The following is a 57,671-nucleotide window of genomic DNA, read 5'->3' as shown; positions in this document are numbered from 1 at the left end:
GGCCGGCAGTGCAGGAGCCTGTGGACATGGCTGCCGCCGGGCAGTCGCTCGACGGTCTTGTACAGATTGCGCTTTACCAGAGCCCTGCAATGATCGAGCAGGCTGCCGTCATTCGCGAGGAAACGGGAAATATCGATGTCGCCAAGGGCGGTTATATGCCGATGATCGGCGGTGGCGTCACCGGCGGTGTGGGCGATGCCGGCGATCCGGCCTTCGTGCTTTCGGCCGACCAGCTTCTTTTCGACTTCGGCAAGACCGACCGCGAGGTTGCCCGGGCCGACATCACGGCCCAGGAGGCCCTGCTGCAATTCCAGAGCAATGCCGACACGGTGCTCGGCAACGTCCTGACGGCCTATGCCGAATTCAGCCGATACCGCAGAAACGTCGAAATCGATGGAAAACGCGTTGCCCGGCTGAATGAACTCAGCGATCTCATCAGTCAGCGTGCGGCGGCCGGCGCGACGACGCAGCCGGATGTGCTGGCGGCTTCGAACAGTCTGGAAAAGGCCAAGCACGACCTTCTCGAGATGAAATCTGAACGCGATCGGGCAGCCAATCAGCTCCGGGAATATTCCGGTCCGTTTGCTGTGAATATCGATGTCAGTCTGTCCGATGTTCCAGGCGCCTGCGTTCCCACGGAGGCGATTTCCGACACCTTGCCGGAAATCGCGCTCGCCCGGCTGAAGATTGCCAAGGCTCAGCTCGATTATGAAGATGCATCCAAGGCGCGGCTACCCGGCGTTTCGGCGGAAGTTTATGGCCGCCAGCCGCTTTATGACGAGGGCTTCCGTGTCGGCGTCAATTTCAACGTGGTGCCGACCCTGTTTCGCGGCGGGGCCATCGAAGCGGGGAAGAAGGCCGCCGAAGAGGCGCTTGCAGCAGCCCGCGCCAACCTGGACAAGGTGCACAGAAGCGCCTCGCTGGATTCGCTTGATGCCGGAACGGCGATGACCAATGCCCGTGAGCTGATCGCCTCGTCCGATCGCCAGATCAAGCTTCTCGATGAAACCAGAACGCTTTATCGAAGCCAGTATTTCGATCTGGGAACCCGCAGTCTGACCGATCTTCTGGATACGGAGGAAGACTATTACGACGCGCTGATTGCCCGCAGCAATAGCCAGCGCGACCTCGATATCGCCTTGCTGGAATGCCATCTGGTCAACAGCAGCTTGCGGTCTTCGCTCGGCCTTGCGAACATGACGCTCTACGGCTATCCGATTGACAGTTTCGGCATTGATGTCGGTGAAGAAGAAGAGGACGAGACTGCGACAGAAGCGGTGTCGCTCTGACAGTTTATTGACAAAGGTACCCACCGGCACTTTCGTCGTGCCGCCCTGGACCCCGGATCAAGTCCGGGGTGACGGACAGCGGTTAGGTGGCTCGGAGTGTCTGCAACAAGGGTTTGTCAGCAGTCTGGAAGCGGCGTTGACCTGAAATTGATCGGGACGAAAGCCGCCTTCCGTCTTGCCGTGCGGGCGCCCTTTTAGACCAACGCGCCGGGGTTCATGATCTGGCCCGGGTCCAGCATCGATTTCAGCTGCCGCATCAGGTCGACTTCCTTCGGTGAGCGGCAGCATGAAAGCCAGTCGCGTTTGAGACGACCGACGCCGTGTTCGGCGGTGATCGTGCCGCCATAGTCCCGGACGAGGGCGTAGAGCGCTTGCTCGATCCGGTCGCTGACTTCGGCATCGTCTTCATGACCGACCAGAAAATGGACGTTTCCATCACCGACATGACCGACCTTCAGGGTTCCGGTAACGCCTGCCATGCCGGCCAGAAGCCGATCGCCCGCATCGCAGAAATGACCGAGTTGCGACGGGCTGATGCCGAGGTCGAAATTGATGTGTGCGCCGAAATCAGCATCGACATCGCCGATCGCCTCGCGCACGCGCCAGAGCGCCTGCGTTTCGGACAGCGATTTGGCGATGACGCCATCCTCGACGATGCCGTCTTCCAGAAGCTGGCCGAGCCAGTTTTCGAAATGCGCACTGTCATCGCCCTCCAGTGCGAACTCCGCAAGGATGTAAAAGCCGTGGTCTGCGGCCAGTGGCGAGGCTGCAAGTTCGGTCTTGTGGCAGACGAAATCCCAGTAGTCGGGCCACATGCCTTCAAAGGCCGTCAACCTGCCGGCAAAGGTCCGGCGGGCGGCCGAAAGGCAGGCGAGTGCGGCGTCGTGATCACGCACGGCCAGCAGGGCTGCGGTGCAGGCGCGCGTTGCCGGGCGAAGCTGAAGGACAGCGCGCGTTATCACGCCGAAAATACCTTCCGAGCCGATAAACAGGTGCTTCAGGTCGAGCCCGGCATTGTCCTTCACCAGCTTTCCCAGACGCGCAACGATCCGCCCGTCCGGCAGGACGACCTCCAGACCGAGCACATGCTGCCGGGTCATGCCATGGCGCAGGACGCGGATACCCCCGGCATTGGTGGCAATGGTTCCGCCGATGGTGGCCGACCCGCGCGCACCGATATCCACCGGGTATTCCAGTCCGTGCTCGAGTGCGGCCTCCTGCACGACCTGCAGCGGCGTTCCGGCCCACACGGTCATGGTCATCGCGTCGGCATCGATCTCGGCAATGCCGCTCATCAGCATTGTCGAAACGATGACACAATTGCCGGTGGCGCAGGCCCCGCCGGAAAGGCCGGTGCGCCCGCCCTGGGGGACCATCGCCACGCCGGCGGCCGCGCAGACCTTCACCGCTTCCGATAATGCCGCGACTGTCGCCGGGCGCAGCACTGCCAGGGGCAATGCGCCGTCAAGCCCGGATTGATCGCTGGCAAAGCGCTGCCGCTCCTCGGCAGAAAGCAGCAGTTCGTTGGGTGTCAGGATGCTTGAAAGTCTTGCAATCAGATTGCTTTTCATGTCCCGCTGTTGCAACGTCTTACCTCCAGCAATTGCGCTGCGTACCCTGCAGCAGCCTGTTTTTCCAAGGATGATCATGGCCAGCAGCGCCGTTCTTTCCCGGCTCCCCAGTCTTCGGTATTTTGTTGAGGTGGCGCGTGAGGGTTCGTTTCGCGCTGCCGCAGACAAGGTCAACATTGCGCCGTCTGCGGTGAGCAAGCAGATAAAGAACCTGGAAGAAACGCTGGGCGTCGAGCTGTTCATTCGCGGCCGGGGTCGGGCGGGGCTCGAACTGACGGAAGCCGGCGAAATTCTTCTGCACCGCTGCACCTCGGTGATCAACGAGCTTGTGGTGGCGCGCGAAGAACTGCAGGAACTGCATGGTATTCAGCGCGGCCATCTGCGGCTCGGCGTGAACGAGGCCCTTGCGACCGATCTGCTTCCCGGCATTCTCAATAATCTCCATCGCAACTATCCCAATCTCAAATACACGATCATGGTGGAGAACACTCCGGATATGCTGGCGCGGCTGCGCGACGGCGATATCGAGATCGGACTTGGCTACAATATTCCCATGACCGGCGAGTTCGAGATACTCGCCACGCTGAAACGGCGCACATATCTGATCACCCCGCGCAATCATCCCCTGGCGAAACGCCAGCGGGTCAAGCTGGAGGAAATCACGGGCGAAAAATTTATCTTCCCCGATCCCTCGCTCACCCTGCACCAGATGCTTCATGACGCCTTTATCCGCTCCGGTGTGGATGTGCGGCCGATCATGACCACCAATTCCTTCACCCTGCTGCGGCAGATGGTGGAAAACGGCATGGGGGTCAGCATGGTCATCGGTCGTTTCCTGCAACGGCGCACCGAACAGATTGCCTTCATCGAAATCACCGATGCCGCCATCGACCGCAAGGCGCTTTCCTGCTGTCGTATTGCCGGGCGCACACCCAGCATTTCCTCGGCGGCCTTTTCCGCCGGCATCAAGGCGCTGTTTGCACAATATGGCGGCTAGCTACCCCTCAACGGGGCGCAAGCGGCGAGCGATTATAGTTCTTGCAGATGAGATAGCGTGAGGGCGTGCGGCCCAGCGCGCCAAACCATTGCGGCACATGCGGGCCCATCCAGATGGCGTCGCCGGCGGTGACCGGGTACCAGTCCGTGTCGAGGCGGTAGACGCCGCCGCCATCCAGCATCAGCAGACCGTGCTCCATGAAATGGGTTTCCACATAGGCCAGCGAGGCGCCGGGCTCGAACGACATGATGTTGAACTCGAAATCAAAGGCCGCATCGGCAGGCAGCATTTTCTGCACGGTCAGGCGCTCGTCGCCGCGCAGCGCACTGCCCTTGATATCGGCAACGGATCCGCAGACGGCCTCCGGAATATCGCCGCGCGGCAGGAACCGCCATTCAAACAGGACGAAGCGGGCGCCGGCCTCGGCCGACAGGGTGATGTCGCTGTCCGGCGGCACAAAGGCAAAACCCTCGACGCCCAGCCTGTCGCCTGTCGAAAGGTTGAGCGCGCCCTTGGTGCAGAACACGAAACGGGCAATCCCCGGTGCGGCCGATGGCGCCGTGATCGCCTGATCGCATGACACCAGCGCCATGGCGAATTTCGCGCCGAGATCGGGCGAGATCAGAAACGCAAAGGCGGTATCCGACCAGCCGGGCTGGGTGATCCATTCATGGCTTTCCGGCGTCAGCAGGGCGTGGCGGGCCTTGATATCGGAGCGTGTCTGGCCGAATTGCGAAAGAAAAGTGTCTGGCATGCCGTTATCCTTAAGGTCGCTCTTGCGAGAATTTTATGATCAGGCCTTGAAGCAGATGCTGGCGGCGCGCCAGCGGCTCGACGAGAATATGTTCACCGGGAGAATGCCAGTCATTGCCGATCGCGCCGAGACCATCAAGGGTCGGTATCCCGGCGGCGGCGGTAAAATTGCCGTCACTGCCGCCGCCTGAGCGGGTTTCACTCAGCGGTGCGCCCAGTTCAGCGTTGATGGCGCGCGCCGCTTCCATCATGGCCACGGTTTGCGATGTGCGGGCAAGGGCGGGCTTTTCGATTTCGCCCGATACCGCGATCCTGACGGCTTCATCTTCGGGTTTCATCGCCCGGATGGCAGCCTCGATGGCCCGCGCATTGGCGTCATCTGAAAAACGGATGTCGATATCGCAGGCCGCGTGCCCGGCCACGACATTCGGTTCCGTTCCGCCGCGTATGCGGCCGACATTGACCGTTGTGCCGGCCTCGATATCTGTCAGCCGATCAAGACGGGTGACAGCCCGGGCCAGCTCGGAAATTGCCGAATGGCCCTCGGAAAAGGCCGAACCCGCATGGGATTCGACGCCGTTGAAATCGAGCGTGTACTTGCCGCGCCCCTTGCGGAAGGTGATGACCTCATCGCCACGGGCGGGCTCGGGGATGAGCGCGCAGCCATGACGGCGTGCCTCGTCGGCGATCAGCCGGTGGGAGGTCGGCGAGCCGATCTCTTCATCGCTGTTATAGATCAGCGTCACCGGGCCGGGCAGGGGCACGCCTTCGGAAAACAGGCGGCGCATGGCGCAAAGGGCCAGATAGCCGCCGCCCTTCATGTCGGCAATACCCGGGCCATACTGGCGCTCCCCCTCACGGCGGATGCCGACCGAGCCCGGCGCGCAGACCGTGTCGATGTGACTGGTGACGAGAACACCGGGACCGGGGCCGCCGGAAAAGCGGGCAATCAGATGATCGCCCATACCGTCCCGCCCGGCAATGCGCTCGATTTCCGGCCCGAGCGGGCGCAGTTCCTCTTCGATCAGGTCGACAAGGCGTCTGATTGTATCGCACGCGCCCGTCGGGGTATCGATCTCGACCCAGCGCATCAGGCCGCTGAGGATGTCTTCACTGTTGGTGGTCTGCATGGTCAACTCAGGCTGTCCGCGTAATCCTGCCAGATCGGCGCTTCAAGCCCGAGTTCCGGCCCTTCGGGATAGTGCTTGCGCCAGTGGGCTGCCACCTCGGCACCTGTCGCGGCCCAGACGCCGGGATGCGACATGGCGTCGGTCAGGAACTCGGCCATATTCTCGAAGCGATGGCTCCAGCCCGATAGCGCCGGTGAAACGCACATGTTGAAGCAGCGTTCGCGTCGGTATTGCGCGCGAAATTCCGCATGCCAGTTGCGTTTGAGCGCTTCGGGACGTTCAAGCCCGGTGCCTTCCCGCGGGAACATCAGGAAATAGGTGTCGTCGAAGTGATAATAATAGGGCAGTGTCAACAGGCCTTCGGCCTTGTCAAAATCACTGACCCACCAGTAGGGCGCGTCGTCGGCAAGGCCGTTGCCGAAATAGCGGTAGCCGGCTGCTTTCAACAGCCCGATGGTCCTGTCCGTCACGCTGCCCGTGGCAAACAGATCGTCCGGGCGGGAAAGCGCATACCACCCTTCGGGCCTGCGCCCGGTAATCCGCGTGATGATGTCCGTAGCCGATTGAATGTGTTCGGCTTCCTGCTCCGGCGACAGGGTCGCCGGGTCTTCGCCGAAGAGACCTTGCGCGGCGATCTCGTGACCATGGTCCAGAATGGTTTCCATGCGCGCTGCATAGCTGTCGGCGATGACGGCCGGCACGGCAAAGGTCGCTTTGATGCCCAGATCCGAAAACAGGTCGAGAAAGGCATCCAGCCCTTCATTCATGCCGAAATGCCAGGTCGGATAGGCAAGGTCCTTTTCGGTGATGCCCGAAGGCTTTGCGGCGGGGTTGAGGTTGACCGTGACGAGCATGGCCATCTGCCGATCGCCCGGCCACCGGACATTATAATCGGAGACAGCGACTTCATTGCTTGTGGTGTAATTGTCTTTCCACGGCATGACGTTACTCCTGCACCGGCTTGAAGGGATGGTTTGCAAAGATGTGGTCGGCAACCGCTCCGCAGGTGGGAAACCACACGCCGGGCAGCGTCTTCATGCGCTGTATCAGCCGTTCCAGCATATCGACGCGCATGGCATGGCCGGACACAAAGGGATGGAGCAGGAAATTCAGATAGCCGCCTTTCTTGTATTGCTGCAGGAAGGAGGCCCACCAGATTTCGAAAACCTCGTCGACATCGAGAATGCGTTGCGCCGCATTGGGTGTGGCAAGCCAGCCGAAACTGAAGAACATCGCATCGTCAAGCGCATAGTGGAAAGGCAGCTGCAACAGCGGGTTCGCCCCCTGTTCGTCGAGCTCGTAAAACGGCGTGGTGTTGGCCGAGGTGAATGAATTGTAGGTGATCCCGCATGCGCGCAGCTGGGCCGGTGTGTGGCTGGAACGTGTTCCGGTTATCGGCTTTCCGGCGATCTGCGAGAGTGTCGCGACGGCCCGGTTCAGGTGCGCTTCCTCGATGGCCGGGTCCTTGGGCACATCGTGTTCCCACATATGGTCGGCAAGCTCGTGCCCGGCCGCAACCGCGCGGTGCAGGGCCTTGGGATAAAGCTCGCCAATGCGGCCCGGGGTAAACAGCGTGACCTTGACGTCGTTGGCCTCGAACATGTCGAGTATCCGCCAGATGCCGATGCGGCCCCCGAACTCACCCTTCGCCTTCTGGCCCCATGGCTCGTTTAAAAGGCGCCTGAGGAGCATGGCGTCGAAGTCCAGCGTGAAATTCACGGCAATGCGCACGCCGTCCGGATAGGTCAGGTCGGGAATGGGCACCCGGCGGGTCGACTGGAACCGGGCAGCAGTGACGAGATCCTGATAGGCATCCGCAGTGTGCAGGTTGGGGTTTTGGGCATTCATTCTTCGCTCCCTTCGCAAAACGCCGTTTTTGGTTCTTGGATTGTTTCCGCAGGCCGCCTTGCCTGGTGGAGCATTACGGTTTCGGCTGCCTTCAGCCCGGCAATGACCGGGTTGATCACCGGTATGCCGATCGCGTCGCTCAGTGCCTCGGGTATGCCCGGCGCAAACGACATGGCGAGGCATCCAAGCACGATGACATCGGCGCCGGCATCGATGCATTGCCGCGCCTGATCGACGATGCCGGGCATGTGCCTTTCGGGATCGCCGACGAGTTGCGCGACCGAGGCGCTGACCAGCCGCTCCGAAACGAACATCGGTTCTATGCCGATGCCGCGAATGCGCCGGCGCAGGCCGGGCGGTGTCGGGGTCGAGGACAGGACGGAGAAGCGTTCGCCAATCTGGACGGCGGCCAGCATGCCGGCCTCACCGGGGCCGATAACCTGTATGCCTGATGTCTCTTTCAGTGCGCCGATTGCCGGGTCGCTGAAACAGCCGATGACGACGGCGTCATAGCCGTGCTCCTGCCAGCCTTGTGCCGCCTTGCGCAGGCTGGGAAAGACCATGGCTGCATCGCTTGCCGATTCAACGGCGGCCGGGCCGTCTTCGGGCGAGGCGATATCAATGTCGCTTTCCGGAGCCCATGCCTTCAGCATCTGTAACCGCCGGTCGACTTCGCCCTGGCCCGCGCTGCGGTGCAGGGGGCTGACAAGCTGATAAAGAATACGGGCTTTGCCGGACTGTCTGCCGGTGTGCATTTCCTGATTGTGGCTGGTCATCTAGAAGGCCCTCTGCAGGCCAACGAGTTTTTGAACCAGCGCAACACCGATGATTGCCAGAACGATCGACAGGGTGGCGGCTGCGGCAGCGGTCGGCTTGAACTCGTAGGTGAGAAAATCGAACAGCGCCAGCGGCAGGGTATTGCCGCCAAGCGGCTTCAAGAGAAGCGAGATGGTGTAGAGGTCGAAACTGTTGATGAAGGCGAAGATGCCGCCCATGGCAAGCCCCGGCCTGACGAGCGGCAGGATCACCAGCCGGAATGTCTGCCAGCCGTTTGCGCCAAGACTGGCGGAGGCCTCCTCGAGCGACGCCGGCACCTGCCTGAGCGCAGCCGATATCGATACATAGGCATAGGGGAAGGACATGAGAATGTGGCCGATCTGCAGGCCGAGAACCGTTTTGCCCAGGCCGATCTTGTAGAGGAAGAACAGGAGACCGACGGCGGTCAGCAATTCAGGCACGAGCAGGGGAAGGGTCATGCCAAGCTGGAACCAGCCGCCGATCCGCCCGCTGATGGCTTGCCCGGCAAGAGCTGCCATCATGGCGATAACGGTGGTGACGACCGCGGTAATCGCGCCGATGCGCAGTGACATGAAAAGCCCGTCGACCAGATCCTGGCGGGACAGAAACTCTTCATACCAGCGCAACGACAGACCCTGCGGGGGAAATTCGATCAACTGGCCCGCAGTGAAGGATGCGCCGATGATCGTCACCAGTGGCGCCAGAAGGAAGATGTAAAGCGCGACGATGACAATGCCGAAGCCGAGGGCAAGCGGCTTTTTGCCCGTCACGGCCGGAACCGGAGCGGAGGTCATGGGCGTGCCCTTTCCAGGAGTTTCCAGGTCAGCATCGTGAAGATGATGACGATGGTGACGGTGGAGACGCTCAGCATGATCGCCAGTGACGAACCGAGCGGCCAGCGGAAGGTTCCGGTCAGTTCGGCGATGATGACCGTGGGCATGTATGTGACCATATGACCGCCAAGCAGCGCCGGGGTGACATAGGCCGCGACCGCCAGCACATAGACAAGGATGATGCCGGGCTGAATGCCGGGAAAGCTGAGCGGCAGGACGATGTCGCGAAACACGCGGTAACGGGAAGCGCCCATTGACGCGGAGGCCTCCAGCAGGCTTGCCGGAATGTTGCGCAGCGCATTGTTGATCGGCAGCACCATGAAGGGCACGAAGACATGCACCAGCGCCAGCACCACCAGCCCCTGCGTGAAGAGCAGGCGCAACGGCCTCTCGATGATCCCGAGACCGATCAGCGTTTCGTTCAGCGGGCCGTTCAGGGCGGCAATGATCATCCAGCCGAAGTTGCGGACCAGAACCCCGGTCATCAGCGGCGAGGCGATGCAGGCGTAGAGCAGGGCGGCCTTCATGCCCTTGGCGCGTGACAGATGCCAGGCGATCGGATAGCTGACCACCAGGCAGATAAATGTGACCGTGGCTGCTGTGAGCAGCGAACGGGCAAGAACGCCCCAATAATAATTGTCGCCCAGAATACGGGTGTAGTTCATCAGCGTGTACTGGTCGCCGAAAGGCTGGGAGGTTCCGGGCGTGCGGAAGCTCATATCCACCATGTTCGTGATCGGCAGGATCATGAACACGAAGATCAGGGCCACGGCGGGGACAGCCAGAAGCAGCCGCAATGTTCGCGCGTTCTTCACGGTTCGACCTCCGGGATCACCCATGCATGCGAACGGTCGAAAGCCAGGCCGACCTCATCGCCGATGGTGAGTGCCGCATTTGGCGGTGCGGCCAGCTTGAGGCTGCTGTTGTCGGCAAGCGCGACCTCGCAATGTTGCGAGGCGCCCAGAAATGCGGATTTGCTAATCCGGCCGGTAAAGGTCGGTTCCTCGCCGGTATTGACGAAACGCAGCGATTCCGGGCGCAGCAGAAGCTCGGCCCTGTCGGACGCGCTGATGGTTGGAACGCCGTCGACCTCAAGCGTTCTGCCGGCCACCTGCACACGCATGCGCCCCGGGCTAATGGGTTCGACAGACTGGCAGGGCAAGAAATTGGCCTCGCCGGTAAAGTCGGCGACATAGCGCTCGACAGGCTTTTGGTAAATCTCGCGCGGGCTTGCAAATTGCGCCACCCGTCCGGATTTCATCACCGCGACCATGTCGGAAATCGCCATGGCCTCGGCCTGATCGTGGGTGACGTAAAATGCGGTGATGCCGGATTGCTGCTGAATATCGCGGATCAGCCAGCGGACCTCGTCGCGCAGACGGGCATCCAGATTGGCCAGCGGCTCGTCCAGCAGCAGCAGGCGGGGCTTGAGAACCAGCGCGCGGGCAAGCGCCACGCGCTGTTGCTGTCCGCCTGAAATCTGGCGCGGATAACGGTCATCCAGGCCGGTCAGGCGGACAAGTTTCATAACGTCGAAGACCCGGGTCTCGATCTCCCCCCTTGAATATTTCCGCAGTTTCAGACCGTAGGCGATATTGTCGGCGACGGTCATGTGCGGAAATAGGGCGTAGTTCTGGAAGACGACACCGAAATCCCGGCGGTTGGGAGGTACGGAAACGATGCTTTCGCCATCGACGTTGATCGAGCCGCCGTTCGGCTCGAGAAACCCGGCAAGGCACCGCAAGGTGGTGCTCTTGCCGCAGCCCGACGGCCCCAGCAGCGTGACAAGTTGCCCCGACTGAGCCGTCAGGGAAACATTATCGAGCGCAAGGAAGTCATGATATTGCTTGCGCAGATTGCGTACCTCGATCAGCGCCATGCCTAGATAGTCCGTTCCCAGAGGTCGTTGAGTTCCGGCATGATGGCGAGCGTCTTGTCCCAGTCAAAGCGAATGGCCTGTGAAACCACTTCGGGCTGAAGCGGCCATTTCTGCAGCTCTTCCGGCAGTTCCACCGTCTTGTTGGTCGGCGCGATCAGCCAGTTTTCCGCCATCCAAAGCTGGATCTCGGGGCTCAGGACAAAGTTGACATATTCCTCGCCAAGCGCCTTGTCGGGGCTGTTCTTGAACACGGAGAAGGAATGGTCGAACACCATCATGCCTTCCTCGGGCACGACGAAATCGATCGGAACGCCCTGTTCCTGCATGGTTTTCACTTCGCCCAGATCAATCGGCGCAACGGCGATCTGGCCTTGTGTGAGCAGCGGGGTCAGCTGCGCGGAATAGCCGATCTGCGGGAAGGGGGCCAGTTCCTTGAACTTGGCGACGGCGGTTTCGATATCGTCGCGGCCTGAGCCGAAATGTTCACCGGCCCACAGCGCCATCATGGTCGCGGCGGAGTTGGTGATCTTGTAGAGCCCGATCTGCCCCCTGAAACGGGGCGCCCACAGATCGGCCCAGCCCTTCGGCGGTTCATCCACGAGATCGGTGCGGTAGGCAATGACCAGCGGCGCGAGCATGCCGGTGACGGCGGTATTGCCCTTCAGGATGGCCGGTTCGATGACGTCGGCCATGTTAGGAATTTTTTCCGGCGTCAGTTCTTCGAAATAGCCGTCATTGCGGATCATGGCCGTGTATTTTTCATTCAGCATCACGGCCGGGAAGGGCGGGTTGTCGACACCGGCAGCGCGGAAGTTCGAAATCCAGGCCATGCCGAGACCGACATCGAGGTCGAAAGGCCGACCGATCTGTTCGGAAAACTGCGGCATGATGTAGGTGCGCCAGTCATTCTCCCAGCGTCCGCCGAACATGTTGACGATGAATGTGTCGGTCTGCGCCATTGCCGGGAAACCCATAAGGCCCAGGGCGGCGGCGCCCGCTGAAGTCTTGAGAAGATCACGTCGGGAAAAGGTCATTCAACTCTCCTGATGGCTCCGCTGTTGGATGAAGACAGCCGCTGAACCGACACGGATGTCCCTGTGGATGCCCTTTGAACAAGGACGGCATGATGATCACGGTTCGATCTTTTCCGGATCGAGCCTTATGTCGATGAGGAGGGGACCGTTGCGCCGGGCGATTGCATCGCATGCGGCCTCAAGGCTTGCGGTGTCTGAGACCCGCACCGCATCCATGCCCATCGCGCTTGCCGTTGCCGCAAAGTCGGCCGTGTCGATCATCGAAATGTCGGTGGACATGCCGCGCCGCGTGAGCTGGACATGTTCGGCGCCATAGCTGCCGTCATTGCAGAGCAGGATCACGAGATCGAGTTTTTCGCGAATGATGGTCGAAAGCTCGCTCAGACCGGAAAGCTGAAATCCGCCGTCGCCGACGGCCAGAACGGTCGGCCTGTCGGTCGTTGCCACAGCAGCGCCCAGGGCTTCGCCGAGACCACAGCCGATGGCGCCGAAATGGCAGCTGTAGACCAGATCCTGCGGCCGTTTTACCGGCAGGTTGCGCCAGGCCGTTGTGACAAACCGCCCGAGATCGGCCGCCAGAACGCGCTCAACCGGCAAAGCCTGATGAAGCCTGCGCAGCGCGTAATCGATGTCGAGGGTGCCGGGGGCTGTCTCGCGGAGTTCCGGCAGCCGGTCAAAGCTGGCTGCTTCACCGGCAAGGCGCTCGGCGAGATACGGGCTGGTTGCCTGCGAACCGGGGATTTCGGCAGCATCGAGCAGTCCGGTCATGGCGTCGGCGGTTTCCGCCAGATCGCCGATCAGGCGCAGGGTGGGGCGGTCGAGGCGCGGATTGTCCTCGGCGTCGGGCAGCACCTGGATGACGCGTTTTCCCTGCGTATAGGCGCCTTCTTCGGTGGTGTGCTTGCTGAGACTGGCGCCGAAGGCGACGATGCAATCAGACCGCATGATGACATCGATTGCCGTGGGATGGCTGAGGCCGCCGCAAAGGCCGACATTGAAAGCTTCTCCTTCGAACAGGCCCTGCGCCTTCAATGTGGTGGCAAGCGGCGCTTCCACGCGGTGCGCAAGCCTGACGATGGCATCACGCGCCTGTGGATCGGTCGCGCCCCGCCCCGCCAGGATCAGTGGGTGACGGGCCGAGGCCAGCATGCCGACGGCATCTTCGATCTCCGCAGGTGCGGCTGCCGCCATCCGAACGGCCGGAATGCAAGGGCTCAGCGACGCGTGCCTGGCTGCATTCGACCATTGCAGGTCGACGCGCATGTTGAAAACCACGGTGGTGTGGCGATGCGTGGCGATCGCGAATGCGCGTTCCAGATCGGCAATGGCTGTTTCCGGCGAGCGCATTTCCACCAGCGTGGCGCCGGTGGCTTCGATAATCGGCTTCTGATCGATTTTTTGCAGATGTTGGGTATCGCCGGGCGCTGTATCGCCGCAAAGGACAACCAGCGGAATGCCGCCCTTGGCGCCTTCGGCAAGGGCGGTAACGGCGTTGGTCAGCGCCGGCCCGTGGGTGATGGTCGCCACGCCTGTGCGCCCGGAGGCTTGCGCAAAACCGAGAGCGGCAAGCACCGCATTGGCCTCATGGGTGCAGGCGATGTAGCGGCCCAGCTGTTCTGATCTGTAATGTCTTACAAGGAACAGATTGGCATCGCCGACGACGCCGAAAAGATGCGAAACGCCAAATTCCGGCAGCATTTCCGCCAACAGCTGGTGAAGCGGTTTTTCAGGGAGTGAGTGCATCATTTTGTTTTTTTCAATTTGGTTCCGACCTCTGAAATCAACGTTAGCCGAATTTTATATGCGATTAAAAGAGCAATATATTTGAGTGAATAGTTCCATAAAGTGAACATTCTTTGCGTCCGAGTGTTGCGCTGCACATGGCCTGTGGGGCCGAAGTCTTTTGACAAGCAAAAATCGTTCCGCGGACCGCTTGCGCGGCCTTTTCGTCGTTTCGCTCTGCGGCTGATGCCCCGTCAGGTGAGACGCGCCACAAACGGTTACCGACACTCACGTTACATCTGCTCGGCTTGTCGATGCCGCCTGAGCCACTGAAACCCGGCACTTGCAGGTGCCATCTTCATAATGTGCATTATGGCTTACTGTCCTACTATTTGGATATGAAATAAAATATTTGACACATATATTGGCGCGCCGTAAAACCACGCTGAAGGAGCTGGGTGGAGCTGGAATGAACGACAAACCGCTTGATAAAGGTGCAGCGCGAACATCTTCGCCGAAGGGGACGCAGACCCTTTTGAGGGGACTTGATGCACTGCAATGCGTGGCCGACGGCATTACCGAGGCCGGCGCCATTGCTGCTGCGCTCGGCGTTCCCCGCAGCACGGCCCATCGCCTTTTGAGCGGGCTGGTCAGTGCGGGCTATCTCCATAACATTCCCTATCAGGGCTACACGCTTGGGCCGGAGCTGATTTTTCTCGGCGCAAAGGCAATCGAGCAGCGGCCGCTTATTTCCCTGGCGGAGCCGCTCCTGCAGGATCTGGCGGACCAGACCCGCGACACGGTGCATTTCGGCGTGCCCGAAGGTGACGAGGTCTTCTATCTTTCGAAGATAAACGCCACGCGCGGCGGGCTGGAAATGCGTTCGAAGGTCGGGCAGCGCATGCCGATGGCCTTTACCGGTATCGGCAAGGCCATGTTGTTTGCCATGCCCGAAAACCGCTGGCGGAGTTGCTTTGACCGGTGCTGCGCAATGCAGGCCAACCATCCCGAACGGATAAAGCCGCGGCCCTGGCCTGTGGTCCGCGACGACCTCAAACGCTCGCTTGAGCGCGGCTATACGTTTGACATGGAAGAAAACGAAATCGGTATTCGCTGTGTTGCAGCCCCCGTTTTCGACATAGCCGGAACGGTGGTGGCCGCCATCAGCGTCGCAAGCGCCGTATCCTTCATGCCCGAAGAGCGCATGGAAGAGCTTGCGCCTCAGGTCCTCAAGGCTTCGCGGGCCATTTCCCGCGCGCTTGGCTGGAGAGCCGATAATGAACAGTAGTCGCGACGTTTCCGATCGCACAGCCCTTGTCGCGCTTGACTGGGGTACGTCCAGCCTGCGGGCATTTCGCATGGACGCCGAAGGCACGGTGCTGGAACGCCGGTCCGGTGGCCATGGCATCCAGAACCTTCCGGCGCCCGGCAATGCCGGCTTCCAGCAGGCCTTTGATGAAATCTGCGGTGACTGGCTCGAAGACCGTGATGTTCCGGTTATTGCCGGTGGCATGGTCGGTAGTGCCCAGGGATGGAAGGAAGCGCCCTATCTTGCCTGCCCGGTCCGGCTTGAAACGCTCGGCAGTGCGGCAACTGCCATGAAAACCGAAACCGGCCGCACCATACTCATCGCGCCGGGGGTCAGTTTCGAAACGCCGGCAGGCATGCCGGATGTGATGCGCGGAGAGGAAATCCAGATCGCGGGCGTGCTTGCGGATCGTCCCGAATGGTCGCGGCATTCGTTGCTGGTTCTGCCCGGCACCCATTCGAAATGGGCTGAGGTCCGCAATGGCGAGATCGTCCGCTTCTCAACCTATATGACCGGCGAGCTGTATTCGGTTCTGGTGCGCCATTCGATACTCGGGCGGCTGATGCCGCAGGACGGCAAGGCCGCGCCTGAAATCGCGACAAAAGCCTTTGCCGATGGCGTTGCCATGGCCCGCACCGGCAGCGCCGATGACCTCACGCACCAGCTTTTTGCCGTGCGCACGCTCGGCCTGACGGGCCGGCTGCCGACGGCAGCGCTTGGAGATTATCTCTCCGGCCTTCTGATCGGGCATGAGCTGGTTTCCGGTCTTGCACAAATTTCTGCTGCACGCGCGGGCGTGCCGCTTGTCCTTGTCGGCGAAAACGCTCTTTGCGAGCGTTATGCCAGGGCGTTTTCAGACCTTGGCAGCGAACCGGCGGGGCGCATCGAAAACCCGGCGCCACGCGGTCTGTTCTGGCTCGCGGTCGCCGCCGGGCTCGTTCAACTGGAAAGGTCAGGCCAATATGTCTGAAGAAACACTCGTCAACCGGTTTGAATCCGCATTTTCCGCCTTGCCGCTGGTCGCAATCCTGCGCGGCCTGAAGCCCGAAGAAAGCGTGGATGCCGTCAAGGCACTCTATGACGAAGGCTTCCGGCTTATCGAAATACCGCTGAATTCGCCCGATCCCTTTGCCAGCATCGAAGCTGCACGCAAGGCGCTGCCGGCCGATGCCCTGGTCGGGGCAGGCACCGTCGTCAAGCTCGAATATGTGGGAGGGCTGGTCAGGGCCGGGGCCGATCTGGTTGTCATGCCGCATGCCGATGTCGAAATCATCCGCGCGGCCCGCGCCGCCGGGATGATCTGCGTGCCGGGCTTTGCAACACCCACCGAAGCGTTTGCGGCGCTTGCGGCGGGCGCCAATGCCCTGAAGATTTTCCCGGCCGAACTGATGACGCCGAAAATTGTGAAGGCAATGCGCACGGTATTGCCGAAAGAAGCCAGATTGCTGCCGGTCGGCGGCATCCGGCCGGATAATATGACGGAATTCCTCGACGCCGGTGCTGCCGGCTTCGGTCTTGGAAGCGCGCTCTACAAACCCGGCGACAGCGTCGCCACGCTGGCAGAGCACGCACGCGATTTTGTGACGGCCATTTCTCAACGAACGGGGCAGGTCTGATCAAACCCACCGCGTTCCGGTTTCTCCGGAATGCATCTCAACTTCATGGATTTCGTTTATTCGGGAGGTATCCAATGAAACGTCGTACTTTTGTTCTCGGCACCATGATGGGTGTTGCAATGGGCACTCTGGCCTTTCAGGCCCAGGCGGCCGATTATCCGAGGAAGCAGATCGAGCTGATCGTGCCCTATTCCGCCGGCGGCGGAACCGACCTCGTGGCACGGGCCTTTGCCGATGCCGCCAACAAGAACCTGCCGAAGGCCATCGGCGTCGTCAACAGGACCGGCGGCGGCGGTGCTGTCGGGCTGACGGCCATCGCCAAGGCACGGCCCAACGGCTACACGGTCGGCATGGGTACGGCTGAAATCACCATGCTGCCGCATATGGGGCTTGCAAGCTTCACTGCCGATGAATTTACCGCCGTTGCCCAGCTGAATGCCGACCCGTCGGCCATCACCGTCAGCGCCGATGCGCCGTGGCAGACGCTGGATGAATTCATCGCCTATGCCAAGGAAAACCCCGGCAAGGTTCGCATCGGCAACTCCGGCACGGGCGCCATCTGGCACCTGGCTGCCGAAGCGCTTGCCAAGAAGACCGAGGTCAGCTTCAACAATGTGCCCTTCGAAGGAGCCAACCCGGCCGTGACCGCGCTTCTCGGCGGTCATATCGAAGCCGTTTCCGTCAGCCCGGCGGAAGTCTCCAGCTTCGTTCAGGCCGGTCAGCTGCGTATGCTCGGTGTGATGGCCGATGAGCGCGTCAAAGCTTTCCCGGATGTGCCCACGCTGAAGGAAGAAGGGATTGATCTTTCCATCGGCACATGGCGCGGCATCGTTCTGCCCAATGATGTGCCGGAGGATATCCAGCAGGCGCTGCAGGCCGCGACCAAGCAGGCCGCCGACGATCCGGCCTTCCAGGATCAGCTGCAGAAGATGAACCTGAACTTCGCTTATCTGGATGCAGCGGACTTCCAGGCCAAGATCGAGCATGACAACGCCTTTTTCGGCGAACTCATGAGCGAACTGGGCATGGCGAAGTAACAAGGGGTCTGTGACCTGGTTCAAAAATCCGGCGGCCGGGCATTTCCCGCGCCGCCGGAAACAAGGAGACTGACCGATGACTGCCCCCGCACCAGCCAGGGAGCCAGCGACACCGCTTTCCAGGGGTGATCGCATCGGCACGCTTTGCTTTCTCGTACTTGTGGCCGCGATTGCCGCCGGCCTGATCGTCGCCACCTTCAGCTTTCCCGACACGCCGCTTGCCACCGATGTCGGACCGGCGCGCTTTCCCGATCTGTTTGCCACCGTGCTGATCGCGCTTTGCGCAATCCAGTTCTACATGACACTGAAGGCGCCGGCGGCCGAACCGGTCCGCGCCGCGCCGCGTGCCGAGCGCCCGAACTATCTGCGCGTGGCCCTGGGCATTCTTGCGACTATCGTGTGCATTTATGCGATGTCCTACGTCGGCTTCGCCATTGCCGCGGCCATCTACCTGTTTGTCCTGATGCGGCTGATGGGACGCCGCCAACTGGTCTGGAACGCCATTTTCGCCATTCTGTTAACGGCCGCCATCTACCTGGTCTTCTCCTACGGACTGAACGTTCCGTTGCCGGAGATGATCTGGCTGGATTACTGACGGTTGCGGGAGGAGAGCATCAAAAATGCTTGACTATTCCATGCTTTTTCAGGGCGTTGCCAATCTGGCGACAGACCCGATTGCCCTGCTGTTTGCCGCCTTTGGCGTTGCGCTCGGCATTTTCATCGGCGCCATGCCGGGGCTGACGGCGACGATGGGCGTCGCCATCCTGCTGCCCTTCACCTTCGGCATGGATCCGGTCTCCGGCCTGCTGATGATCAGTGGCGTGTTTTTCGGCGGCGTCTATGGCGGTTCGGTAACCGCCATCCTGCTGAAAATTCCGGGCACACCGGCCGCCGCCGCAACCGCCATGGATGGCTATGAACTGACCAAGAAGGGGCAGGCCTCGATTGCGCTGGGAACGGCGACGATGTCGTCCTTCCTCGGCGGCACGGGCAGCGTTCTCGTGCTGATCTTCATGGCGCCGATCCTGGCAAGCTTCGCGCTGAAGTTTTCGGCGGCTGAAAGCTTCGCACTGGCCTGCTTCGGCCTGTCGATCATTTCCTCGATTGCCGGAAAATCGCCGATCAAGGGCCTGATTGCCGGTTTCATGGGCCTGTTGCTGGCAACCGTCGGACTGGACCCGATGGGTGGCTTCCCGCGCTTCACCTTCGGCTTCAGTGAACTGTACGAAGTGCCGTTCATTCCCGTCATGATCGGTCTTTTTGCTGCTGCCGAGGCCTTTAAGTCGATGGAAAACCCGGAGATGCGGGCTGCCAGTGCCGCCGCGCTGGGCAAGCTCCTGCCGCCGTGGAGGAAATTCCGCGGCATGCTGCCGACCATCGGCCGTTCTGCCGGGCTGGGCGTGTTCATGGGCATGATCCCCGGCGCCGGCGCCGATGTCGCCGCCTTCGTCGCCTATAACGAGGCCAAGCGTTTCAGCAAGACGCCGGAAAATTTCGGCAAGGGCGAACTGTCCGGCGTTGCTGCCTGCGAGGCGGGGGCCAACGGCTGCACCGGCGGCGCGCTGCTGACCATGCTGACGCTCGGCATTCCCGGCGATGCGGTCACCGCGATCATGCTCGGCGCGTTGACGCTGCAGGGCATGCAGCCCGGTCCGCTGCTGTTCCAGCAGCATTCCGACATGGTGTTCACGCTCTTCATCGGCATGATCTTCTGCTACATCTGCATGCTGTTCTTCGGCCTGTTTTCGCTGCGGATCATCAGCAAGGTGCTGCGGGTGCCGAACGCCATCCTGACGCCCGCCATCCTGACGCTGTGCATTGTCGGCACCTATGCGCTGAACAATTCCATGTTCGACGTCGGCATCATGCTGGTTGCGGGCATTGTCGGCTATTTCATGCAGAAATGGGAATTCCCGGCCTCGCCCGTCGTCCTCGCCCTGATCATGGGGCCGATGGCGGAATCGAATTTCCGCCGCGCGCTTTCACTTTCGGGCGGCAGCTTCGACTTCCTCTATACGCGTCCGATCACCGTCGCACTGCTGACGGCTGCCATCCTGACCCTGTTCCTGCCACTGGTCCGGTTCCTGATGCGCAAGAACAGGGAGCGCCGAAACCCCGCGGTCTAGAGACCGTCAGTGCTGCCTGTTTCGTGTGTCTGCGGGACAGAACATGTCGAGAGAACCGGTCCGGTAAACGGGCCGGTTCTTTCCGTATTGGGTGGAGTGTTTCAGTCGGCCGATGAAAACGGCAGGGTAAAGCGCAGTGCTTTCGGCAGGCAGGCGACGAAGATGCTTGAGTGGTCTTCGTCGGCAATGATGTCGAGGCGCAGGTCGACCGCGTCGCGACAGACCGCCTTGCAGCGTTCCGCCAGATCCCGGACATTGCCGATCATCCGGCGTCTTTGCCTTAGCGCGTCGTGAGCGGATGTCTGTGTGCCGGCATTCTGCTCCCCTGTCGCCGTTTCGCCTTCCTGGCTTCCGGCGGCGAGATAGAGCCGGATGGTTTGCGGGCGGGACGGGGAGGGGACGGCCAGACTTGCGAGAAGACCGTCCCGGTCCCACCAGATCGACGGGCTGATGGCGATGTAACCGGAAAACAGGTCCGGTTTCGCCGTTGCCAGCGTGGCGACGAAATAACCGCCGAGAGAATGGCCGAGGATCGTTTCACGTCTGCTGTCAGCCGGGAAACGGCTGCGAATGAGCGGCTTCAGCCTATCCTGCAGAAACGCGATGAAGGCGCTCTGTCCGCCGAAGGTCAACGCGGTCTTTGCATAGAACGGATCACGCGTGGGACCGGCCGTCAGGTCGAAATGACGTCGTGGCTGGTTGTAGCCTTCGGTTTCCGGATAGCCGATGCCGACGAGGATGGCCGGTGCGACGCCGGTTGCCTCGGGCCGGCGCGAAAGCCGTTCCAGCACCTGGTCTGCCAGCGCGAAATCGGCATTGGCATCGAGGAGATAGAGCACCGGGAAACCCTCCGGTGGCGGCGCTTGCCGCGGGATGCTGACGAAAATTTCATAGGAGAGACCGGAAGCGGATACGATCTGAAAGCGACGACACTGTTCATGTCGGTGCGGGGTGAATGGCTCCATCTCGATATCGGCGGCACTGTTCTGCGTGGTCGGCGCGGCATTGTGGTTCCCGGTCATTTGCCTGCTCCACGCCAGTATCCCCGGGCCACGCCGAGCGGCGTCATCTGATCGAGTGCCGTGCGTGTCGCATCGACATCGAGATCGGCAAACAGGTCCGGGTGAGCCCATTTCGCCAGCAGTTCCAGCGCCAGTATATCGATGACCGGGTCGAAAAGATGTCTGTCCATGGCGTGGACCCGTCCGTTTTCCACCGCAGAAAGGGCATTGAAACCGGGGCGGTTCAGCAGGCGGTCCAGCGATTGCCGCTCGTCTTCGGCGGTAAAGCCGGGGCCGATCAGAAGCCCGTCGCGATCCTTCATGTAGGCGCCGCCGGAGGCGATATAGATTTGCGGATCGGCGGTGAATATCGCCTCGATCGTCAACTGGCCGAAGGGCTTGTTGCCAAGGGCGTTGCCGATATTTTCGGCGCCGGCGAAGGCGACCAGCCGGCCAATGCCTGCCTTTCCGGGTGAAAAACAGCATTGGCCGGTGGCCGAGGCATGGGTCTCGAGAAACAGGGAAGGGCGCTCCACCCTGCCTGCCTGCTGAAGCCGGCGGGCAATGGCGTCGCGATGGGCCGACCTGAAGGCGACCAGTTTTTGTGCCGCCGCCGCATGGCCGGTTGCCGCGCCTAGAAGAAGGAGGCTGTTGTCGGCGTTTTCCAGCGGATCGGTGACGAAATCCACGTAGATGACCGGAACCCCGGCGCGCTCCAGCAGGTGAACCCGGTCATCGGCAAACTGCGAATAGACGGAAAGCACCACCAGATCGGGGTCGACTGAGAGAATGGCCTCGGCGGACATGCCGCTGGCATTGCTGCCCGTTGCCGGCAGAGTGCCGATTTTGGGCGAAAGCTTTTCGAGCGCGGCATAGGGCGCACGTCCGAGGCGGTCGATATCGTGCGGCCAGGCGGCAATCAGGGATGCCGGATCGTCGCTCAGGAATGACAGTGCGAAGATGATGCGTCCGTCATCAACGAGCAGCCGCTTTGCCGGTGTGTCGAGCGTGACGGTGCGGCCGCTGACGTCGTGAAGTTCGATGGCCGCAAAGGCCTGCGGACAGACGGCGAAAAGACTGAGACAGAGAAAGGCCAGCGTCCGCAACATATTGGCAGTATCTTCCTTTGGTTTCAGACGGGCCTTTTCGGCCGGGAAAGCTGGAAACGGAGCCGATCGGCGGTTCCGTTTCCTGAGTTACTGGGGGTTACCACTGGTATTTCAGTGTTGCATAGACCGAACGGTTCGTGCCGTAGAAGCAACGGGTCGCATATGAGCAGGACGCGACATATTCCTCATCGCCGATATTGGTCGCCGTCACATTTAGCTTCAGGCCCTCGTATTTCGGCCATTTGACGCCGAAGTCATAGTCCAGTCCGGCATCGACCAGCGTGTAGGAGGGGACCTTGAAGCTGTTTTCCTGGTCGCCATAGCTTTCACCGACATAGCGAACGCCCGCGCCGAGACCGAGACCTTCAAGCGGACCGTTCAGGAAACTGTAGTGCAGCCAGGCGGAGGCGGCGTTTTCCGGCACGGCCGCCGGTGCGTTGCCGACAAGGCCGGGCGTTGCACTCGCGGTGATTTCCGGGTCGGCATAGGTATAGGCAAGGGTGAGATCCCAACCGGAAACGAGCGCGAGCTTGCCTTCCAGCTCAATACCCTTCAGTTCGATTTCATCGGTCTGGACATAGTAGCCTCTGTAGTTCGGGTCCGCGCTGAGGGCGTTCTTTTCCGTCAGCTGGTAGGCCGACGCCATGAAATAACTGTCAGCGCCATCGAAGGGCTGATACTTGACCCCGACTTCATATTGCTCGCCTTCGACGGGATCGAGCGTTGTTCCGCCGCTGGGGCTGTACCCGAAACCCAATGGCGGCTCGAATGACGTCGAGTAGCTGGCATAGGGGGCAATGCCGTTTTCGAACAGGTAGGTCGCGCCGATGCGGCCGGTAAAGGCATGGTTTTCGTTTGTCGTCGAGGTTGTAGCCCCGGTGGCTATGGTCGTGCTGTCATTGGTGATGTCGTAGTAATCGTAACGACCGCCAAGCGCGACTGTCAGTGCGCCGTAGGAGATTTCATCCTGCAGATAAATGCCCACCTGGTTGGTGACCTGATCGGTGTCGGTGGCGTAATCGGGGTCGGTAATGGGCTGGTTGTAATCCGGGGCGAGATAGTCGATGGACGGGCCGTTCCCCCTGCCCATCAGCCGGTTGGCATCGATATAGTTGTAGTCGACGCCGATGAGGCCGGTGTGGTCCAGCATGCCAGTGGAAAAATCGGCCTGAAGCTGGGTATCGACAGCCAGCGTATCGGCCTTTTCCTTCAGACTGGAAATACCACGACTCAGCGTTGTGCCGTTGATGCCGGAATAAAACAACGCGCGATGTTCGGTATCGATATGGGTGTAGCGCAGGTTCTGACGGAAGGTGAAAATGTCGTCGAATGCGTGCTCGAACTCATATCCCGCCGTGGTCGTCTGGCGGGTGAACTTGTCGAAATCCGGGTCGCCGACATTGAAGTCATAGGGAATGTAGGGGTAGTCGCCGTTTGGCAGAACCGTGCCCTGGGCCGGAAGGAAACCCGGATAATTGCTTGACGGGTCGTCGGTATAGCTGAACTGCATGACCAAGCTGGTGCCATCGTCCGGCGTGATTTCAAACGAGGGAAGCACCGAAATCCGCGACGATTCAACGCCGTCGATATTGGTTTCGTTGTAGCGGCCGGAGGCGACGAAACGATAGCGGTAAATGCCCGCATCGTCGATTGGACCGCCGAAATCCACGCCCGACTTGATGTAGTTCTCATTGCCGAGCGTGGTAAAGACCTCGCGATACGGCGCGTCCGTCGGTTTCTTGGAGACCAGATTGACCATGCCGCCCGGCGTCATCTGACCATAGAGAACCGAGGCCGGTCCCCTGACCACCTCGACCCGTTCGAGATTGTAGAGATCGATGGTCGGCTCGGCATAGGAAATGCCCTTCATGATGCGCAGGCCGTCGAGATACTGCACGAAATTCTGGTATCCGCCGAAGCCGCGCACCGGAACGATGTCATAACGGTCATTGGGCCTTAATTCGCCCTGAACACCGGAACTGTAAAGAAGCGCCTGCTGCACCGATGTGGCATTGCGCTCCTCGAATTCCCGGCGGGTGACGACGGAGACGGACTGGGGCGTTTCGATCAGCGGCCGGCTGGTCTTCATTGCGGAACCGGCTGAGTGAGCGACGAAGCCGTTGTCGTCTTCTCCCGAACCGGCAACCGTCACGTTCACCGGATCGAGAACCGTCACATCGGTATCCTGCGCCAGGGCAGGGCTGGCAAACTGAAGCGCTGCCAGGCTGACCGTCGTCGTCAGGACAATGCATTTTGCGGCTGAAATACGCATCAAGACCCCCGTAAAACCGCCTTGGGTATCGGTCCCGAAAAACCTGCGGCGATAAACATGATTACAAAATTCATGTTTTGTCATATACGGTATGAGGCGAAGCGAAATCTACAGACCGGGATTTTGCACAAGCCTCAATTTGTTTTGTAAAACGACCAGATCACGCGCGATGGGAACGACCATGCAGAACCGTGCCGCCCCGTTTCAGACCGAAGCCTTCCTGTCGCATATGCGCCGCGCCAACAGCTCCTTCAGGCTTTTGAGCCGGACAGGCGCCGGGCACGGCACGCTTGACGGACGCTACGGCCACGTGAAGCTGCGCGACGGGTTGAGCGTTCTGCATTCCGACACGGTCAGCCTTTGCGATATGGAAACAGAATCCGAGCTGCAGCCGCATCTGAGCATAAAGATGTTCTTTGCCGGCGGCGTCGAGGCCCGGCTGAACGACCGGGTGCTGCCCATGCCGGAACGCGCCGCGAACCGGCGGACATGGGAGCCGGTTGCCGTTATCTGCGCGCAGAACGAACCGGTGCGGTTCTGGCGAAAGGTGAAAAAGGGCGACCGTATCCGCAAGTTCAACATATCGATATTGCCGGAATGGCTGGCGTCCGGCGATGTGTTCTCCGACCACTCCGCCGCAGCGGTTGCCCGTTTCAGCAAGGCACGGCTGGCGCTTTCCAACTGGCGTCCGAGCCAGGCCGCACTTGCCTTTGCCGAACAGGCCATGCACACGCCGGTCGCCACGCCGCATCTGCACAGGTTGCAGATGGAAAGCTGCGTGCTGATGATCATCGCCGAGGCGTTTCATGCCCTCGCGGAAAATGGCGGGCCGACGCTGCCGCAGGCCCGGCTGAGTGCTGCCGAAAGCAAAAGGCTTGCCCGCGCGGAAGACATGATTATCGCCGCACGCGGATATCTGCCGACCGTTGCCGATCTTGCGGCACATGCCGGCGTCAGCGCCAACACGCTGCAACGGCTTTTTCATGCCGCTCACGGCATGACGGTTTTTCACTATACCCGCATGGTCAAGCTGGAGCAGGCGCGCAATATGCTGAACAGGGGCGAGGTTTCCATCGCCGAAGCAGCCTTCGCAGCCGGCTACAGCTCCACCGCCAATTTTTCGACCGCATTCCGCCGCCAGTTCGGCATGTCACCGGGCAAGATCGGCGCGTAGATCATCGGGCGGTTAATCTGAACCGCCCGATGCTCCAGCCGGCAGTGTCGAAAGGCGAGGCCTGCTACTCGACGCCGACCCAAGTGTTTTCGTTGTCGTAGTGCCGATCGAGCCCGAAAGAGAACCAGCGACCGTCGAGCACCGTCTCGATCAGATGCTGTTTTGCTTCCGCCGAAATCGTGTCGTCGGCATTCATCGCCTTCAGCACGTCTTCATAGGGCGTCCGTTCGTCCGACATCCGGATATCCGCCTTTTTCATGTCGGCATTCAGGATCAGCTGTGTCGGTCCGCTGTCGGCGTTCTGCCAGGGTTGCCACGCGGTCAGTCCGTCGCCGTTCGGGTCGCCGTCCCACATGAAATTGCGCAGATAGGTTCCGAATTTCGCCGCAAGGTCCTGCGCTCCGGTATTGTCGAAGGCTTCGGGAAACTGCGCGGCAAAGCCCGATGTTCGCTCGGTGGCAAAGGGAATCCAGATGCCATGGAACGACCCGTAAAGATCCGCCATGGTGTCGCCGACGATCTGCGGGTCTTCCCCCCAGGCGAACCGTGTGGTGTAGATCGGCGCATCATAGCGGTCGATCATCTCGCGAGCCGAATCCTGGGCGTTGAAAATCTCGTAGAGCTTGCTGCCGTAGTTTTCGGCAAATCTGTAGCGGGCGTTGAGGTCGCTGTCGTCGATGAGGTCGGTATCGCTGGCGGCGGCGAATTCCGGGTCGAAGCGGGCAAACAGCGAGAATTCCGATGTGCCGGTGGTCATCATCAGCGGAACGGCATTGTAGCTGTCCGTTTCAAACCCTTCCTTCGGCAGCACCACGCCGTCATTGTAGAGATGCGGGAAAACGGCCATGCGGATGCCGGCATTGGTCATCAGTCCGGCCAGGCGATCATTCGGCAGGTCGTAGAGGAAGTCCTTCACCGTCGGGTCCGTGCTCATCAGCCATTGCCGCGCGGTTTCATCATCCGGCTTTATCCCCGCTTCGACCACCAGCGGAGCGATTGCGTCTGCAACCAGACCCGTACTTTCCTCAGTATCTGCCAGCGTCATGCCGCCGCTGAAGGAAATGGCCTTCTGGAATTTGTCGTGAAACAGCGGCGAGATCAGCATTGCCATGACATCGCGCCCGCCTGCGGAAAAACCGGAAACCGTGATGTTATCGGCATTGCCGCCGAAAGCGGCGATATTCGCGTCGATCCAGTCCAGCGCGCGGGCAAGGTCGAGAAGGGTGTAATTGCCCGAATCTTCCTGCGGATTGCCCGTTTTGAGCGCCGGCAGGTTGTTGAAACCGAGCAGGCCGAGCCGGTAGTTGACCGAAACGACCACGGCATCGGCATTGACGGCAAGCTGTTCGAAATCGACAGTGCCGCTGTTGCCGCCCTGATTGTTGCCACCGTGAATATAAAACAGCACCGGCAATCCGGTTTCGTCAGTGTTGGGGCGCCAGATGTCGAGCGTCAGGCAGTCCTCGCTGCCGAGAGCCTTGCCGCCGGTCATCTGCGGGCAGAGCGGGGCGTCTCCGGTGGCGTCCAAAGCGCCCGTCCAGGCCGCCGGTTTTTCCGGCGCTTTCCAGCGCAGGGTGCCCACAGGGGCAGCGGCATAGGGCACGCCGCGCCAGAAAAGCGTTGCGCCGTCATTGGTCTCTGCGCCATCGACTTCGCCATAAAGCGTCTGCTGGGCTACGCCCGCCCGATAGGTGGCATTGGCGGCAAGGGCTGTGGGCGACCAACTGCCAATAAGCGCGGCAACCAGCGCAATACGCCGCAGGCCATTTCGGCCATTTCCGGCCGGATTTCGATAAAGCATGATTTCTCCTCCCGTTCAGCGCCGGCGGGTGGCCGCGCCTTTACGTGTTCCTCACCCCGGATGCCGGATGGTCGTCCGGCCAACGGGGCCTCGCTGCTTCAGCAGAAAGACCCCGTCGCGTTCTCAGGCTTCGATCCAGTCCTTTTCGAGCGTGACGCGTGCCACCGCGCTGACATCGGCCGCATTGCGGGCAATGACGAGCTCATAGACCCCGGCATCCGCGCGGAAGGCCTTGTCCTGCATCGAGAAGTAGCTGAGATCGCGCAGCGTGACGGCAAGCGTGGCCGTGCCGGTCTCGCCGGGCTGAAGCGCGAGCTTGGCGAAGGCCCGCAATTCCTTCAGCGGACGGTCGGCCTTGGGATCGACCGGGCGGACATAAAGCTGGACGACCTCGGAGCCAGCCCGTTCGCCGGTATTGGTCACGTCGACCGCGACGGTCATGCCGTCCTCGCCGATCACCGTTTCCGACAGCTGCGGGGCGGACCATTCGAACGTCGTGTAGGACAGGCCATAACCGAAGGCGAACAGCGTTCCGGCATTCGAACGGTCGAAATGGCGATAGCCGACATTGACGCCCTCGTCATAGCGGACATGGCCGTCCACACCCGGATAGGTGATGGGGTCGCCGGTAAAGGCCGAATTGTCCTCCAGCTTCAGCGGGAAGGTCTGCGGCAGACGTCCGCCGGGTTCCACCTTGCCGAAAAGAACGTCGGCGACGGCGTTTCCGAGTTCCTGCCCCGGATACCAGAACTGCAGCACCGCCCGGACCTTGTCCAGCCACGGCATGAGCACGGGGCCGCCGGTCTGCAGCACGACGATCGTGTTTTCATTGGCGGCGGCGACGCGCGCGATGAGCTCTTCCTGTCGGCCGGGAAGGTCCATGTCCGGCAGGTCAAGACCTTCCGTATCCCATTCGCCCTGGCGACCGGCAAACACGATGGCGATTTCGGCATTGCGTGCGGCCTCTTCGGCCTCCTGAATGGCCGTGTCGTCGAGCACCGGCTCAATGCCGAAACGCATGGCGCGGATATCGATGCCTTCCTGCGTGTCATCCGGCGGGCGATACTCGACGGTGATTTCATAAGCGCGACCGGCTTCCAGCGTCACTTCGGCGCGCCGTTCGTTGTTGCCCAGCCCGAAGAAATTGTCGCCCCGCACCCAGTCCGTGGTGCCGTCGATCTGCTTTTCGCCATCGATAAAGAGATTGGCGAAACCGGCATTTGCCAGGCCGACGACATGCTTTCCGCTCTTTTGCGGGGTGAAGCGCGCTGTGGCGCGCACCGAGAAATTGTCCCAGCTCAGCTCTTCATCAGGAAGATCGAACCAGAAGAACTGGCTCGTTTCGCTGGACGTGACGGCCATCGGCGCGCCTTCCAGGGCGGTGCCCTTGAAGAAGGCAACTTCGATATCGCCCGTGACTTCCTGTAAAAGCCGGTTGTTGGAGCAGCCTTGCGCGTGAATGACGGCGGTGTCTCCCAGAGCGGCTTTCAGCCCGTCGAGGGGGCTGACACGGTAAAGCGCGTTGATCTGGGCGCTGCCGCCGCCCATGATCCGGGCCTCGGCGGCATTCGGGCCGATGGCGGCCACCTTTGCGACCGTTTCGGGGGCAAGCGGCAGGACGCCGTCGTTTTTCAGCAGCACCGCGCCATCGCTGGCGAGACGGCGCAGCAGGGCGCGCAGTTCCGGCGTATCGATCGTGGTTTCGTCCGGAATTTCGGGGTTTTCGAATGCGCCGATCCGCTCGATCAGCCTGAGAATGCGCCGGGCGGACGCCTCGATGACCGCAGCGTCAACCTTGCCGTCGCGGACGGCCTGAACCAGCTTGTCGCCACGATCGCGCGTCGGGCCGGGCATTTCGAGGTCCAGCCCGGCGGTTACCGATTCCACGGTCGTATGCGAGCCGAACCAGTCGGACATGACGATGCCGTCGAAGACCCATTCCTGCCGCAGAACCTGTTTCAGCGACCATTCGTTTTCGCTGGCATAGGTGCCGTTCAGGCGGTTATAGGCGGACATCACCGCCCAGACGCCGGCTTCCTTGACGGCGCGTTCGAACGGCAGAAGGTAAAGCTCCCTGAGCGCCCGTTCGCCGATATCGGAAGACATGGTCTGGCGCTGGTGCTCGGATTCATTGCCGACAAAGTGCTTGATCGTGGCGGCGACGCCCTGTTCCTGAACGCCCTTGACATAACCGACCGCAAGCGAGGCCGTCAGTTCCGGGTCTTCCGAATAGCATTCGAAATTGCGGCCGTTCAGGCCGCTGCGGTCAATATTGACGGTCGGCGCCAGAAGTACGCCGGCCCCCTTCGAACGGGCTTCGGCGGCAAGGGCCGCGCCCATGTCATAGGCCGCGTTAACATTCCAGCTGGCGCCAAGCGAAATGCCGCAGGGAAAGCAGTTCGCCCGGACGCCGCCGACGAGGGAGCCGCCGCCGCGCGCGCCGTTCGGCCCGTCGCTCACCTTGATTTTGGGAACGCCGAGGCGTTCGACGGCATTGGTTGTCCAGAAATCAGCGCCCGAGAGCAGCGAAACCTGCTCTTCAAGGGTCATTTCATCGAGGATTTTGTCGATATCGGTCATCTCAGACCTCCTTTGAAATGCGGGTCGGCTGCCACGGGGCAGCCGCTGGATTTTGGTTCAGCCCGGCTCGCGCAGGCAAGAGGCGCGCCGCCGTTCAGCGAACGCCTTTCACCGGCCAGATGGCCAGCGCGCCGAGAAAAGCTGCGACAGCGGCGAAAGCATAAAGTGCTGGATAGTTGCCGCCCGTTGCGCCGATTGCAAGAAAGAATGGCGCGATTGCCGGGGCGATGGACTGCGGCACGGCATTGGCGATGTTGAGGATGCCCATATTCTTCGCGGCATCGGTTTCCCGGTCCGGCAGGACGTCGACGACGAGCGCCTGATCGACGGCCATGTAAATGCCGAAGGCCAGCGAGGACACGGCAACACCGACGTAGAAGACACCGAGCGTGGTTGCCGAAAGAATGATGACGATGCCGAGCGAATAGCCGATGGCGGAGGCGAGGACGAAAACCTTGCGACGATGCAGGCGATCGGAAAGCCAGCCGCTGATGAAGGACGACGCAATGACCGCGATGGCCGTGATCAGCGTCGAAAGAAACAGCAGGTCGGCAATCCCGGCTGACGGCATGCCCAGATGATCGATCAGGAAGTAAGCCTGATAGGTCATCAGCACCGACATGCCGAGGAACACGAAGAAGCGGGAGAGCCACGCCCAGCTGAAATCGGCGTGCTTGACCGGATTGATCAGGAAGGAACGCCCCAGATCGGCCATGCTCTGATGCTGAAGCTTCGCGGCCTTGTCGGCGTGCGGATCTTCCAGCCCGATCGCGAACCAGAAGATGGCGACGGTGGCCACCAGCGCCGGCGCGATAAAGCCGAGCGGATTGCTGGCGCCGGTCAGCGCGGCGATGCCCGCGCCCATGAGCATGGCGATATAAAGCGCCATGCCCGAAATGGCCGAGACCCGGCCGCGCTGGTGTTCCGGCACCTGATCGGGAACAATGGCGACGACGACGGCGAGCGCGGCATTGTAGGTGGTCTGTGCCAGGCACCACAGCGCGCCGATGACGAACAGGTTTTCCGAAAAGGCGATCCCCGTCACCGCAAGCCCGCCGAGAACGATGCCGGCCAGCATCCACGGGCGACGACGGCCGTAGCGGGACACCGTGCGGTCGGAAAGCCAGCCGAAGATCGGATTGGCGAACAGGGCGAATAGCGCCCCGAGGCCGAGAATGGAGCCGAGCGCAGCGCCCTTGCCCTCAGGCGCAATCGCCTGCACGCGGATGGCCATGGTGACCGTCACCGGCGTCATCAGCGCAATGTAGATGCCGATGATGGCAGCGGCATATTTAACGAAGAAAAGCGTGGAAACGGCTGGAATGCCGTCTTCTTGAGGGGCGGCGTTCGCCGCGGTAAAGCCGGAATCGGCAAGCTCTGTCATGATATCCTCCCAGGACAGGTGACATGCGTTCACATTGCGAAAAACTAGGCCTTTTCGAATAAAAAATCTACCGATTAATAGGTATATTTTTTCGGTGTTGTACATTCCCCGCCTGAAAGCCCATTATGGCGGCGAACGCATGACAGGCGAGTGTAAGTTGAAATACGAAATAGCAAATAAAAACAAAAAGATGTCTAAAAAGGGTGAGCGTCGGCGCGCGGAGGTCATCGCAGCCGCCGTGGAAATCTTCGCCCGTGACGGCTTTAACGGCGCCTCATTTGCGTCGGTCGCCGAGGCTGTCGATCTCACCCTGCCGGGGCTTTTGCACTATTTCCCCAACAAGGTGGACCTGTTGCTGGAGGTCCTGGAATGGCGCGACGACAATTCCGGCATTCCGGCGAACAGCGCCGCAATCGGCTGGCGGGACATGCTGGAGCAATTGCAGTGTCTCAACAGAAAGAACGCCGGCATGCCCGGCGTCGTGCGGGTGTTCTCGATCCTGAACGCCGAGGCGCTGACCGAAAACCACCCGGCTTCCGATTGGTTCGATGAACGGTTTTCCCACATTCGGGATATCATGGCCGGATCATTCGCCCGCGGCATTGCGGCCGGCGAAATTACCACCGGTGTCGATCCGGAAATGATCGCAAACGAGGTGATCGCCTTCATGGACGGCCTGCAGGTGGCCTGGCTGCGTTCGCCGGACAAGGTGGACATGGTGAAATCCTTCGATTCCTACGTCGCCCGGCTGATCCGGTCCATCGAAACCGGGAAGGACTGAACATGGAGCCGGCGCGCTTTGCACGCACCGGCTCTTGTCGTCAGGCGGTTCAGTCGCCGATATTTTCGAAAGCGTCGCCGAAGCCGTTCAGGTTGTAAAGCAGTTCGACGGGATCGGCCAAAGGCGGATTGGCGTATTTCTTCGCTTCCTCCCACCACAGCGCCTTCATTGCTTCCAGCTTTTCGGGGTTTTCCTGCGACAGGTCATGAGATTCCGAGAAGTCTTCGGCAACATTGAAGAGCTGCCACGGATCCTCGTCGAAATCGGTATCGATCCTGTGCATGGCCACAGCCCGCCAGTCGCCGTCGGTGATTGCCCGGTTGCCGCGCATGGTGAAGAACTGGACGCTGCGCGTTGCGGCATCGGAAGACGTGAAGGTTTCCAGAACCGACTTGCCGGCGACCGGTAGCTGTTCGACACCGTCGACGGATGCCGAGAAGCCGCCGCCGGCAACGGCCAGAATGGTCGGCGCCAGATCGATGACATTGACATATTGAGAGCGGACTGCACCCGCGTCCTCGATATGATCGGGCCAGGAGACGATCATTGGCGTGCGCACGCCGCCGGCATAGGGCCACAGCTTGTAGCGCCTGAACGGCGTATCGCCGGCATAGGCCCAGGGACGCGGATAGAGCATGTAGGTCGAGGGGCTGCCGGCCTCGTCGAGATGGGCATCCATCTCCGCCACCGTGGTCTTGTCCAGATAGGGCGTGAAGAACCCGCCATTCGCACCGCCTTCGGAGGCCGCGCCGTTGTCGGTGATCAGCATGATCAGCGTATTGTCGTACTGGCCGGTTTCCTTCAGGTAATCGACCAGTCGGCCGATCTGTTCATCGGTATGGGTCATGAACCCGGCATAGGTCTCCATGAAGCGGGCGAAAACGCGCTTGTGCTGGTCGTCGAGCGTGTCCCAGGCGGCGTCGCCAACCTCGCGCGGCGGCAGAACCGTATTGTCGGGAATGATGCCGATGTCCTTCTGTCGCGCGAAACGCGCCTTGCGGATCTCGTCCCAGCCCTTGTCATAGGCGCCGCGATAGGCATCGATATAGGCTTCGGGCACGTGATAAGGCGAGTGGGTGGCGCCAAGGGCGAGATAGACGAATTTCGGCTTGTCGGTCTTGTCCGGCTGCATCGCGTCGATGGCATGGTCCACCAGATCGACCGAGAGGTGATAATCCGGGTTGTCCGGCGTCGGCAGCACCGTGTTGTTTTCGACCAGATCCGGGTGATACTGGTCCGTGTGGCCGCTGAGGAAGCCATAGAAATAGTCGAACCCGCGCTGCCGCGGCCAGGAGAGCCTGTTGCGCGCGTCATCGTCGCTATATGTCGGGCAGAGGTGCCATTTTCCGAGGGCAAACGTGGCATAACCGGTCTTCTGCAGCGCTGCGGCGACCGTTTCGGCATTGAGCGGCAACTCGCCGGAATGGGCGTTGAGGCTGTCGATCGGCGGCGCCTCTCCCTTGCCCGGCAGATCGTCCATGTTGACCGTTTGCGGGTTGCGGCCGGTCATCAGCGCCGCGCGCGTCGGCGAGCAGATGGCGCAGGTATCGAAGCGGTTGTAACGCAGGCCGCCGGTCGCGAGTTCATCGATATGCGGTGTCTTGATCTCCGAACCATAAGCGCCGATATCGGAAAAACCGGCATCGTCGATGACAACCATGACGATGTTCGGCTGCTTGCCGTCCGCGCTCTGGGCAAAGGCCCGCGACGAGCCGATCAGCGAGGCCGCCGCGCCGGCGCCCATCAGCTTGACGACATCGCGCCGCGTCGGGCTCCAGCCGCTGGCGGTGTGCGGCGCGCCGTAGACGTTTGAAAGATAGTCTTTAGGTAGCATGTATAGCCTCCCGCATTGGATAGGATGCTCCGGCAATGCCGCCGGAGTGTGATGTGTTCGGGTTCATGTCCCTGAGAGGCCGGCGGCCTGAAACCGGGCAATATCGCCATCGACGATACAGGGCCGCCCGCTGGACCGACCCGGCGTTGGCAGACCCGCAATTCGGGTTCGCATGGCCTTCAGACATCGGGGAATGTGCAATGGGAAAGTTTTCATCCTGTGCCGGGAAACTCCTCCACTCCCTGAAACGGCCAGACCCTCAATAACAGCAGAGACGGCACGACCGGATCGTTTGTCGTTCATGAAATCTACCGATCACTAGGTATTATTTTTCCGATAATGTGTCGGCGTCAAGTCGAATCTGGCGCATGGTGGCAGCATCAGCCACGATGGAAGCGTCGTGTGGACGGTGAAACATGCCTGCCGCCAGGCGACGGCGGGCGGCGCAAGTGTCTGCAAACAGCTGGCCGGCGGGGCTGCTTTGTTTCAAAGCGGAAAGATCGTGCGCAGACGCAACGTCAATTCGTTGCGGGCTGGCCTTGCTTTGGGGTGGGACTGGCCTTGCCCTGCCGCGCGGCGATATCGGCGGCGACCAGCATGATGTTTGCCGGGGCCCGGCCGATGCGTATCTGTTCGGCCATATAATTCATATAGGGGCCATATGCGCATACATGGCCTTGTAACCGGCGCACAGATGGTTGTGCCAGCGCTTGCCGTCCCGGTGGATGCGGTGCTTGGGACAGCCACCATGACAGGTGAAACGCCAGTCGCAGGTCACGCAGGCCTGGGGCAGATGCGTTTTCGTCAGCCCGAAGGCATGCTGTTTCCTGCCGTCGACCAGGCTGGCGAGATTGTCCTTGCGGATATTGCCGAGCTTGTGTTCGGGGTAGACATAGTGATCGCAGGAATAGATGTCGCCGTTCTGTTCGATGATCAGGTTCCGGCCGCAGCGCTGCTGCATCACGCACAGCGCCGGTCCATCGCCGGCAAAGGCCGCCAGCGTGCTGTCGAAGGTCTGGACATAGACCTTGCCGACGTCGCTTTTGACCCATTCATCGAATATGCCGATGATGAAACGGCCGTAATCCTCGCCGGAAACGGACCAGTCTGTGACTGCCGCAGTGGCTTCACGCGATTGCGGATAGAGCAGTTCGCCTGCCGTTTCGCCGCTGTGTCGCTGCTCGACGGCGGGTATGAACTGCAGGAACTGTGCGCCCAGTTCGCGGGTCAGATAGCGGTAGACTTCGACGGGGTGTTGCGCCGTGGTCGCGTTGACGACCGACAGGATATTGTATTCGACATCGTGTTTCTTCAGGAGCTCGAGGCCCTTGCGAACCTTGTCGAAAACCGATTTGCCGTTGCGCGCCTTGCGATGCGCATCGTGCAGTTGGGGCGGTCCGTCGATCGACAGACCGATGAGGAAGTTGTTTTCGACGAGAAAGGTGGCCCAGGCGTCATCAATCAGCAGGCCGTTGGTCTGCATGGCATTGCGGATGGTCTTGCCGTTGGCATGTTTCTTCTGCAGGTCCAGCGCGCGTTTGTAGAAGTCCAGCCCTGCCATGGTCGGTTCGCCGCCTTGCCAGGCAAATTCCACTTCCGGCATCGGACTGGCGGCAATGTAGTTACGCACATAGGCTTCAAGCGTCGCGTCATCCATGTGACGCGCGTATCTTGTCCGCTTGAGGGTGCCGGTCTCCTTTTCGAGATAGAAGCAGTAATCGCAGGCGATATTGCACTGATATCCCGTCGGCTTGGCCATCAGGTGAAACGGTTGCCGTGCTGCGGCGCGGGCTACGGACATGGGGGCCTCCGTTTTTTCAGGCCATAATTCTACCGATCAGTAGATTTTTCAAGCTCTTCTGTTAAGGCATTGAAAATAAAACGGCAGGACCCGGGCGATACTGACTGATCGCCCGGGTCCTGCCGGATCGGTCCACATTCCGGACCGCTTTCAGCAAGCTTCAGCCTTCATCCCGGAGGCCGAAGATTTCGGCCGCCCGTTCGGGCGTGAGGAAGCCGTTCTTGATGTCGGCCTTCACCTTGGCCGGATCGCGTTTCTTCGGATCGCCATAACCGCCACCCGCACCCGTGATAATGCGGATGACATCGTCCTTGTCGACGCGCAGGCCGGAGACGAAGGCATAGCGTTCTTCACCGCCATCCTTGCGGCGGATTAGGGCATAGTTGTTGGAACCCTCATTGCCGCCTTCAAGCGCCCACGGTCGTATTTTCGCCCGCGTGTAGCCGATCGTCACGAAGCTGTCGTCGCGACGGATGCGATAATCGAGCATGATGCCGCGCCCGCCGCAGAACTCGCCTTCGCCGCCGTCTTCGAGGTTCAGCGCCATGCGGTCGATGATCAGGCCGTTGCGGGCCTCGGAGATTTCGGCCGGGCAGTTGAAGGTCTCGCCGTGCACGGCGGAGAAGATGGCGCTGTTGCCATCGGCGCCGCGTTCAGCGCCCCACCCGCCGATTTGCGGTTCGATGATGGTGTATTGCCGACCGGTATCGGGATGAATGCCGCCGATGAAGGTTCCGGCAATCGAGGCGAAGTGACCGGCCGGGATTGCACCCTTCATATGCGGCGCAAGGCAACGGCAGATCAGATCGTAAACCCGGATGCCGACCTCATAATAGAAACCGACCGCCGCCGGTTCCTTCGCATGAAACACCGTGCCCTCGCGGGTCAGAAGCTTCACCGGGCGGAATGTGCCCTCATTGGCCTTCAGGGCCGGGTCCGTCAGAGACTTGAAGGCAACCTGGGTGGAGACCAGCGTGTCATCGAAGCTGGCGTTGAACGGCCCGTCGCTCTGTTCCGGGTTATCACGAAGATCAACGACGAATTCATCGTCGCTGATCGTCAGCTTGACGTTGAAAAACCGGCCGTCATCCTGCTCCTCGGTCAGTTCGAACGTTCCCTTGGGCAGTTTGGCGATCTCGGTCAGCGACATCTGCTCGCCGACGGTGATGAAGTTCTCGACCGCTGTCTGAAAGGTTTCGACACCGTATTTCGTGGCAAGCTCGGAAAGCCGCTTCGCGCCGATCCTGACGGAAGCAATCGCCGCCCACAGGTCGCCCTCGATGAAATCGGGCATGCGCGAATTGACGGTGATGATCTCGAAAACCGGCCTGACCGGCTCACCCTTCGAAATCAGCTTGATGGCCGGTAGTCGCAGGCCCTCCTGAAAGATTTCCCTGGCGTCGGCCGAAAGCGAACCGGGAGCAATGCCGCCGATATCCGAGTTATGGGCGATATTGGCCGTCCAGGCGATCAGCGTTCCGTCGACAAAGACCGGCATGGCAACGATCAGGTCGTTGAGGTGGGTGACGCCGCCATAATAGGGATCGTTGGTGATGAAGACATCGCCGGGTTCGATTTCGCCGGGTTTCGAGAACTTCTCCGCCAGCACCTTGACCGATTTGTCGAGCACACCGACAAAGCCGGGAATGCCGGCGCCCGAGCTTGCCAGCTGTCCCTTGGCATCAAGCACGCCGGTACCCATGTCGAGCACTTCGTAGATAATCGAACTCATGGCCGTCTTGCGCATCGCCGCAAACATTTCGTCGGCGGCGGCCTGAAGAGAATTCTGGATAATTTCCAGCGTGATCGGGTCGTTGACTGTCGTCATCATGCCTCTCCTTCGGCGCCGAGCGCAATCTGGATATTGCCGAAGCCATCGATCTCGACGTGATTGCCGGGATGGATGACCACTGTCGTGCCGGGATCTTCGATCACTGCCGGCCCGCTGAAGGTCATGCCGGGTTCCAGCTTTTCGCCATCATAGATATCGGCCTCATGCACGCCCTCAAGGGCGTAATCGACCTTGCGTCTGCCTTTGAGTGCTGCTGCAGCCGGTGTTCCCGTTGCGGGCTTTTCCTGCATCTGCAATTTGCCGACCTCTGCCGAGGCGACCAGATGAATGCCGACCAGTTCCACCGGTGCATCGAGGCGATAGGTGTATTCCTGCTCATAGGCGGCATGGAACGCCTCGGTGATTTCGGCAATGCCTTCCGTGGTGATCTCGCCCTCGATCAGAACTTCGGTCGTGTGTTCCTGGTTCTGATAGCGGAACTTGCCGTACCGCTGGAACCTGACACGGTCTGCGTCGATCTTCTCGGCGGCAAACTGGGCAAACGCCAGCTTTTCGCTTTCCTCGAACAGGGCGGTGATTTCCCGTGCCGCATCGCTCTTCAGGTCGACAAGATGGGTGACGAAATAGTCTCGCCTGAGGTCCGACATCATCATGCCCCAGGCAGAGAACACCGAAGCGCCTGCCGGGATCACGACCTTTTTCGCGCCGAGTTCGGCGCCAAGCGCTGCCGCGTGCATGGCGCCGCCACCGCCAAAGGCAACGAGGGTAAAGTCGCGCGGATCGTGGCCACGGTTGAGCGAAACCAGCTTCAGCGCGTTGACCATGTTGTTATTGGCGATGCGAACGATACCGCGCGCCGCCTCGTCAAGGCTGATCCCGAGTTTTCCGCCCACTTCTGCGAGCGCGGTTTCCACCGCCGCCATGTCGGCCTCCACCGAACCGCCGCAGAAATAATCGCGGTTGATACGGCCAAGCCAGAGATTGGCATCTGTGGTGGTGGCCTGCTGGCCGCCACGGCCATAGGCGGCAGGCCCCGGCATGGCGCCTGCCGATTGCGGGCCGACATGCAGCTTGGCGAATTCATCGACCCAGGCGATCGAACCGCCGCCATTGCCGATTTCCACCAGATCGACCACCGGCACCATGATCGGATAACCGGCCGAGGACTGATCGCGCTCGATCCAGTAATCGGTCATGATCTTTACATCACCGTTCTCGATCAGTGCGCATTTGGCGGTCGTGCCGCCGATATCGAGCGCCAGCACATTGGGCTCGCCGATCAGCCGCCCGAGTTCTGCAGCACCCCAGAAGCCGGAGGCCGGACCGCTTTCAACCATGGTGATCGGGATTCTGGAGACGGATTCCAGCGTATCGACGCCGCAATTCGACTGCATGATGTAGAGGCTGCCGTCGAAGCCCTGCGCGGTCAGCCCGTCGGAAAGGCGGGACAGATACCGTTCGGCAGCAGGCTGGACATAGGCGGAAAGCACGGCCGTGTTGGTGCGCTCGTATTCGCGCCATTCACGGGTGATCTGGTGCGAGGAGACCGCCGCAACCTCGGGCCACAGCCGCCTGACCTCCTCAAGTGCGGCCAGTTCATGCGCCGGATTGGCATAGGAATGCAGGAACGAGATCGCAACCGCTTCCACGCCTTCGGCCCGGAAGGCATCGAGGATGGCGGGCAGGCCGGAAAGATCGAGCGGCCTGACCTCTTCGCCGTGATAGTCCATGCGCCCCGGCACTTCGAAACGCAGATAGCGCGGTACGAAGGGCGCGGGCTTGCGATAGTGCAGATTGAAGAAATCCGGACGGTTGCCACGGGCGATTTCCAGCGTATCGCGAAAACCTTCGGTGGTGATCAGGCCGACCTTGACGCCCTTGCGTTCGGTCAGGGCGTTGATGACGACGGTGGTGCCGTGGGCAAGAAAATCGACGGCAGAGGCATCGACATTGCCCTTTTTCATGACATTGAGCACGCCCTCCTCGAAATTCGGCGGCGTCGTGTCGGATTTTGCCGTGGTGATCGTCTGTTCGCCGGTTTCAATATCCGTTTCGAAGCAGACGAGATCGGTAAATGTGCCGCCGACATCGGTGGCGACGCGAATGGTTTTCCTGCTCATGGCCGCTCTCCCCTGCCCCGTTCGTGCAGCAACATGCAGATGGCGCCCGGCAGTTTCAGTGCCTCGGCAGCCGCGATGCGCTCCTGCGTATAAAATCCCGTCTCATGCAGGCAGTTGATCGTGCCGATGACCTGGCCGCCCACGGTGACGGGAACATTGATGACGGACTGGCATCCCAGTTCGTTGATCAGCCGGTGGTCGTCAAACACCTCGGCGATGCCTTCAATCGTGTTCGCGACGAAAGTCTCGCGGCGTTTCAGCGCCACGTCCGACCAGTAGGTGTCGTTATAAGGCTTGGTTCCCGAAACCGGATAGGCTTCTGGCATGTTGGAATAGATCCGTTCGGAATTGCGGGCTTTCGTATCGGCCGTCATCAGCGTGAACAGTTTCACGCCGACCAGTTCCTTGGTCAGAGCTTCCAGCGCTTTGCAGGCGGCCTCCGGGCCGTCGGCGACGGCGGCGGTAAAAGCGCTGTAGTCAGGACTTGTCATCAATGCTCTCCATTATCTGCCGGCGAAGCACCATCTCGTCTTCGCCGACCACAGGCACGGCCGAAATCAGCCGTCGGGTATAATCATGTCCGGGATTGGCGAAGATCGCCTCGGTCGTATCGACCTCTAGCAGCCGTCCTTTCTCGAAAACGGCCATGCGATCGGCGATATTGCGGGCAACCGCCAGATCGTGGGTGATAAAGATGTAGGTGAGATTGCGGGTCTTCCGCAGCGCATTGAGCAGTTTCAGCACCCGCGCCTGAACCAGAACGTCAAGCGCCGACGTCGGCTCATCCAGCACCAGAAGCTCCGGCTCGCAGGCAAGCGCACGGGCAATCGCCACGCGCTGGCGCTGGCCGCCCGAAAGGCTGGAGGGCGAGCGCGCTGCGAAATCCGCCGGCAGCCCCACCTCTTCCAGCAATTGTGCCACCCGCGCCCTGCGCCCGGCTTTCGGGCCGATATCGTGGATATCGAGCGGCAGGCGCAGCGACGCGCCGATGGACCGGCGCGGATTGAGCGCGGAAAGCGGGTTCTGCTGCACCAGCTGGATCGTGCGGCGCAGCGTGCGGTCGCGCTTGTCCGGCAGCTCGTGGCCGTTGAAGATGATCCCGCCATCGCTGGCGTCGTGAATGCCGAGAATGATGTTGGCGATGGTGGATTTTCCCGAACCGCTCTCGCCGACCACGGCAAGGCATTCGCCCTTCTCCACATCGAAACTCACATGATCGAGCGCGCGGATGGTTCTGGTTCCGGCGGTGAAATCCTTGGAAACGTTGAAGACGGAAAGCTGTTTCATTTCAAAAGCTCCCCTTCGCTATAGCCTTCATGGGCAATGAGAGGCGCGTGAAACCCGTCCATATCTTCGGGAAGATCGGGAATGCCGCCGCCGGAAATACGCGGAACGGCGGAAAGCAGCGCCCGCGTATAGGGGTGGCGCGGATCGGCAAACAGGTCAGCCGTCGGCCCCTGCTCGACGATATTGCCCTTGTAGATGACGTAGACCCGATCGGCGAATTCGCGCACCACGCCGAGATTGTGGGAGATGAACAGAACCGAAGTGCCATGTTTTGCAACAAGCGCGGACATCAGCTTCAGCGTCTGGGCCTGCACGGTGACATCGAGCGCGGTGCCCGGTTCATCGGCCAGCAGCAGCGCCGGATTGTTGGCAAGCGCCATGGCGATCACGACGCGCTGGTTCATGCCGCCGGACAGCTGGAAGGCATAGGAATCCAGCACGCGTTCCGGGTCGTGAATGGCAACATCATCCAGGGCCGCAATCGCATTCTTGCGTGCATCCGCCGCGGTAATCCGGCGGTCGCGGCGCTTCAGCACCTCGAAAAACTGCTGCCCGATGGGATAGACCGGATTGAGCGAGGAGGTCGGGTCCTGAAAGATCATCGACATGCGCGTGCCGCGCAGGGCGTGACGCTTCTTCACGCTCATGGCATTGATATCCTCGCCCTCGAAAATCACATCGCCCGAGACCCGGGTTGCGGCAAGTTCCTGCAACATGCCGAGGACGATGCGCGCGGTGACAGATTTTCCCGAGCCGCTTTCCCCGACAAGGGCGACACGCTCGCCCTTGCGAATGTGCAGCGAAATACCGTGCAGGACTTCGTTTGCGCCGGACCACGAACGGAAAGCGAGCTTCAGGTCGGTAAGCTTCAGCGTCAGGTCGTTCATTCGCCCACTCCCAGAATTTCACGCAGCGCGTCGCCGATGAGGTTGAAACCGAAGACGACAACGAGGATGGCAAGGCCGGGAAAAACGGTCAGCCACCAGCTGTCCGGCAGGTAACGCGCGCCTTCGGCGACCATCGAGCCGAGATCCGGTGTCGGCGGCTGTACGCCAAGGCCGAGGAAGGACAGCGACGAGGCGATCAGGATGACGAAGCCGAAATCGAGCGTCATTTTGGTCAGGATGGACGGCACGCAATTGGGCAGGATCTCGCGGAACATGATGTGTATTTTCGATGCACCCAGCACTTCGGCCGCCAGCACATAGCCTTCCTGCCGCTCCGAGCGGGTGATGTTGTAGATCAGTCGCGTGTACCAGGGCCACCACATCACGGTGACAGCGATCATACCGTTCATCAGCGTCGGCTTCAAAAGCCCCATCACCGACATCGCCAGCACCAGCGGCGGGATCGACAGGAACACGTCGGTAATCCGCATCAGGATGAATTCGGTCTTGCGGCCGAGATAACCGGCGGCAAGGCCCATCGACACGCCGACGGGAACGGAAATCGCCAGCACGACAACGCCGAGGATCAGGGAGACGCGATAGGCATAGATAACCCGCGTAAAGAGATCGCGGCCGACCAGATCCGTGCCGAACCAGTGTTCGGCGCTTGGCGGCTTGTTGAAGTTGTCGAAATCGACAATCGCGCCGCGATGATCGGGATACGGCGTGATCACATCGGCAAAGATGGCCGAAAGCACGACAAGACCGACAAGGATGATGCCTGCAAGCGACATCGGATTGCGGGTGAGGATGAAAAAAGCGCGCTTCATGTCCGGCCCTCCGCAAGGCGAATGCGTGGGTTGACGAAGGACACCATGAGATCGACGACGATATTGACGATCAGGAACATGGCGGCGATCACCAGAACCGTGCCGATGATGCCGTTCAGATCCTTGCGCAGGATCACGGCGACCCCGTAGCGCGACAGGCCCGGCCAGGCGAAAACCGTTTCGATCAGGAAGGCGTTGCCGAGCATCGAAGCGAAGTCGAGGCCGATCACGGTCAGCGACGGGATCATCGATGGGCGAAGCGCATATTTGCGGGCGATCTTCCTTTCGGGAAAACCATAGGCTTCCGCCATTTCGATATAGGGTTTGCCATAGGTCTCGACCATATTGGCGCGGATCAACCGGGCCGTCTGACCGATCCCGGCAAGCGCCAGCGCGAAGGCCGGCAGGATGACATGCCAGAGGGCATTGCCGAAGGCTGAAAAATTGCCGGCGATCAGCGTGTCGATCAGCAGAAAGCCGGAGGCTGAGGGAATGTCGTAGCTGTCGGAAATGCGCCCCGCGATCGGGAAGATCGGGAGGAAATAGGCAAACACCAGCATCAGCACCACGGCCCAGACAAAGCCCGGTGCGGAAACCGTCAGAAGCGAAATGATCCGGGTCAGATGATCGAGAAACCGGCCACGGTGACGGGCGGCCATGATACCGAGTGGCAGGCCGAAGCCGACCATCATGATGCCGGCAACGATCACAAGCTCCAGCGTGGCGGGCAGAAACTGGGCGATATCCCTGATCACCGGACGGTTGGTATAAAGCGAAATGCCGAGATCGCCGTGGAAAAGACCGCCGAGAAAATAGCCATATTGCGTCAGGAAGCTGTCATCGAGATGAAGCTGGGCACGCAAGGCGGCAACGGCAGCCGGGGTCGCGTTCGGACCCAGCGCGATACGGGCCGGATCGCCGGGGATGACCCGCGCGATGGCGAATATGAGAAAGGAAACCCCCACGAGGACGATGAGGGAAATTCCTATCCGCTGGAGAAGCAGGCGGACAATCGGAGTCATGCTTTATTGGCTTTCCCATCCGGCGCTTCTGTCCCGAAACGCTTTCGTGCTTGTTTCGGCCTCCACAAACCGGAACGGTGCGTGGAGGCCGGGTCCCGCCGGGGCGCACCCGCCGGCGGGACATTTGTCAGGTGAAATGCTTACTGCGCGTCTTTCATTTCCATCATGCGGAAATTGAAACCGAAACCGGCAAGGGCATAAGCCCTGGAAGGATCCGACAGGGCCGGCACGGAAACACGGTCGGACGCGGCGAATACCGGCGTCTGGTCCTGCGCGTAGATGGTCGGCGCGATGGAGACGAGATATTCGTTCAGTTCCTTGTAGATCGCCGTCCGTTTTTCCGGATCGCTTTCGACACGGCCGGTTTCAAGCATGTCGTCGACCTTGGGATCGTTCAAGTGCTCCGGCGACATCCAGGTTCCCTCAGCCGAGGAGGCATACATCGGATAAAGAAGCGTATCGGGATCGCCCGTGATCGTGTTGACGAACACCTGCGAGATATCCGGCGTGTTTTCAGGCTTGGTCACCTGCTCGGTGAACAGCGCCCACGGAACCTTGCGGATGGTGGATTTGACGCCGATCTGCGAAAGATTGGCCTGCATCAGCAGCGCAAAGCGCTCCTCAAGCGGCACTTCACCGATCCATGACAGATCGACATTGATGTCGGATGCGGGATATTGGCAGGCCGCCAGATGTTCCTTGGCCTTTTCCAGGTCCTGTTTCATCACGTGATCATCGCCGAGCGCACCCATCATGCCGACCGGCAGCGCACCGGTCGAGGGGGAACCCTGCGAGACTTCATCGGTGATCGAAACCATCTTGACGCCGGTGTCGTAATCGAAGGCATAGGCCATGGCGAGACGGCATTCCGGGTCATCAAACGGTGCCTTGGCCGTGTTCATCTTGATGTAAAACTCGGTCGTCCCTTTTTCCTGCAGAAGCTGCGCGCCATCGTCCGCCAGCGATTTCAGCACTTCCGGGGGAAGCCACTGAGATGAAATGTCATGCTCGCCCTGCGCAATCAGCGTGCGCACGGTGGCCGCTTCCAGACCATAGCGGAAACGCACCCTGTCCGGCGCGGCAGCCGGCACGCTGAGGAAATAATCCGGGTTCTTGACCATTTCGGTCTCTTCCTGCGGATTATGCGATGTCAGCGCGTAGGCGCCCGATCCGGCGGTGTGTTCCGAAAGCCAGGCCTGGCCCCAGTCGCCCATGTCATCCGTGCCGTTGCCGCCGTCCAGCTGTTCCAGCACCGTCTTTTCGTCGAGGATCGGCAGGCGCACCAGCGTTGAGACGAAAGGCGCGTTCGCTTGTTTCAGGGTGAAGACCACCGTTTGCGGGTCGGTTGCAGAAGCACTGTCGACAACATCGAACAGATAGGAGAGCCCCTGCCCGATGGCTTTCATGCGATCGAGCGAAAAGACGATATCGTCTGCGGTCAGCGGATTGCCGCTTTGAAACGTGACGTCGTCGCGGAGCTTGAATGTATAGGTCTTGCCGTCATCGCTGACCGTCCAGTCCGTTGCGAGGAACGGCTGAAAGCCCGGCTGTCCTTCGTTCGGGATCACCAGCGTGTCGTAGAGATTGTACATCAGGATGCTGTCGGCATAGTCCGATGCCTTGGCGGGGTCGAGCTCGCCGGTCGGCGATTCATCCAGGCGCAGCACGGTCTCGGCAAAGACAGGTGTGGCCATGGCCGTTGCGGCGATGAGACCGGCAGCGAAAAGATGCCTTTTGAATTTCATATCGTCGTTCCCCTTGTTGCGGAATGGCTGTCAGCCGTTGGCACTGTCGGCCCTTTTGGCGGCGCGTGTGATGATCAGGTTTCTGTCGCCTGCGTCCGGATCGTCGCCGTCGCCGAAAACATCCATGGTGCAGGTGTGAAAGATGACGGTGTTCCCGGTGGTGTGATTCCAGGTCGTATGCGTCATGGTGGAGGGAAAATGCGCGGTATCCCCCGCCTCAAGAATCGTGTGCGTGCCTTCGATCTCGATCGTCAGCGCACCGGAAATGATGTAGAAAATCTCTTCGCCCTCGTGCGCCATCGGCTCGCTGCGATAGCCCGGAGGTTCATGAATGATCGTGCTTCTGAGCACATTGCCGGGAAAGGATGCCGACAGCCGTTCGTAACGCACGGCGTTTTCGTCATCGCCCGAAAGGCCATAGATCCGGCGGTCGCTGTGACGCGTGATCGGCGTGGCGTTCTTCGGCTGGCTGAGAAAGCTGCCGATGTCGGCATCAAGAACACGGCAGACGGACACCAGCGACGTCAGCGACGGCACGGTAATGCCGCGTTCGATCTGTGAGATGAAGCCGGCGGTAAAGCCTGCCTCGTCGGCGACCTGCTGCAGGGTGAGCTTCATCGCCTTGCGGCGCTGGCGCAGCTTTTCCCCGAGCGGAGTGGCGGAAGGGGAAGAACTCTGAGGTTCATCCATTGGAGGCGTCATCGCTGTTCCTTTTTAGTAATACTTCAATTCAATGAATTCAGTAGGCATCTGTCAAGCCGTTTTTTTAGTCATGTTAAAAAAATAGGCGAAAACATGCTGCAGTGCGAGATGCCAAACGGGCAATGGAGACTGCTCTGGGAAATGGGCCGAGTGCGTGCATCGCGGTGTTATGAGCACAGCTCATGAGTGCTTGTCGGCATACCGCTCTGTTGCCGCCGGGCAATGCCGCCTATATAGCCGTTCAGAACTTGATGATAAGCAGCTTCCTGCCGACTGATCTCTCCCCGATATTCCGACAGTCCTGTATCTGTCCGGTCGCGCGCGTATGCCTTTCCGGCTGCTGATCTCCCATCACTGAAGGGCAAGACCGCACGGAGCGGGAAATTATGACGCAAGTGAAACCCGCCGGTTCGCCCGGCCTCACGCTGCTCGCCATCGGGCTTGGCGCATTCGCCATCGGCACCACGGAATTCGCGCCCATGGGCATGCTGCCGTCGATTGCCGCCGGCATTGACGTGTCCATTCCGGCGGCAGGTCAGCTGGTCACGGCCTATGCCGTCGGCGTGATGATCAGCGCGCCGTTCATCACGCTGTTTCTGGCGCGCTTCGGCCAGCGGCGTGCGCTTCTGGCGACGATGGCGATCTATATTGTCGGCAATCTGATTTCCGCGATAGCGCCGGAATACTGGTCGCTGATGGCCGGTCGGATTATCACCAGCCTGTGCCAGGGTGCGTTTTTCGGCTTCGGCGCGGTTGCCGCCACAAGCGTGGTGGCGCCCGAGCGGCGCGCCAGCGCCCTTGCGACCATGTTCATGGGGCTCAGCATCGCCAATATCGGTGGCGTGCCTGCATCTGCGTGGATGGGCGAGACCATCGGCTGGCGGATGGCATTCGTCGTCACCGTCATCCTCGGCATCATCGCCCTTGCCGCGCTTGCGTTGGCGATACCGCAGGGCGAGCCGGCAAAACGGCCGGATGCGAAACGTGAACTGGCCATCCTGATCCGTCCGCAAGTGCTGATGACCCTTGCCAGCACCGTTCTGTTCGCCGGTGGCTTCTTTGCCGTCTATACCTATGTCACGCCCATCCTCCAGAACCTTGCCGGCGCTTCCGGTCCCTTCGTCATACTGACGCTGATGCTGATCGGAATGGGGCTGACCTTCGGCAACTGGGTTGGCGGCAGGCTGGCCGACTGGTCGCTGGAAAGAGGCGCCGCCCTGGCGCTCGCTGCCCTGGCGCTCACAACGCTTGCCATTCCGCTGACGACGGGGTCGACCGTCACCGTCATCATCGGCTTCATGGCCTGGGCGATCGCGGCCTTCACCTGCACGCCGGCGCTGCAGCTGCGCGCCATGCATGCCGCCGCCGATGCGCCGAGCCTCGCCGCGTCGATGAATATCGCCGCCTTCAATTTCGGCAATGCCGTGGGGGCCGCCGTCGGCGGCGCTGTCATCGGCGTGGGGTTCGGCTATGCGGCCGTGCCGGTCGCCGCCTCCGTTATCGTCATGATCGGTCTTGCTGCTCTGCTGGCAAGGCACCGGGTGATGAAGCCCGCCTGAACAGACAGGCGCTGCCGGCGGTTCAGAACTCCAGCGGGGCGTTATCGATGACTTCCTTCATTACAAAGAAAGTTCGCGTCTGCCGCACGCCGGGCAAGGCGATCAGCTTTTCGCCGTGCAGCCTGTTGAAATCCGCCATATCGCGCACGCGCACCTTGAGAAGATAGTCGAAATCACCGGCAACGAGGTTGCAGTCGAGAACGGCCTTCACCTTGCGAACCGCGTCCTCGAAGGTCGCGAAACTCTGCGGCGTGGAACGGTCCAGCACGACGCCGACCATGACCAGCGCGCCGAGCCGGACCTTTTCGGGTGCGATCTGGGCTCTGAAACCCTTGATGTAATGTTCGTCAAAAAGCCTCTGCACCCGGCGGTGACAGGTGGCCGCACTGACATTGACGCGCTCTGCAAGTTCGGCATTGGTCAGGCGGCCCTCGCTTTGCAGGATGCGCAGAATTTTCAGATCGATGCGATCCAGATCGGCAGTGGTGGAATCTTTCATAATGACCATTTTTTATGGATATATCGGATAAATTTGTTTTCTTTTGCCGATATATAATCATTATTTTTGCTGAAATTCGAGAGTACATTTCACAATTCGATCTCTACTATCCAGCCAGTTTCATCTGCTGGAGAATTTCATGTCATTGCTGGAAAAATTCGAACGTTATCCGCTGACTTTCGGTCCGACGCCGATCGAGCATCTGCCGCGTCTGACCGAGGCGCTGGGCGGCAAGGTCGACATCTATGCCAAGCGGGAGGACTGCAATTCCGGTCTTGCCATGGGCGGCAACAAGCTGCGCAAGCTTGAATATATCGTGCCCGATGCGATTGCCGAGGGCGCCGATACGCTGGTCTCGATCGGCGGCGTACAGTCCAACCACACGCGTATGGTCGCCGCGACCGCCGCCAAGATCGGCATGAAATGCGTGGTGGTGCAGGAAAAATGGGTTCCCCATTATGATGCGGTCTATGACCGTGTCGGCAATATCCTGATGACGCGGCTGATGGGAGCGGATTCGCGCCTGGTCGATGACGGTTTCGATATCGGCATCCGCCAGAGCTGGGAAAACGCCATCCAGTCGGTCAAGGATGCCGGCGGCAAGCCCTACGCGATTCCCGCCGGCGCATCGGTGCACAAATACGGCGCGCTCGGCTATATCGGCTTTGCCGAGGAAGTGGCCGAGCAGGAAAAGGAGTTGGGCTTCAAGTTCGACTATATCGTCGTCTGCGTGGTCACCGGCTCGACACAGGGCGGCATGATCGTCGGCTTTGCCGCCCAGGACCGCGCCGACCGGGTGATCGGCATCGACGGTTCAGCCACACCCGAACAGACCCGCGCCCAAGTGCGCTCGATCGTTGACAATACGGCGGAGCTTGTCGGCCTTGGCCGCACGGTGCGCGACGATGAGATCGTGATCAACGAGGATTATGCCTATCCGGCCTACGGCGTTCCTTCCGAGGAAACCAATGAAGCCATCCGTCTTGCCGCGCGCACGGAAGCGATGATGACCGACCCGGTCTACGAGGGCAAGTCGATGCAGGGCCTGATCGACCTGACGAAGAAGGGTTTCTTCCCGGAAGGTTCCAAGGTGCTCTATGCCCATCTCGGCGGCGCCCCGGCGCTGAACGGTTACAGCTACTACTACAAGGACGGCTGATGCCGAGGGCCTCGGCGACTGAGCTCTACGGGGCTTCAGTCGCCGGTTCCGGCCTGCGACATTGCTTCGAGCGTCGAAATATATTCGTCATAGGTCGCGCCCAGCGTGTTGATATGCCGGCGCATGCGTTCGGCGGCAAGTTCGGCGTCGCCATTGTCCATCGCTTCCAGAATTTCCGCATGTTCGCGCATCGACTTGGCAAGCCGGCCCTTGACGTCGAGCTGGTGGCGGCGGAACGGCCGCAGCCTCTGGTGCATCCGGCCTGCTTCCTCGGCAAGCACGCTGTTGCCCGAGGCCTCGTAAAACATGCCGTGAAGGCGGTTATTGGCCTTGTAATAAAGATCGGGTCTTTCCTGCTTCAGGGCCTCTTCACACCCCTGGGCGGCCTCGCGCAGAAAAAGCCGTTGCGCCGGCGTGATCCGCCGGGTGGCCAGTTTCACGCACCAGGCCTCGAGTTCGGCCATGACCTCGAACATTTCCACCAGCCGGACCATCGACGGGCGGCGGACGAAAGCGCCGCGATTGGGGATCAGCTCCACGAGGAAACTGGCATTGAGAATCTGGAAGGCTTCCCGCAGCGGTGTGCGGGAGACATTCAGCTCGGTTGCCAGTGCGACTTCATTGAGTTTTTCGCCGTCCTGATAGCGTCCCATCGCGATGCGTTGCTCGATTTCGGCGCAGATGCGCGATGCGGTCTTCGATTTGGCGGTCATGATATTTTCTGTTTGACATTGTGCAGTGCATCAATTTGTATACAAAAAAACGGAACTGAATACAATAAAAAGTCAGACCACCAGAGGACAAACCAATGAAACTTTCTTCCCTGCTTTTGAGCACGGCTGTCTTCCTGACGGCCTCATCTGTCGCATTTGCCGGCAAGGACGACAATTCCGTCAACATGGCGTTCGGAAAAGAGCTTGAGACGGCCGATGTCTATTTCAACACGGCGCGTGAAGGCCTGTTGCTGAATTATTCGGTATGGGACGGTCTGTTGTACCGCAATCCCGAAACCGGCGAGTACGAGGGCAATCTCGCGACCGAATGGGAATGGGTCGATGACGTGACGCTGGAATTCAAGCTGCGCGAAGGCGTCACCTTCCACAATGGCGAGCCCTTCAACGCCGACGATGTGGTCTACACGATCGACTACATCACCAACCCCGACAATGGCGTCAAGAACGTCTCGAACGCGGCCTGGATCGACCACGCCGAAAAGATTGACGACTATACGGTGCGCATCATTGCCAAGGCGCCGTTCCCGGCAGCCGAGGAATATCTCTCCGGCCCGCTGGCAATGTATCCCAATGAATATTACGCCGAAGCCGGCCCGAGTGGCATGGGACTCAAGCCCGTTGGCACCGGTCCGTTCAAGGTGACCGAAGTCGATCCCGGCAAGCATTTCGTTCTCGAGGCATTCGAAGACTATCACGACGGCCCGAAGGGCAAGCCGGGCGTGGAGACGGTCGATATCCGCACCATTCCCGACGTGAATACCCAGATTGCCGAGTTCTTCAACGGCACGCTGGATTTCCTCTGGAACGTGCCGGCCGATCAGGCCGAAAAGCTGGACGCGACCGGCAATTACAACGTCGTCAACGCACCGGCCATGCGGATCGGCTATATCACCATGGACGCCGCAGGGCGCGCTGACCCGGACGGCCCGATGACCAAGACCAAGGTCCGTCAGGCCATTTATCACGCCATTGACCGTCAGGCGATCGTCGACGCTCTCGTCAAGGGCTCGTCCACGGTCATCGACAGTGCCTGCTCGCCGGCGCAGTTTGCCTGCGCACAGGACCTGCCGACCTATGATTACGATCCGGAAAAGGCGAAGGAACTGCTTGCCGAGGCCGGCTATCCCGACGGCTTCACGATCGATTTCTATGCCTACCGGAACAGGCCCTATGCCGAAGCGATTACCGGTTTCCTGAGCGAAGTCGGCATCAGCACCAATTTCAATTACATGCAATATTCGGCCCTGCGCGAACTTCACCGGAAAGGCGAAGTGCCGATGGCATTCCTGACCTGGGGTTCGAATTCGGTGGCGGACGCATCGGCAAGCACGGCGGAGTTCTTCACCGGCGGGCCGCAGGACGATGCCCGCGACCCGGAAGTGATCGAATGGCTTGAGGAAGGCGATTCCACCAACGACAAGGCCGCGCGCACCGATCTTTATAAAAAGGCGCTGACGAAGATCGTGGACGAAGCCTACTGGGTTCCGCTGTTCACCTACAATGTGAATTACGTCATGGACCCGGACATGAGCTTCAAGCCCACCGACGACGAGCTTGTCCGTTTCTACGATTTCTCGTGGAATTGATCTGACGGAAACAGCATGCGGACCCCGGCCTTTCCGGCCGGGCTCTGCCCGCATTTTTCGAGCGGTCGGGAAAACGGTATGTATATTTTCGTTCTGAAACGGCTCGGGCTGGCGGTCGCCGTGGCGCTCACCGTTTCCGCCATCAGCTTCAGCCTGCTTTATATGGCCGGCGATCCGGCAATCGCCATTGCCGGGGAAAATGCCGACAGCGACACCATCGCCATGATTACCCAGCAATACGGGTTCGACCGGCCGATGATCGTGCAATACTGGGACTGGCTGTCAAAGGCGGCCTCCGGCGATCTCGGACAGTCGTGGTATTTCAATCTGCCGGTGACCGAGCTGATCGCCGACCGGCTGCATGTCACCATGACGCTGGGTTTCCTGGCCATCAGCTTTGCCCTTATTCTGGCAATCCCGATGGGCGTTGCCGCGGCGGTGAAACCCAATTCGCTCGTCGACCGGGCAGCGCTTTTCATCTCTGTAGTCGGTCAGGCGATCCCGTCCTTCTGGTTCGGTCTCATCCTGATTGTCATTTTTTCCATCCGGCTGGGGCTTGTTCCCGCCTCGGGGTCCGATCACTGGCAGAACTTCATCCTGCCGACCGTGGTGCTCGGCTATTACGCAACGCCGGCCATCATGCGGCTGACGCGGGCGGGCATGCTCGAGGTTCTCAGCTCCGACTATATCCGCACGGCCCGCGCCAAGGGGCTTTCCACTCGCAAGGTGCTGTTCAAGCATGCGCTGCGCAACGCCGTCATTCCGGTCATCAGCCTGGCGGCGGTGCAGATGGGGTTCATGCTCGGCGGTTCCGTGGTGGTGGAAAGCATTTTCGCCCTGCACGGCGCGGGCTTCCTCGCCTGGGAATCGATCTCGCGCAATGATCTGCCGACGATGCAGGCGCTGATCCTGATTTTCTCGATGTTCTATATTTCCTTCACCTTCCTGGCCGACATCCTGAATGCATGGATGGATCCCCGCCTGCGGGTCGGCGGCTGAAACCGGAGGCGAAAACAAAATGACTGAAGCCAACGCCATCAAGGCCCCGCCCGCCGTCAACAGGAAACCCCGCAGCCCGCGTCAGGCAATGCTTCGCCGGGCGCTGCGGCACAAGGGCCTGCTTTTCGGTCTGGCAACGATGCTTGTCATCGCTCTGATCGCCATATTCGCGCCGTTCCTGACGGATTACTCGCCCTACAAGCAGGACCTCCTGGCCCGCATGAAACCGCCGGTCTTTCTGGGCGGCACCTCCAAACACCTTCTCGGAACCGACGCTCTGGGCCGGGATTTTCTGACGCGGCTTCTCTATGGCGCCCGCATCTCGCTCATGATCGGTCTGATTGCCGCGACCATTTCGGCGATCATCGGCACGGTTCTGGGCGTCACCGCCGGGTTCTTCGGCGGCAAGGTCGATCTCTTCGTGACCTTCCTCATCAATGTCCGGCTGGCCATGCCTGTCGTGCTGGTGGCGCTGGCGGTCGTGTCGCTTTTCGGCGGCTCTCTGGTCGTTGTCGTCTCGGTGCTTGGCCTGTTGCTGTGGGACCGTTTTGCCGTCGTTCTGCGCTCGGCCACCATGCAGGTGCGCAAGCTCGAATATGTCGCCGCAGCCGAAATCCTCGGCGCTTCGCTGCCGCGCATGCTGGTGAAGGACATTCTGCCGAATGTGATGAACCACCTGATCGTTATCTTCACCCTGGAAATGGCGCATGCGATCATTCTGGAAGCCGCGCTCAGCTTTCTCGGGCTCGGGGTTCAGCCGCCGACGCCGTCCTGGGGGCTGATGATTTCGGAAGGCAAGGAAATGCTGCTGTTCGAACCATGGATGATCACCATTCCCGGCATCGCGCTTTTCCTGCTGGTTCTGTCGATCAACATGCTGGGTGACGGCATTCGCGATGTCACCGCACCGGAGGGCCGAAACTGATGAGTAATCCCATTCTGGCGATCCGCGACCTGACCATCGATCTTCCCGAGGGAAGCGACCGCCCCCACGCCGTCGAAAATCTGACACTCGATATCCACCCGCGCGAAATCGTCTGCATTGTCGGAGAGAGCGGCTCGGGCAAGTCGATCACGTCCTTCACGACGATGGGGCTTTTGCCGAAAGCACTGAAGCCTTCTGCCGGCGAAGTCGTCTTCGATGGCCGCGACGTGCTGAAACTGTCGTCGGCCGAACATGCCCGGCTGCGCGGCAAACGCATGGCGATGGTGTTTCAGGAACCGATGAGTGCGCTCAACCCCTGCTATACCGTCGGCAACCAGATCGAGGAAATGTTCGAGCAGCACACCGCCCTTGGCGCGGCCGAACGCAAGGCCCGCACGATCCGGCTTCTGGAGGAGGTGCGGCTGCCGGAACCGGAGCGCATCTATGCCTCCTATCCGCACCAGCTTTCCGGCGGTCAGCGCCAACGCATCGTCATCGCCATGGCGCTGGCGCTGGACCCGGCCCTGCTGATCGCCGATGAGCCGACAACGGCGCTGGACCTGTCGACACAGGCGCAGATCCTCCATCTTTTCAAGGAGCTGCGCGAGAAACATTCGGCCGGGATCATGTTCGTCACCCATGATTTCGATGTCGTGGCCGAAATTGCCGACAAGGTGATCGTCATGCAGCACGGGCGCATCGTCGAACAGGGCCCGGCGGAAGAGGTGCTGAACCGCCCGCGCCACCCCTATACGCGCAAGCTGATCGACGCCGTCCCGCGCCGGGCGGCGGAAGAAGACCGGGGCCTTGCCAAGAAACCGCCGGTGCTGACGGTCGCCGGTCTTCAGAAAACCTATCGTACGAAGAAAACCATGTTCAAGCCGGCACGCGAGGTTCATGCCTGCAAGGACATCGAATTTTCCGTCCGCGAGGGCGAGACGCTGGGCATTGTCGGCGAAAGCGGATCCGGCAAGTCGACGCTGGTCAAATGCATGATCCGGCTGGAAGACCCGGATGACGGTTCGGTTCTGGTCCGGGGCAACAATATCGCCGTCTATTCCCGGCGCGGGCTGCATCCCTACCGCAAGGAAATCCAGATCGTCTTTCAGGACCCCTATGGATCGCTCAATCCCCGCCGCACCATCGGCGACCAGCTTGTCGAGGGGCCGGTCAATTTCGGTGTGCGCCGGTCGGTCGCCTACGAGCGCGCGCGTGAGCTGATGCGCATCGTCCGGCTCGAACCCGATGCGCTGAACCGCTATCCGGCGCAGTTTTCCGGCGGCCAGCGCCAGCGCATCTGCATTGCCCGCGCGCTGATGGTGGAGCCGAAAGTGCTGATTGCCGACGAGGCGGTTTCCGCGCTCGATGTGTCGGTGCAGAAGGAAGTGCTGCTGCTGTTGAAGGAAATCCGCGACAAGATGGGCCTGACCGTGCTGTTCATCACCCATGACCTGCGGGTTGCCGCCCAGATCTGCGACAATCTGATTGTCATGCAACAGGGCAGGATCGTCGAACGCGGCAGCGTGGACGATGTTTTCGGCGCGCCGAAACACCCCTACACGCAAAAACTTCTGGCCGCGCAGCCGGGCAAGGCCTGGCAGGTGCCGGATATTTCCAAACTGCCGCCGCCCGACCTTCTGGCCGGAGGGCTGGCATGAGCGGCTCATTCTCCCGCTCGCAGACGGTGCGCAAACCGGGCGTCACCGTTGACGGCAAGGGCGTGGTCGCCGCCCAGCATGTCCGCGCTGCCGAGGCGGGCGTCCGTGTTCTGGCGGATGGCGGCGATGCGGTCGATGCCGCCGTCGCCGTCAGCTTTGCAATCGGCGTGCTTGAACCATGGATGTCCGGGCCCGCAGGCGGCGGAGCGATGATGCTGTGGCGTGCGGATGAGGGCAAGGCCTATGCGCTGAATTACGGCATGCGCTCATCGGCCTCGCTCGATCCCGCCTTCTATCCGCTGGCCGGGACCGGCAAGGCCTCCGACCTTTTCCCGTGGGAAGCGGTGGTCGAGGACCGCAACGTCACCGGGGCGTCGTCCGTCGCGGTTCCGGGCACTGTCGCAGGTGCTGGCGAAATGCACCGGCGTTTCGGAAAGATGCGCTGGGCCGACCTTCTCCGCCCGGCCATCGGCTTTGCCCGCGAGGGCCTGCTCATCGACTGGTATGCGGCACTCATCATTGCGTCATCGGCGCGCGATCTGGCTGAAGACGCGGATGCGGCCGCGCTGTTTCTGGAAGACGGACAGTGGCCGAAGATTTTCGGCTGGACGGCGCTTTCGGACGTTCGCCTTGACCAGTCTAAAATGGCTGAAACGCTGGAACATCTGGCCCATGCGGGACCGGAAGATTTCTACCGTGGCGACATCGCCGCCGCCCTCGTGAAGGATGTGAGCGAAAAGGGCGGTTTCCTGACGGCAGACGATCTTGCCGCCTACCGGGCGGAGTGGCAGGAACCGCTGAATATCCCCTATCGTTCCGGCAATCTGTGGGCCATGCCGGAAATGACCGCCGGGCCGACGCTGGCCGCCGCCATGGCAAAATGGCAGCAGGTCTATACGCCGGCGTATGCGCCCGATGCAACCAGCTTTACAGCAATTGCCGCCGCTTACCGCGATGCCTATGCCGAGCGTCTCGCCACCATGGGCGACCACGAAAGCCCGCGCGCGCCGGGCTGCACCACGCATTTTTCCATCGTCGACCGCAACGGCAATATGGTGGCGATGACGCAGACGCTGCTGTCGATCTTCGGCTCGCGCACGGTCTCGCCTGCAACCGGACTGCTGCTCAACAACGGCATCATGTGGTTCGACCCGGAACCGGGCAGGCCCAATTCGCTCGGCCCCGGAAAACGCTGCCTGATGAATGTCTGCCCCGTCATCGGCGAGGCGGGCGAAAAGCGCTTTGCCCTCGGTGCCTCGGGCGGGCGCAAGATCATGCCCGCCGTCGGCCAGATCGCCTCTTTCCTGATGGATTACGGCATGAGCATGCAGGACGCGATCGAAGCGCCGCGCATCGACGTTTCCGGCGGCGATCAGACCGTTGCCGATGAACGGTTGACGGGCGCGGTGACCGATGCGCTCGCCGCAACCGGGCCGGTCATGACCGCACAGAGAACCCCCTTCCCCTACGCCTTCGCCTGCCCCGCCGGGGTGATGCGCGAAGGCACTGTCAATTCCGGCACGACGGAAACCTTCTCGCCCTGGGGCGATGGCGTGGCCGAACCGGATGAATAATCAGGAGCCTGTTGATGAACAGCCGTAGCAAGGCACTGGCGCTGAGCGCCCGTTATTTCGACGAGGGCGGGTTTCGCGCCGATCTCGAAAATCTGGTCGCCTATCCGACCGAAAGTCAGGACCCGCGCGGACGTCCGCATCTCGACATCTACCTCGCCGAAGCGATGATGCCGATGCTTGAAGGCATGGGTTTTGAGGTGGAAATCTTCGAAAACCCGGTTGCCGGCGCCGGGCCCATCATGGTTGCGCAGCGCATCGAGGATGTGAGCCTGCCGACCGTGCTGACCTATGGCCACGGCGACGTGGTCCGCGCCCAGACAGACCAATGGCGCGAAGGGCTTTCGCCTTTCGAAATCACGGAAGAGGGCGACCGGCTTTACGGACGCGGAACGGCGGACAACAAGAGCCAGCACCTGATCAATCTGAAGGCGATGGCCAGCCTGATCGAAACCCGCGGCAAGCTCGGTTTCAATGCCAAGGTGCTTCTGGAAATGGGCGAGGAAAACGGTTCGCCGGGGCTGAAGGCATTTTGCGAAACCCATCGCGAACGTCTGGCCGCCGACGTTCTGATCGCATCCGACGGTCCGCGCCTTTCGGCGGACGTTCCGACGATTTTCACTGGGTCGCGCGGCGGCGTGACCTTCGATCTTCGCGTCGACCTGCGCGAGGGGGCCAATCATTCGGGCAATTTCGGCGGACTTCTGGCCGATCCGGCGATCATTCTCGCCCATGCGCTTGCCACGATCACCGACGCGCGCGGCCAGATCAAGGTGCCGGAATGGCGACCCGACAGCCTGACGCCGCGCATTCGCGACGTGCTGGCCGAACTGCCGCCGGTCGAGGCCGGTTTTGCGCTCGATCCCGACTGGGGCGAGGAAAGCCTGACGCAGGCCGAACGGGTTTTCGGCTGGAAC

Annotated in this window: 50 protein-coding genes (2 of these 50 cut by a window edge); 18 read left to right on the top strand and 32 right to left on the bottom strand. The window is 60.9% G+C overall.

Features of this window, described 5'->3' with window-relative positions:
* On the bottom strand, window positions 1–28 hold the 5' end (the start) of the coding sequence (locus tag ABID12_RS13860) for a hypothetical protein (protein ID WP_354434713.1). 332 nt of this gene lie to the left of the window's left edge; only the first 28 of its 360 coding nucleotides appear in the window; the start codon lies at window positions 26–28; its stop codon lies beyond the left edge, outside the window.
* Between ABID12_RS13860 and ABID12_RS13855 the strand changes: the two genes are divergently transcribed.
* Window positions 27–1,289 (top strand): TolC family protein, encoded by a 1,263-nt coding sequence (locus ABID12_RS13855; protein ID WP_354434712.1) that lies wholly within the window; start codon window positions 27–29, stop codon window positions 1,287–1,289. The genes ABID12_RS13860 and ABID12_RS13855 overlap by 2 nt on opposite strands.
* A 194-nt stretch (window positions 1,290–1,483) precedes the next feature.
* Here ABID12_RS13855 and ABID12_RS13850 read toward each other — a convergent pair whose 3' ends face one another.
* Window positions 1,484–2,860, bottom strand: a complete 1,377-nt coding sequence (locus ABID12_RS13850; protein ID WP_354434711.1) for an FAD-binding oxidoreductase — start codon at window positions 2,858–2,860, stop codon at window positions 1,484–1,486.
* A 76-nt stretch (window positions 2,861–2,936) separates the two neighbouring features.
* On the opposite strand from ABID12_RS13850, the gene ABID12_RS13845 reads away from it, so the two are divergent.
* Window positions 2,937–3,857, top strand: coding sequence for a LysR family transcriptional regulator (locus ABID12_RS13845; protein WP_354434710.1), 921 nt, complete (start codon window positions 2,937–2,939; stop codon window positions 3,855–3,857).
* A gap of 7 nt (window positions 3,858–3,864) precedes the next feature.
* Here ABID12_RS13845 and allE read toward each other — a convergent pair whose 3' ends face one another.
* The 10 genes from allE to ABID12_RS13795 form a co-directional block, all read right to left on the bottom strand.
* A complete protein-coding gene (gene allE / locus ABID12_RS13840) occupies window positions 3,865–4,611 on the bottom strand; it encodes a (S)-ureidoglycine aminohydrolase (RefSeq protein WP_354434709.1) in 747 nt (248 codons plus the stop codon).
* Between the two features lie 10 nt (window positions 4,612–4,621).
* Window positions 4,622–5,740 (bottom strand): M20 family metallopeptidase, encoded by a 1,119-nt coding sequence (locus ABID12_RS13835; RefSeq protein ID WP_354434708.1) that lies wholly within the window; start codon window positions 5,738–5,740, stop codon window positions 4,622–4,624.
* Between the two features lie 2 nt (window positions 5,741–5,742).
* Window positions 5,743–6,681 (bottom strand): polysaccharide deacetylase family protein, encoded by a 939-nt coding sequence (locus ABID12_RS13830; protein WP_354434707.1) that lies wholly within the window; start codon window positions 6,679–6,681, stop codon window positions 5,743–5,745.
* Window positions 6,682–6,685: 4 nt separating this feature from the next.
* Window positions 6,686–7,588, bottom strand: a complete 903-nt coding sequence (locus ABID12_RS13825; protein WP_354434706.1) for a polysaccharide deacetylase family protein — start codon at window positions 7,586–7,588, stop codon at window positions 6,686–6,688.
* A complete protein-coding gene (locus tag ABID12_RS13820) occupies window positions 7,585–8,364 on the bottom strand; it encodes an aspartate/glutamate racemase family protein (RefSeq protein WP_354434705.1) in 780 nt (259 codons plus the stop codon). Before ABID12_RS13820 ends, ABID12_RS13825 begins: the two co-directional genes overlap by 4 nt.
* Entirely contained in the window at window positions 8,365–9,180 is an 816-nt protein-coding gene (locus ABID12_RS13815; RefSeq protein ID WP_354434704.1) for an ABC transporter permease, read from the bottom strand. It abuts the gene before it with no gap.
* Window positions 9,177–10,034: an ABC transporter permease gene (locus ABID12_RS13810; RefSeq protein WP_354434703.1), complete on the bottom strand. Its 858-nt coding sequence runs from the start codon at window positions 10,032–10,034 to the stop codon at window positions 9,177–9,179. The genes ABID12_RS13815 and ABID12_RS13810 overlap by 4 nt, the downstream gene beginning before the upstream one ends.
* Window positions 10,031–11,098, bottom strand: coding sequence for an ABC transporter ATP-binding protein (locus ABID12_RS13805; protein WP_354434702.1), 1,068 nt, complete (start codon window positions 11,096–11,098; stop codon window positions 10,031–10,033). Before ABID12_RS13805 ends, ABID12_RS13810 begins: the two co-directional genes overlap by 4 nt.
* Window positions 11,099–11,100: 2 nt before the next feature.
* Entirely contained in the window at window positions 11,101–12,132 is a 1,032-nt protein-coding gene (locus ABID12_RS13800; RefSeq protein ID WP_354434701.1) for an extracellular solute-binding protein, read from the bottom strand.
* Window positions 12,133–12,228: 96 nt separating this feature from the next.
* Window positions 12,229–13,878: a thiamine pyrophosphate-binding protein gene (locus tag ABID12_RS13795; protein WP_354434700.1), complete on the bottom strand. Its 1,650-nt coding sequence runs from the start codon at window positions 13,876–13,878 to the stop codon at window positions 12,229–12,231.
* Window positions 13,879–14,323: 445 nt separating this feature from the next.
* Here ABID12_RS13795 and ABID12_RS13790 point away from each other — a divergent pair, with 445 nt between their 5' ends.
* The 6 genes from ABID12_RS13790 (at window position 14,324) to ABID12_RS13765 (ending at window position 19,942) form a co-directional block, all read left to right on the top strand.
* On the top strand, window positions 14,324–15,142 hold the full coding sequence (locus tag ABID12_RS13790) for an IclR family transcriptional regulator (RefSeq protein ID WP_354434699.1): 819 nt from the start codon (window positions 14,324–14,326) through the stop codon (window positions 15,140–15,142).
* The gene (locus ABID12_RS13785) at window positions 15,132–16,133 is read left to right on the top strand and encodes a 2-dehydro-3-deoxygalactonokinase (protein WP_354434698.1); all 1,002 of its coding nucleotides are present in this window, start codon (window positions 15,132–15,134) and stop codon (window positions 16,131–16,133) included. The genes ABID12_RS13790 and ABID12_RS13785 overlap by 11 nt, the downstream gene beginning before the upstream one ends.
* Window positions 16,126–16,779 carry a 2-dehydro-3-deoxy-6-phosphogalactonate aldolase gene (locus ABID12_RS13780; protein WP_354434697.1) on the top strand — a complete coding sequence of 218 codons (654 nt, stop codon included), beginning with the start codon at window positions 16,126–16,128 and terminating at the stop codon, window positions 16,777–16,779. Before ABID12_RS13785 ends, ABID12_RS13780 begins: the two co-directional genes overlap by 8 nt.
* A 74-nt stretch (window positions 16,780–16,853) precedes the next feature.
* A complete protein-coding gene (locus ABID12_RS13775; RefSeq protein WP_354434696.1) occupies window positions 16,854–17,816 on the top strand; it encodes a tripartite tricarboxylate transporter substrate binding protein in 963 nt (320 codons plus the stop codon).
* Window positions 17,817–17,892: 76 nt separating this feature from the next.
* Window positions 17,893–18,411, top strand: a complete 519-nt coding sequence (locus tag ABID12_RS13770; protein WP_354434695.1) for a tripartite tricarboxylate transporter TctB family protein — start codon at window positions 17,893–17,895, stop codon at window positions 18,409–18,411.
* 25 nt (window positions 18,412–18,436) lie between these two features.
* The gene (locus ABID12_RS13765; RefSeq protein ID WP_354434694.1) at window positions 18,437–19,942 is read left to right on the top strand and encodes a tripartite tricarboxylate transporter permease; all 1,506 of its coding nucleotides are present in this window, start codon (window positions 18,437–18,439) and stop codon (window positions 19,940–19,942) included.
* A 101-nt stretch (window positions 19,943–20,043) separates the two neighbouring features.
* On the opposite strand, the gene ABID12_RS13760 is transcribed toward ABID12_RS13765, so the two are convergent.
* From ABID12_RS13760 to ABID12_RS13750, 3 genes are all read right to left on the bottom strand, one after another.
* Complete coding sequence (locus ABID12_RS13760; RefSeq protein WP_354434693.1) at window positions 20,044–20,964, bottom strand: alpha/beta hydrolase; 921 nt, start codon at window positions 20,962–20,964, stop codon at window positions 20,044–20,046.
* Window positions 20,961–22,052, bottom strand: coding sequence for an ABC transporter substrate-binding protein (locus tag ABID12_RS13755; protein ID WP_354434692.1), 1,092 nt, complete (start codon window positions 22,050–22,052; stop codon window positions 20,961–20,963). The genes ABID12_RS13760 and ABID12_RS13755 overlap by 4 nt, the downstream gene beginning before the upstream one ends.
* 97 nt (window positions 22,053–22,149) lie before the next feature.
* Window positions 22,150–24,324 (bottom strand): TonB-dependent siderophore receptor, encoded by a 2,175-nt coding sequence (locus tag ABID12_RS13750; protein ID WP_354434691.1) that lies wholly within the window; start codon window positions 24,322–24,324, stop codon window positions 22,150–22,152.
* Between the two features lie 181 nt (window positions 24,325–24,505).
* Here ABID12_RS13750 and ABID12_RS13745 point away from each other — a divergent pair, with 181 nt between their 5' ends.
* Complete coding sequence (locus ABID12_RS13745; RefSeq protein WP_354434690.1) at window positions 24,506–25,498, top strand: AraC family transcriptional regulator; 993 nt, start codon at window positions 24,506–24,508, stop codon at window positions 25,496–25,498.
* Window positions 25,499–25,562: 64 nt separating this feature from the next.
* On the opposite strand, the gene ABID12_RS13740 is transcribed toward ABID12_RS13745, so the two are convergent.
* The 3 genes from ABID12_RS13740 to ABID12_RS13730 form a co-directional block, all read right to left on the bottom strand.
* Window positions 25,563–27,299: a carboxylesterase family protein gene (locus ABID12_RS13740; protein WP_354434689.1), complete on the bottom strand. Its 1,737-nt coding sequence runs from the start codon at window positions 27,297–27,299 to the stop codon at window positions 25,563–25,565.
* A gap of 123 nt (window positions 27,300–27,422) precedes the next feature.
* A complete protein-coding gene (locus ABID12_RS13735; protein WP_354434688.1) occupies window positions 27,423–29,879 on the bottom strand; it encodes a beta-glucosidase H in 2,457 nt (818 codons plus the stop codon).
* A gap of 94 nt (window positions 29,880–29,973) precedes the next feature.
* Window positions 29,974–31,263 (bottom strand): MFS transporter, encoded by a 1,290-nt coding sequence (locus tag ABID12_RS13730; protein ID WP_354434687.1) that lies wholly within the window; start codon window positions 31,261–31,263, stop codon window positions 29,974–29,976.
* A gap of 190 nt (window positions 31,264–31,453) precedes the next feature.
* On the opposite strand from ABID12_RS13730, the gene ABID12_RS13725 reads away from it, so the two are divergent.
* Window positions 31,454–32,044, top strand: coding sequence for a TetR/AcrR family transcriptional regulator (locus ABID12_RS13725; protein WP_354434686.1), 591 nt, complete (start codon window positions 31,454–31,456; stop codon window positions 32,042–32,044).
* A 49-nt stretch (window positions 32,045–32,093) separates the two neighbouring features.
* Here ABID12_RS13725 and ABID12_RS13720 read toward each other — a convergent pair whose 3' ends face one another.
* From ABID12_RS13720 to ABID12_RS13665, 12 genes are all read right to left on the bottom strand, one after another.
* Window positions 32,094–33,878: an arylsulfatase gene (locus ABID12_RS13720; protein WP_354434685.1), complete on the bottom strand. Its 1,785-nt coding sequence runs from the start codon at window positions 33,876–33,878 to the stop codon at window positions 32,094–32,096.
* A 518-nt stretch (window positions 33,879–34,396) separates the two neighbouring features.
* Complete coding sequence (locus ABID12_RS13715; RefSeq protein WP_354434684.1) at window positions 34,397–34,519, bottom strand: hypothetical protein; 123 nt, start codon at window positions 34,517–34,519, stop codon at window positions 34,397–34,399.
* 5 nt (window positions 34,520–34,524) lie between these two features.
* On the bottom strand, window positions 34,525–35,679 hold the full coding sequence (locus ABID12_RS13710; RefSeq protein ID WP_354434683.1) for an anaerobic sulfatase maturase: 1,155 nt from the start codon (window positions 35,677–35,679) through the stop codon (window positions 34,525–34,527).
* 160 nt (window positions 35,680–35,839) lie between these two features.
* Window positions 35,840–37,507 carry a hydantoinase B/oxoprolinase family protein gene (locus ABID12_RS13705; protein WP_354434682.1) on the bottom strand — a complete coding sequence of 556 codons (1,668 nt, stop codon included), beginning with the start codon at window positions 37,505–37,507 and terminating at the stop codon, window positions 35,840–35,842.
* Window positions 37,507–39,591 (bottom strand): hydantoinase/oxoprolinase family protein, encoded by a 2,085-nt coding sequence (locus tag ABID12_RS13700; protein WP_354434681.1) that lies wholly within the window; start codon window positions 39,589–39,591, stop codon window positions 37,507–37,509. The genes ABID12_RS13705 and ABID12_RS13700 overlap by 1 nt, the downstream gene beginning before the upstream one ends.
* Window positions 39,588–40,082 (bottom strand): GAF domain-containing protein, encoded by a 495-nt coding sequence (locus ABID12_RS13695; RefSeq protein ID WP_354434680.1) that lies wholly within the window; start codon window positions 40,080–40,082, stop codon window positions 39,588–39,590. Before ABID12_RS13695 ends, ABID12_RS13700 begins: the two co-directional genes overlap by 4 nt.
* Complete coding sequence (locus ABID12_RS13690) at window positions 40,069–40,878, bottom strand: ABC transporter ATP-binding protein (protein WP_354434679.1); 810 nt, start codon at window positions 40,876–40,878, stop codon at window positions 40,069–40,071. The genes ABID12_RS13695 and ABID12_RS13690 overlap by 14 nt, the downstream gene beginning before the upstream one ends.
* Entirely contained in the window at window positions 40,875–41,765 is an 891-nt protein-coding gene (locus ABID12_RS13685; RefSeq protein WP_354434678.1) for an ABC transporter ATP-binding protein, read from the bottom strand. The genes ABID12_RS13690 and ABID12_RS13685 overlap by 4 nt, the downstream gene beginning before the upstream one ends.
* Window positions 41,762–42,595, bottom strand: coding sequence for an ABC transporter permease (locus ABID12_RS13680; RefSeq protein WP_354434677.1), 834 nt, complete (start codon window positions 42,593–42,595; stop codon window positions 41,762–41,764). The genes ABID12_RS13685 and ABID12_RS13680 overlap by 4 nt, the downstream gene beginning before the upstream one ends.
* On the bottom strand, window positions 42,592–43,617 hold the full coding sequence (locus tag ABID12_RS13675; protein ID WP_354434676.1) for an ABC transporter permease: 1,026 nt from the start codon (window positions 43,615–43,617) through the stop codon (window positions 42,592–42,594). The genes ABID12_RS13680 and ABID12_RS13675 overlap by 4 nt, the downstream gene beginning before the upstream one ends.
* Window positions 43,618–43,757: 140 nt before the next feature.
* Window positions 43,758–45,362, bottom strand: a complete 1,605-nt coding sequence (locus ABID12_RS13670) for an ABC transporter substrate-binding protein (protein ID WP_354434675.1) — start codon at window positions 45,360–45,362, stop codon at window positions 43,758–43,760.
* A gap of 30 nt (window positions 45,363–45,392) precedes the next feature.
* Window positions 45,393–46,064: a helix-turn-helix domain-containing protein gene (locus tag ABID12_RS13665; protein ID WP_354434674.1), complete on the bottom strand. Its 672-nt coding sequence runs from the start codon at window positions 46,062–46,064 to the stop codon at window positions 45,393–45,395.
* Between the two features lie 386 nt (window positions 46,065–46,450).
* Here ABID12_RS13665 and ABID12_RS13660 point away from each other — a divergent pair, with 386 nt between their 5' ends.
* Complete coding sequence (locus tag ABID12_RS13660) at window positions 46,451–47,623, top strand: MFS transporter (RefSeq protein WP_354434673.1); 1,173 nt, start codon at window positions 46,451–46,453, stop codon at window positions 47,621–47,623.
* Window positions 47,624–47,645: 22 nt separating this feature from the next.
* On the opposite strand, the gene ABID12_RS13655 is transcribed toward ABID12_RS13660, so the two are convergent.
* On the bottom strand, window positions 47,646–48,122 hold the full coding sequence (locus tag ABID12_RS13655) for an Lrp/AsnC family transcriptional regulator (RefSeq protein WP_319520638.1): 477 nt from the start codon (window positions 48,120–48,122) through the stop codon (window positions 47,646–47,648).
* Between the two features lie 139 nt (window positions 48,123–48,261).
* Between ABID12_RS13655 and ABID12_RS13650 the strand changes: the two genes are divergently transcribed.
* On the top strand, window positions 48,262–49,281 hold the full coding sequence (locus tag ABID12_RS13650) for a 1-aminocyclopropane-1-carboxylate deaminase (RefSeq protein ID WP_354434672.1): 1,020 nt from the start codon (window positions 48,262–48,264) through the stop codon (window positions 49,279–49,281).
* A gap of 35 nt (window positions 49,282–49,316) precedes the next feature.
* Here ABID12_RS13650 and ABID12_RS13645 read toward each other — a convergent pair whose 3' ends face one another.
* Window positions 49,317–49,994, bottom strand: a complete 678-nt coding sequence (locus tag ABID12_RS13645; RefSeq protein WP_354434671.1) for a GntR family transcriptional regulator — start codon at window positions 49,992–49,994, stop codon at window positions 49,317–49,319.
* Between the two features lie 95 nt (window positions 49,995–50,089).
* On the opposite strand from ABID12_RS13645, the gene ABID12_RS13640 reads away from it, so the two are divergent.
* The 6 genes from ABID12_RS13640 to ABID12_RS13615 all read left to right on the top strand — a co-directional run.
* Window positions 50,090–51,601 carry an ABC transporter substrate-binding protein gene (locus ABID12_RS13640; RefSeq protein WP_354434670.1) on the top strand — a complete coding sequence of 504 codons (1,512 nt, stop codon included), beginning with the start codon at window positions 50,090–50,092 and terminating at the stop codon, window positions 51,599–51,601.
* Between the two features lie 78 nt (window positions 51,602–51,679).
* On the top strand, window positions 51,680–52,600 hold the full coding sequence (locus ABID12_RS13635) for an ABC transporter permease (RefSeq protein ID WP_354434669.1): 921 nt from the start codon (window positions 51,680–51,682) through the stop codon (window positions 52,598–52,600).
* Window positions 52,601–52,619: 19 nt separating this feature from the next.
* A complete protein-coding gene (locus ABID12_RS13630) occupies window positions 52,620–53,525 on the top strand; it encodes an ABC transporter permease (RefSeq protein ID WP_354434668.1) in 906 nt (301 codons plus the stop codon).
* Window positions 53,525–55,183, top strand: coding sequence for an ABC transporter ATP-binding protein (locus ABID12_RS13625; RefSeq protein WP_354434667.1), 1,659 nt, complete (start codon window positions 53,525–53,527; stop codon window positions 55,181–55,183). Before ABID12_RS13630 ends, ABID12_RS13625 begins: the two co-directional genes overlap by 1 nt.
* Window positions 55,180–56,757 carry a gamma-glutamyltransferase family protein gene (locus tag ABID12_RS13620; protein ID WP_354434666.1) on the top strand — a complete coding sequence of 526 codons (1,578 nt, stop codon included), beginning with the start codon at window positions 55,180–55,182 and terminating at the stop codon, window positions 56,755–56,757. Before ABID12_RS13625 ends, ABID12_RS13620 begins: the two co-directional genes overlap by 4 nt.
* Before the next feature lie 14 nt (window positions 56,758–56,771).
* Window positions 56,772–57,671, top strand: partial view of a M20 family metallopeptidase gene (locus ABID12_RS13615; protein WP_354434665.1) — the 5' portion only. 489 nt of this gene lie beyond the right edge of the window; only the first 900 of its 1,389 coding nucleotides appear in the window; it begins with the start codon at window positions 56,772–56,774; the stop codon falls past the right edge of the window.

It is taken from the genome of Martelella mangrovi (assembly GCF_040545495.1).
In the GTDB taxonomy this organism is placed as follows: Bacteria; Pseudomonadota; Alphaproteobacteria; order Rhizobiales; family Rhizobiaceae; genus Martelella; species Martelella mangrovi.
This window is presented reverse-complemented; position numbering and strand designations above follow the sequence as displayed.

Bases quoted from the DNA above. Each gene is read 5' to 3' on its own strand.
- ABID12_RS13855 (WP_354434712.1), top strand. From the start codon at position 27: ATGGCTGCCGCCGGGCAGTCGCTCGACGGTCTTGTACAGATTGCGCTT.
- ABID12_RS13850 (WP_354434711.1), bottom strand. From the start codon at position 2,860: ATGAAAAGCAATCTGATTGCAAGACTTTCAAGCATCCTGACACCCAAC.
- ABID12_RS13845 (WP_354434710.1), top strand. From the start codon at position 2,937: ATGGCCAGCAGCGCCGTTCTTTCCCGGCTCCCCAGTCTTCGGTATTTT.
- allE (WP_354434709.1), bottom strand. From the start codon at position 4,611: ATGCCAGACACTTTTCTTTCGCAATTCGGCCAGACACGCTCCGATATC.
- ABID12_RS13835 (WP_354434708.1), bottom strand. From the start codon at position 5,740: ATGCAGACCACCAACAGTGAAGACATCCTCAGCGGCCTGATGCGCTGG.
- ABID12_RS13830 (WP_354434707.1), bottom strand. From the start codon at position 6,681: ATGCCGTGGAAAGACAATTACACCACAAGCAATGAAGTCGCTGTCTCC.
- ABID12_RS13825 (WP_354434706.1), bottom strand. From the start codon at position 7,588: ATGAATGCCCAAAACCCCAACCTGCACACTGCGGATGCCTATCAGGAT.
- ABID12_RS13820 (WP_354434705.1), bottom strand. From the start codon at position 8,364: ATGACCAGCCACAATCAGGAAATGCACACCGGCAGACAGTCCGGCAAA.
- ABID12_RS13815 (WP_354434704.1), bottom strand. From the start codon at position 9,180: ATGACCTCCGCTCCGGTTCCGGCCGTGACGGGCAAAAAGCCGCTTGCC.
- ABID12_RS13805 (WP_354434702.1), bottom strand. From the start codon at position 11,098: ATGGCGCTGATCGAGGTACGCAATCTGCGCAAGCAATATCATGACTTC.
- ABID12_RS13800 (WP_354434701.1), bottom strand. From the start codon at position 12,132: ATGACCTTTTCCCGACGTGATCTTCTCAAGACTTCAGCGGGCGCCGCC.
- ABID12_RS13795 (WP_354434700.1), bottom strand. From the start codon at position 13,878: ATGATGCACTCACTCCCTGAAAAACCGCTTCACCAGCTGTTGGCGGAA.
- ABID12_RS13790 (WP_354434699.1), top strand. From the start codon at position 14,324: ATGAACGACAAACCGCTTGATAAAGGTGCAGCGCGAACATCTTCGCCG.
- ABID12_RS13785 (WP_354434698.1), top strand. From the start codon at position 15,132: ATGAACAGTAGTCGCGACGTTTCCGATCGCACAGCCCTTGTCGCGCTT.
- ABID12_RS13780 (WP_354434697.1), top strand. From the start codon at position 16,126: ATGTCTGAAGAAACACTCGTCAACCGGTTTGAATCCGCATTTTCCGCC.
- ABID12_RS13775 (WP_354434696.1), top strand. From the start codon at position 16,854: ATGAAACGTCGTACTTTTGTTCTCGGCACCATGATGGGTGTTGCAATG.
- ABID12_RS13770 (WP_354434695.1), top strand. From the start codon at position 17,893: ATGACTGCCCCCGCACCAGCCAGGGAGCCAGCGACACCGCTTTCCAGG.
- ABID12_RS13765 (WP_354434694.1), top strand. From the start codon at position 18,437: ATGCTTGACTATTCCATGCTTTTTCAGGGCGTTGCCAATCTGGCGACA.
- ABID12_RS13760 (WP_354434693.1), bottom strand. From the start codon at position 20,964: ATGACCGGGAACCACAATGCCGCGCCGACCACGCAGAACAGTGCCGCC.
- ABID12_RS13755 (WP_354434692.1), bottom strand. From the start codon at position 22,052: ATGTTGCGGACGCTGGCCTTTCTCTGTCTCAGTCTTTTCGCCGTCTGT.
- ABID12_RS13750 (WP_354434691.1), bottom strand. From the start codon at position 24,324: ATGCGTATTTCAGCCGCAAAATGCATTGTCCTGACGACGACGGTCAGC.
- ABID12_RS13745 (WP_354434690.1), top strand. From the start codon at position 24,506: ATGCAGAACCGTGCCGCCCCGTTTCAGACCGAAGCCTTCCTGTCGCAT.
- ABID12_RS13740 (WP_354434689.1), bottom strand. From the start codon at position 27,299: ATGCTTTATCGAAATCCGGCCGGAAATGGCCGAAATGGCCTGCGGCGT.
- ABID12_RS13735 (WP_354434688.1), bottom strand. From the start codon at position 29,879: ATGACCGATATCGACAAAATCCTCGATGAAATGACCCTTGAAGAGCAG.
- ABID12_RS13730 (WP_354434687.1), bottom strand. From the start codon at position 31,263: ATGACAGAGCTTGCCGATTCCGGCTTTACCGCGGCGAACGCCGCCCCT.
- ABID12_RS13725 (WP_354434686.1), top strand. From the start codon at position 31,454: ATGTCTAAAAAGGGTGAGCGTCGGCGCGCGGAGGTCATCGCAGCCGCC.
- ABID12_RS13720 (WP_354434685.1), bottom strand. From the start codon at position 33,878: ATGCTACCTAAAGACTATCTTTCAAACGTCTACGGCGCGCCGCACACC.
- ABID12_RS13715 (WP_354434684.1), bottom strand. From the start codon at position 34,519: ATGGCCGAACAGATACGCATCGGCCGGGCCCCGGCAAACATCATGCTG.
- ABID12_RS13710 (WP_354434683.1), bottom strand. From the start codon at position 35,679: ATGTCCGTAGCCCGCGCCGCAGCACGGCAACCGTTTCACCTGATGGCC.
- ABID12_RS13705 (WP_354434682.1), bottom strand. From the start codon at position 37,507: ATGACGACAGTCAACGACCCGATCACGCTGGAAATTATCCAGAATTCT.
- ABID12_RS13700 (WP_354434681.1), bottom strand. From the start codon at position 39,591: ATGAGCAGGAAAACCATTCGCGTCGCCACCGATGTCGGCGGCACATTT.
- ABID12_RS13695 (WP_354434680.1), bottom strand. From the start codon at position 40,082: ATGACAAGTCCTGACTACAGCGCTTTTACCGCCGCCGTCGCCGACGGC.
- ABID12_RS13690 (WP_354434679.1), bottom strand. From the start codon at position 40,878: ATGAAACAGCTTTCCGTCTTCAACGTTTCCAAGGATTTCACCGCCGGA.
- ABID12_RS13685 (WP_354434678.1), bottom strand. From the start codon at position 41,765: ATGAACGACCTGACGCTGAAGCTTACCGACCTGAAGCTCGCTTTCCGT.
- ABID12_RS13680 (WP_354434677.1), bottom strand. From the start codon at position 42,595: ATGAAGCGCGCTTTTTTCATCCTCACCCGCAATCCGATGTCGCTTGCA.
- ABID12_RS13675 (WP_354434676.1), bottom strand. From the start codon at position 43,617: ATGACTCCGATTGTCCGCCTGCTTCTCCAGCGGATAGGAATTTCCCTC.
- ABID12_RS13670 (WP_354434675.1), bottom strand. From the start codon at position 45,362: ATGAAATTCAAAAGGCATCTTTTCGCTGCCGGTCTCATCGCCGCAACG.
- ABID12_RS13665 (WP_354434674.1), bottom strand. From the start codon at position 46,064: ATGACGCCTCCAATGGATGAACCTCAGAGTTCTTCCCCTTCCGCCACT.
- ABID12_RS13660 (WP_354434673.1), top strand. From the start codon at position 46,451: ATGACGCAAGTGAAACCCGCCGGTTCGCCCGGCCTCACGCTGCTCGCC.
- ABID12_RS13655 (WP_319520638.1), bottom strand. From the start codon at position 48,122: ATGAAAGATTCCACCACTGCCGATCTGGATCGCATCGATCTGAAAATT.
- ABID12_RS13650 (WP_354434672.1), top strand. From the start codon at position 48,262: ATGTCATTGCTGGAAAAATTCGAACGTTATCCGCTGACTTTCGGTCCG.
- ABID12_RS13645 (WP_354434671.1), bottom strand. From the start codon at position 49,994: ATGACCGCCAAATCGAAGACCGCATCGCGCATCTGCGCCGAAATCGAG.
- ABID12_RS13640 (WP_354434670.1), top strand. From the start codon at position 50,090: ATGAAACTTTCTTCCCTGCTTTTGAGCACGGCTGTCTTCCTGACGGCC.
- ABID12_RS13635 (WP_354434669.1), top strand. From the start codon at position 51,680: ATGTATATTTTCGTTCTGAAACGGCTCGGGCTGGCGGTCGCCGTGGCG.
- ABID12_RS13630 (WP_354434668.1), top strand. From the start codon at position 52,620: ATGACTGAAGCCAACGCCATCAAGGCCCCGCCCGCCGTCAACAGGAAA.
- ABID12_RS13625 (WP_354434667.1), top strand. From the start codon at position 53,525: ATGAGTAATCCCATTCTGGCGATCCGCGACCTGACCATCGATCTTCCC.
- ABID12_RS13620 (WP_354434666.1), top strand. From the start codon at position 55,180: ATGAGCGGCTCATTCTCCCGCTCGCAGACGGTGCGCAAACCGGGCGTC.